The following is a 47,452-nucleotide window of genomic DNA, read 5'->3' as shown; positions in this document are numbered from 1 at the left end:
CCAGTTCGAATCTGGGTGCCGCCTCCAAAAGAAGACTCCCGTTTTCGGGAGTTTATTTTTTTAGCTGGAGGTATACGATGAGAAAAAATCCATTTATACCTATTCAAAAAGCAAAAGCAGTTATTATAGATGGTAGTGTGAGTGAGAAAGTAATAAATACATTAACCGAGCTCGATATTCATGTGATTAAAACTGTTAAATGTGAAGAAGTATATGATGCTATATCATATCATCCTGACATTGTAATACATCCAATAGATTATCAGACGCTTATTATAGCTCCAAATGTTTACGATTATTACAAAGATATGCTTAAAAATACACATCTTAAATTGATTAAAGGTGAGAGAAAACTAAAAAGAAACTATCCAGAAAACATTGCATATAATGTAGCAAGAGTTTCACGTTACGCTATACATAATTTTAAATATACAGATGAAAAACTTAAATATTATTTAGAAAAATTGGGTATAGAATTTATAAATGTAAAACAAGGATATTCTAAATGTTCAACTTGTATAGTATCAGATAATGCAATAATAACTTCTGATCCTTCGATATATAAAGAGTGTAATAAATACTCTATTGATACATTGTTTATAAATAGTGGATATATCGATTTGCCTGGTTTAGATTATGGATTTATAGGTGGTGCAACAGGATTTATTAGTGATATACAGTTAGCGTTTACAGGTGAGTATCAACATCATCCGAATTTTTTAGACATTAATGTTTTTTTGAAAAAATACGGAAAAAAACCAGTTATACTCAGTAATAAAAAAATAATAGATATAGGTTCAATTATTCCTTTAGTATACAATTAATGTAATCGTGAAAAATGAATATAGCAATATTAAAAACATATACTACTAGTACATTAGAAAGGAGTGACATTTTTGAATTTGCTGACTATAGGATTTAAAGAGAATTTTGAGAAAATAATTGAAATAATAAATAAGCAATTATATTTTTTCGAAAGAGAAAAAATTCATATAGATGAAAAGATAGAAAAAATAGGTGACATAAATTTTGCAACATATTTTATTAAAGATAAAAAAGGTGTTAAATATAAAAATATAAAAAATATTTTCAACTATTATATTGCAGAGGCAATAACAGATATAGTGATTGATGTTTATCAAGAAAAGATAATAGATAGATTAATAATTGAAAAATGCTATTATTTAGATTCAGAAGATAAAAAAGTGATAAAATCTAGAGTCGTTGATTATCTTAATAGAAATGAATATGTACTTCGGGAAGGTATAATGCCTCAAATAAGTAAAAAGGCAAAAATATTGAAAACTGTAATGGATTTTTTAGAGGAAAATGATAATTTAATAATAGATGGTTTGATAAACTTTAGACTTAAATTTTTCACAGAATTAATTGAGGAGGCACTGGAGAAAAATATAGAAGATTTCTTTGTTGAAAAGGAATATAGAGAGTTTATTCGAGTATTGCAATATTTTGTTGAATTACAAGAATCTAAAGTTGATTTAGTTAATATAATATTTAAGAATGATGGAACTTATCAATTGTTAGATAAAAAAATGAATTTAATTGATAATGATATTTTTCAAGAGCTTGCAGAGGAAATTTCAGAAAATGAAATGAATTATGATGATTTACTTATTAGCTCATTAATAACTATTGCACCAAAAAAAATAATAATTCATATAGAAAAAAGTATCCAAGATAGAGAAATAATAAAAGTAATAAAAAGTGTTTTTCAGAATAAGGTATCAGTTTGTCCTGGATGTAGATTATGTTTGAAAGAAAAGGATAATAAAATTAAGATTGAGAAGGAAAAATAATACTTCCAAGGGAATTTGCTTGGGAGTTTTTTGTTTGGTTTAAAGTTAATACTATTTTAAGAAAACAAAAATTGTGTTATAATCAGATATTAGTTGCTATTTATTTTTGTCTATCAACTATTGGCTACCAACTATTTAATAGTAATATTAAAAGTTTTATGAAAAATTAAGCTTTACATTTTTAGTTTTTTAAATTTCACGAATAGCGAATAACCAGTAACGATTATACGAGGTGATAACATGATAATTATTAAAATACTTACTTTAGCGGTAATTGGAGCTATGATAGGTTGGATAACCAATATAATAGCTATTAAATTGATATTCAGGCCGTTAAAACCTGTGATAATACCTATTATAAATGTAAAAATACAGGGATTGATTCCAAAACGAAGGCAAGAGATAGCAAAAAGCATTGGGCAAGTCGTGGAAGATGAACTTGTATCAATTAATGAAATTATTGATAAGGTGATTGAACAGGAAAATCTTTCAAATATTATATTTATTATTAAGAGAAAAATTAATGAAGTTATTGATGAAAAATTACCTTCAATAATACCAAGTACTTTTAAGAATATGATTTTTAGTTATGTAAATGAAATGGTTGATTCTGAAGGAGAAAGAATATTAAAAGATTTAATTGAAAAAATGGTTCATAAGGCGACAAATGAAGTTAAGCTTTCAGAAATGATAGAAGAAAAAATTAACTCTTTTGAATTAGAAAAGATAGAGAGTATAATCATTTCTATTGCAAAACGAGAACTGAAGCATATAGAAATTTTAGGGGGCGTTTTAGGATTTTTAATAGGTATCATACAAGGTGTATTAGTTATAATATTTTAAAGCATGTCATTTTCTGTAGGAAAATGACATGCTTTTTTTCTTTATCCATTAGGTTGGAGAAGTATATTAAAGATAAAATGAAAATAAAATAGAAATAAAGGAACGTTTTATATTAAATAATGAATATTGTATACAATTTTGGACCGGTTGAAAGGAGGTGAAAAGGTATAGAATTAGGCAAGAAATCTAAATAATATTAAAATTTTAAATAAAATTAAAAGGGGAGGGGAAAAAGTGAATTCGCTATTATTAGCCGTATTGACCTATTTTGGTTTCATTATTGCCTATAAAACTTATGGTAAGTTTTTGGGCAGAAAATTGTTTGAATTGAGCAATAAAAATAAAACACCATCCCATATTATCAATGATGGAGTAGACTATGTACCAACAAGAAAAAGTATTCTATTTGGTCATCATTTTACATCTATAGCAGGTACTGGTCCTATAGTAGGTCCAGCAATTGGTGTAATATGGGGATGGGTACCTGCAGTATTGTGGGTATTTATAGGTTCAATTTTTATGGGGGCAGTACATGACTTGGGAGCATTAGTTATATCAACAAGAAAAAAAGGTAAATCTTTAGGAGATGTAACTAAGGATATTGTTAGTCCTACTTCAAGAGTTTTATTCTTATTAGTAATATTTTTCTTGTTGTTAATAGTAATTGCTATTTTTGCTATGATTATAGGTAAGTTATTTATAATGTATCCAGCTTCTGTATTTCCAGTTTGGATGGAGATTCCAATTGCATTACTTATGGGCTATCTAGTTTATAAGAAGAAGATGAATGTAAAATGGCTATCAATTATTGCAATAATTTTAATGTACTTCACAATTTGGATAGGTGCAGTTTATATAAATGATTTCCATATTCCTGAAATTTTTGGATTACAAGAGATTTTAGTTTGGGTTTTCATATTACTTATCTATGCATTTATTGCATCAATACTACCAGTACAAACTTTACTACAACCAAGAGACTATATTAACTCACATGAGTTATTAGTAGCGATGGCTCTGTTGATAATAGGATTAGTATTTGCACATCCTACAATATCAGCTCCAGCTATAAATACAGCTGTTAAAGGCGCACCTCCTATATTACCATTCTTATTTATTACTATAGCATGTGGTGCTATTTCGGGATTCCACAGCTTAGTATCTTCTGGTACTTCTTCGAAACAGCTAAATGAGGAAGAAGATTCTTTGGCAATAGGATATGGTGGTATGTTACTTGAAGGTGTACTTGCAATACTTGTTATTATAGCTTGTACGGCTGGATTAGGAGATGCAGCAGCATGGACACAAAGATATGCTGATTGGGCTAGTGCAAGTGGACTAGGAGCTAAGTTAGGAGCTTTTGTTGATGGCGGAGCTAATTTTATTTCACATATAGGTATTAACGGCGAATTTGCTAAAACAATACTTGCTGTATTTATTGTGAGTTTTGCTGCAACTACTCTAGATACAGCTACAAGGATACAAAGATATGTTGTTAGTGAGTTAGCAGAAGGATGGAATATCAAGCCAATCGCGAATAAAACAGGTGCAACACTATTTGCAGTAATTACTGCTTTACTATTGGCATTAGCAAAACCAGGCGGAGCAGGTGCATTGATATTATGGCCATTATTTGGTGCTACAAACCAATTGCTAGCAGGATTAGCACTATTGGTTATTACAGTATATCTAGCTAAGAAAAAGAAACCAATTGTATATACACTAATCCCAATGATCTTTATGATATTAATGACAGGTTGGGGTATGGTATATAATATTATAAAATATGCAAGTAATTCAGATTGGTTGTTGTTCATAATAGGAATTATCATAATGGTACTTGAAATATGGATGATTATAGAAGCATACAAGGCTATTAAGAAATCTAAGGAAATTGAAGAAACAATTGAATCTTAGAAGTAAGAAGGCTTAGTTGATTAAATCAACTAAGCCTTTTTAGATATTTTAAATTTAACCCTTAAAATTCAAATAGCAAACAATAGTACATAAGTACTTAATATACATTGTTGACAAATAATAGCAATAACATTACAATGTAGTTAAATAAATTAGCCAAATTGAATATCTAGTAAACAAGAAAGGGGTATTCTTATAAAAGCTATTTCGTATATAACTATATTACATGGAATTTTATTGATATTCAATAGTCTTACAAATATTATGAACCAGAATCGTTACAATATATCGGTAGTTAGAAGTTCTAATATTCAATAAATGAATAAAAAACAAGCGGATAGGTACTTTGTCTATTAGAGAACGATGCAATCAGGTTTGAAATATTTCTTTTCTTAAATAGAAAATTAAACATGAAAATATTAACTACATAATAAAGATAAGAAGTTAATGAAAGATAAAAAAGATGTAGAAAAGTAATAATGAAGATTTTGGAGGGGTGGTATGCACAGAATTTTTTTAAATGAACAAGACTTTTACACAAAGTTAGAAGATGTAATTAGTGAGCATAAATGTTTGAGGTTAAAGCAAGATGGGAATGAGTTTGAGATAATGACTGTACGCATGTTAGGATTTACGAAAAATATATTATTACATCCAATTTTAAGCTATGCTGATTCATGTAAATTAAAAACTGAAAAAACATCAGAAGGAGTTGTTATCAGTTTTAGTTTAAGTTTCATACGTTTAAAAATCTTCTATTTTATTTTGGGGATGATTTTATCTACGATTTTTTTAACTTTTAATAAATCATTTGTTGCTCCTTTAGTTTTAGTGGGTATTTTGTTTATTAATTATGTTGTTATTAGAAATAAATCTATTAGAACATTTGAACAGTTTTTATTAAATAAATTTATGTAATCTAATATAGATGGCAAAGTAGTAACAGGACATTTTGTTTGTTACCTAATTTGTTACCTAAAATATACAGAGGTGATATTAATGGAAATTAAAACTATATTAAAGAAATTAGCCTATATATGTATTTTTTTAGCTGTTATTACTTTGATTTATGGTTTTGTAGAATTATCAATATTTAAGCATTATTTAATATTGATACTAATAGTTACTTTTTTTATTGCTGTTTCGTTTATATTATTAGCTCTTAGTGAAATATTAGAGTGGTTACATTTTTTGACAAAGCAAAAATAACTCTGATGGAGAATATTAATTAAGATTTTGAAATAAGAGATCTTTATTGATGCGGCATTATCATAAAATAATCACATAAAATACATATTTTTCTTGACAAAACTATAAAATATATTTATAATTTATTAAAAATTCATATGCTAAAGCTGTGAAGGGAAGAGTAAACTAGAAACAGTCTTAAAGAGAGGGGAGTACCATAGGCTGAGAGTCTCCCTAAGATATGACTAGTTGAAAACTAACCCTGAGTTGTATCCGAAACCTAATTTTAGGGTAAGGATTTCCGTTGACTGCGTTAAAGTCCTTAAGAGGGTTTATACCAATTAGGGTGGAACCGCGGGAATATCTCCCGTCCCTAGCTATATGCTGGGGGCGGGAGTTTTTATTTTTTCTTAAATGGCATAGTAAAATGACAATAAATATCTAGTACCAAGTACCCAGCACCAAGCATCAAAAAAATTAGGAGGGATGTAGATGGAAAAAATTAAAATTACTTTACCAGATGGTTCTATAAGAGAGTATGAAAAAGGCGTTAGTGTATTTGATGTAGCTAATGATATAAGTAGTGGATTAGCTAGAGTGGCTGTAGGAGCTAAAATAAATGGAAAGGTAGTAGGACTGAATCATATAATTGATGAAGATGCTTCTATGAGTATATTGAAATTTAGTGATGATGAAGGAGCAGACATTTTTAGACATACAAGTGCTCATATTCTTGCACAAGCAGTTAAAAGATTATATCCAAATACTAAATTAGCAATAGGGCCTGCGATCGAAAATGGCTTTTACTACGATTTTGATTCAGAGCATAAATTTACACCAGAAGATTTAGAGAAGATTGAAGCAGAAATGAAAAAGATTGTTAAGGAGCAGCTTGATATAGAAAGGTTTGAACTGCCAAGAGAAGAAGCGATAAAATTCTTGAAAGATAAAGGTGAAGACTATAAAGTTGAATTAGTAATGGATTTACCTGAGGATGCAGTAATATCTTTTTATAAACAAGGCGAATTTGTTGACTTATGTGCTGGACCACACTTGCCAAATACAAAAAAGGTTAAAGCAGTAAAATTATTAAGTATAGCTGGGGCATATTGGCGTGGTGATGAAAACAATAAGATGCTTCAGAGAATATATGGAACTTCTTTTGAAAAGAAAAAGGATTTAGATGAATATCTGCATAGACTTGAAGAAGCTAAGAAAAGAGATCATAGGAAGTTAGGTAAGGAATTAGATTTATTTAGTATACAAGAAGAAGGACCAGGATTCCCATTTTTCCATCCAAAAGGAATGGTTATCAGAAATATTTTAGAAGATTTTTGGAGAAAAGAGCATGTTAAAAGAGGTTATGGAGAGGTAAAGACACCTATTATATTAAATGAAGAATTATGGCATAGATCTGGACACTGGGATCATTATAAAGAAAATATGTATTTTACAAATATTGATTCTGTTGACTATGCTATAAAGCCAATGAACTGTCCAGGAGCAATGCTGCTTTATAAGAGAAAGATGTACAGTTATAGAGATTTCCCTATTAGAATGTGCGAATTAGGTTTAGTGCACAGACATGAATTATCTGGAGTATTGCATGGGCTTATGAGAGTTAGATCATTTACTCAAGATGATGCTCATATTTTTATGCTACCTGAACAAGTAAAAGATGAGATAAAGGGTGTAATTGATTTTGTTGATTATGTTTATAATATATTTGGTTTCAAGTATCATGTAGAGCTTTCAACAAGACCAGAAAATTCTATGGGAACTGATGAAGAATGGGAATTAGCTACAAATGCGCTTAGAGAAGCTTTAGAGGAAAAAGGGCTTGAGTTTAAGATTAATGAAGGAGATGGAGCTTTTTACGGTCCAAAAATAGATATTCATTTAGAGGATGCTATAGGTAGAACATGGCAGTGTGGAACGATACAATTAGATTTCCAAATGCCACAGAGATTTGACTTAACATATGTAGGAAGTGATGGTAACAAGCATAGACCAATAATGCTTCATAGAGTTATTTTCGGAAGTATTGAAAGATTTATTGGAATTTTAATAGAACATTACGCAGGTAAATTCCCTGTTTGGTTAGCGCCTGTACAAGTAAGTATATTGCCTATTTCTGACAAATTTAACGAATATGCATTTGAAGTTAAGAAAATATTAGAAGAGAAAGGCATAAGAGTTGAAGTTGATACAAGAGCAGAAAAAATAGGGTATAAAATCAGAGAAGCACAGCTTAATAAAGTTCCTTATATGCTTATTGTAGGAGAAAAAGAAGCAGAAAATAAAACAATTTCTGTGAGAGCAAGAGGCGAAGGAGATATAGGAACATTTGATGTTAAAGAATTTCTTAATAGAATATCAGATGAAATTAAGAATAAGAAGTAATATTAGAGCGCCTATCGAAAGATAGGTGCTTAATTTTAAAAAAATTTTTTAAAAAAAATAATTAGAGAAGGAATTTTATGAGGAGTATAGAATATATTCTTAATAGTTAGAATTTGCAACATTCTGAAAATTCCCAATAATCAAACATATCAAAGTGGGAGAGTTTTGCGATCTCTAAAATCTCCATAAATTAATTGGGGATTTTATGAGCATAAAACAAGATAGGAAGGGGGGAGGATGGAGAATTTAGCTTATTTAATAAAAAATATATAAAAGGGGGAAAAGTTAATGTCAGAAGTAAAAAGAGGTTTGTCTGACGCTGCTTATAATCCAAAAGCAGGCGAACAGTATGTTCCATTTATACCTGCAAACAAAGTGATGCCTGAATTTACAGCTACAGCAATTATTATAGGTATTATTATGGCTATTGTATTTGGTGCAGCAAATGCTTATTTAGGATTAAGAGTAGGTATGACTATTAGTGCATCAATACCAGCAGCAGTTATTTCAATGGGTATCATAAGAGGTATAATGAAAAAAGAATCAATACTTGAAAACAACATGGTTCAAACTATAGGTTCAGCCGGTGAATCACTTGCAGCAGGTGCTATATTTACATTACCAGCACTTTTTATCTGGTCTCAAGAATTAGGAATGGATGCTCCAAGCTTATTTAGAATAATAGTTATATCACTTATAGGTGGTATACTAGGTGTGTTATTAATGGTTCCTTTAAGAAAAGCACTTATTGTTAATGAACATGGCAAACTTCCATATCCTGAAGGAACTGCTTGTGCTGAGGTTCTTGTAGCAGGGGAAGTTGGAGGATCTAAAGCAAAAACTGTATTTATGGGATTAGGAGTTGGTGCTCTTTACAAGTTTTTAGCTGACGGAATTAAGTTGTTCCCAAGTGAAATTGAATGGGAAATAACAGGATATAAAGGCGCAGCAATAGGTGCAGACGTACTACCTGCATTGTTGGGTGTTGGTTTCATTATAGGACCTAGAATTTCAGCTTATATGCTAGGTGGTGCTGTTCTAGGTTGGTTAGCTATAATACCTTTGATTTCACATCTTGGTCAATTTATAACAACTCCTATATATCCAGCACCTGTACCAATTAAAGAATTAGGATATTGGGGAATCTGGAACTTCTATATCCGCTACGTAGGTGCAGGAGCCGTTGCATTTGGTGGTATTATTAGCTTGATTAAATCTTTACCACTTATAGTTCGTACATTTAAAGAAGCTCTTGGTGGATTCAAAGCAGGTTTTGAAAATGAAGGTAGCTTAAGAACTGATCAAGATATGTCTATGACATTAGTTGTTGCAGGAGTAGTTGTATTAGTACTTATTATGATGTTCACACCAATTGTACCAGTAGGTATTACAGGGGCTATACTAATAGCAATATTTGGTTTCTTCTTCGCTACAGTTTCATCAAGGTTAGTAGGTTTGGTTGGTAGTTCATCAAACCCAGTATCAGGTATGACAATTGCTACATTATTAATTACATCTATCATATTTAAAGCTACAGGTTTTGATGGGCCTGCAGGAATGATAGGTGCACTTTCTGTTGGTGCTGTAATTTGTATAGTTGCAGCAATAGCAGGTGACACATCTCAGGACTTAAAAACTGGTTTCTTAGTAGGTGCAACTCCTAAGAAGCAACAGTATGGTGAGCTTATTGGTGTTATCGCTTCAGGTTTAGTAATAGGTTTTGTATTGTTATTATTAAATAATGCTTGGGGATTCGGTTCAGCTGAATTACCAGCTCCACAAGCTACATTGATGAGATTAGTTATTGAAGGTGTTATGCAAGGTAACTTACCTTGGGCACTTGTATTTACAGGTGTAGGTATTGGTATAGTTATAGAATTAATGGGTATTCCAGTATTACCAGTTGCAGTTGGTTTATACTTACCTATTCACTTAAGTACACCAATTATGGTTGGTGGTTTATTAAGAGGAATATTAGAAAAGAGAAAAGAAGCAGAAGCAGTTATTAAAGAAAAGGTTGAGAGCGGTGTACTATATTCATCAGGATTAATTGCAGGAGAAGGTTTATTAGGTATTTTATTAGCTGTATTTGCTGTAATACCAGTAGGTGCTAAAAAACTTGGAGATGTAATTGCATTTGGTAATGGTGTATTAGGCAAATATGGCGCATTGATTGTATTTATATTATTAGTATTAACACTGATGAAATACTCGTTCTGGAAAAAAGTAGAAGAGTAAACTACTGAAAGGGGATAATTATTATCCCCTTTCAATAATAACTTTACTTAGGAGGGCATATGAAAAAGAAAAATGAAAATTTTTTGGAGTTCGTTCCAGTAAGGTCCGAAAAAGTAGATTGGGAGATAAAAGGAGAAAATGTAGTTCTTATAGTATATAGAAATTCTTTTATTGATAAATTAGTAAGAAGATTTTTTAATACGCCAGAAAAGATGACTATTGATTTAGATGAAATCGGCAGTACTGTTTGGCAGGCAATTGATGGTAAAAGAAATATATATGAAATATCACAAATTGTAAAGATGAAAATTGGAAAAAATGCAGAGCCGCTATTAGAGAGATTAATAACTTTTATTAATATTTTGAAGAATAATGATTTTATTAAATTATTAAAAAAGAAGGGATAGTATGATTATTTATATATTAGGAATTATATTTTTTGCTTTAGCAACAATGTTTGTTTATTCATGGGGATATGTGAAAGAACAGAGGATAGATACAGAATTAAAAATTAAATTGACTAAAAAAGCTCAAAGAAAAGTAATAAATGCTTTAAGAAGAAATGGCGCAATGACTAAAAAGGAATTAGGAAATATATTATCTAATCTTAAGGTCTCGAATTTTGGTAGTAAAAGAAAGCTTATAATAAAGAATACAGAAGTTTTTACTAAGTCTTTATTACAAGAAATGGTTAGAAAGGGTATGTTAGAGATTGATTATAAAAGTAAACCTAAAAAATATTATTTAAAAGAAAAAAATGCCACAAATTAATGGCATTAAGTGGCAGTTTTTAGAGGAACTTTATACTTAGAAAATATGTTATCTAATTCACTACCTTCAATTGTTTCGTATTCAAGAAGATAATTTGCGATATCTATGAGGATTATTTTATTTTCTTCAATTAGGTCTAAAGTTTTTTTATAGCAATCATCTATTATCATTTTTATTTCTTTTTCTATTTTTTCTATGTTATATTTTATATATTGTTCTTTAATGGCTATATTTCCTAATGAACTCATACCGTAGCTGCACACCATTTCTTCAGCGATTTCAGTGGCCTTAGCTAAGTCATCTTTTGCACCAGTCGTTATTTCACTAAATATTATTTCTTCAGCGGCTCTTCCCCCTAAAAGAACCATAATTTTAGAAATGAGTTCTTTTTTTGTGTGTAGATACCTATCCTCATTGGGGAATTTTAGTACATATCCTAAAGCTTTACCTCTAGGTACTATAGAAATTTTTTGGATCATATCAACTTTAAGCAGTTTACCTATAAGCGCATGACCTGCTTCGTGGTGAGCAACTATATTTTTTTCTTTGGATAAAATAGATGGATGCTTTAGCTCTAATCCCGCAATTACTCTTTCTATAGCAGAGTTAAAATCTTCAATGTCTATTAGATTTTTATTCTTCCTTACAGCTATTATAGCAGCTTCATTAGCTATATTAGCTAATTGAGCCCCTGAAAATCCATGTGTTTTCTTTGCTATTTCTTCAATTTTAACACTTGAGTCTAAAGGTTTATTTTTTGTGTGAACCTTTAAAATTTCTTCTCTAGCTCTTACATTAGGGTTGCCGACATATATATGCCTATCGAATCTTCCTGGTCTAAGTAGGGCTTCATCTAATAAATCAAGCCTATTTGTTGCACCGATTACTATAATGGTCTGATTTTTATTAAAACCATCCATTTCAATTAGCAACTGATTTAATGTTTGGTCTTTTTCGTTATTACTGTCTATGTTTCTTTTTGAACCTATTGCATCGATTTCATCAATAAATATTATACTAGGAGCTTCTTTTCTTGCTTTTTCAAATAAAGTTCTTATCCTTTTGGCTCCGACACCTACATATTTTTCTACGAATTCTGAGCCACTAGCATAGAAAAAAGATGAATTAGTTTCACCTGCTACGGCTTTAGCTAGAAGAGTTTTACCAGTACCAGGTGGTCCATAAAAAAGTATACCGTTTGGAATTTTAGCTCCCATTTTGTTATATTTTTCAGAGTTATTGATAAAATCTATAACTTCCTGAAGTTCTTCTTTTATCTCATCTAATCCTGCAACATCATTAAATGAGACTCTTGGTTTATTATTATCTTTTGAGCCATCTTCCTTTTTTTTCTTTTCACTAGTAATAGCTGCAGGAACTAGCTGCGGTTTACTGTCTAGTTTTAGATAATATATTAATAAACATAAGGATATGGTCCAAATAAGGAAACTATCACCTAATGTAAAGTTATTGAGTGATAAAAAAGTTAAATATTTAGCATGAAGTAAAAGTGTAGATACTGTTAGACTGATTATAGTTAATGCAAATACTATTCTCTTTTTCAATATAGAACCACCCTTTATTAATGTAATATTTTTTAGTCATATCATTTGATTTATTACTTTTAGTTTTATTATTAGTTTAACCAAATGCATATGTAATATTTAATAGATATATAAGTTATAGAGGAAAAATAAATAGTACATAGAATAGTTATAATAACTGTATTAAATTTCAAATTTGAATTTTAAAAAAGGAGGCTTTGTTATGGATTTTGAAAAAATAATAGATAGTTACAAAGATGACATTATTAAATCGACTCAAGAACTTATAAGAATAAAGAGTGTTGAGGGTGAGCCAAAGCCAGATATGCCATTTGGCGAAGGTCCAAATGAAGCACTTGAATATGCATTGAAATTAGCTGAAAATATGGGTTTTAAAACTTTAAATGTTGATGGATATGCAGGACATGCAGATTTAGGAGAAGGAGACGAAGTTGTAGGAGTATTAGTACATTTAGATGTTGTTCCAGAAGGTGATGGCTGGACTTATCCACCTTATGCTGCTGAAATACATGGCGGAAAAATATATGGTAGAGGTGCTATTGATGATAAGGGACCTACAGTAGCTGCTTTATATGCTATGAAGTCTATAAAAGAGTCGGGAGCTAAACTTAATAAAAAAATCAGGATAATATTTGGAACTAATGAAGAATCTGGATGGGGTGGTATTAATTATTATCTTAAGAAAGTAAAGGCTCCAGATTTAGCTTTTACACCAGATGCAGACTTTCCAGTTATACATGGTGAAATGGGTATATTAATTTTTAATATTGAGAAAAAGTTTGAAAAGAAATGTAATTGTGCAGTTAAGATAAACTATATTAAAGGTGGTAATAGACCTAATATGGTTCCAGATTACTGTGAGGCAATGCTTGAAGTAGCTGATGAAAAGAAAGCTTTTGTTAAAGAAAAATTTGACAAATTTGTTGAAAAAACAGGATACAAACTTTCATTAGATGATAAAGGAAAGCAGGTATTAATTAAGTCTTATGGTATATCGGCACATGGTAGTACTCCACAGGCAGGGAAAAACGCTATTTCTCAGTTAATTGCATTTTTAGGAGAAGTAGTTGAATGTGGTTGTGATGCAAGTGAATTTGTTAAGTTATACAATAAAAAAATAGGTATGGAATATAATGGTCAATCTATAGGCTGTGGATTTGAAGATAGTGTGTCTGGTAAATTAGTATTTAATGTTGGTGTTATAAATATGAATGAAGATGAGGTTAAAGTTTCAGTGAATATAAGATATCCGATAGAATATAAGAGTGAAGATGTTTATAAGGGAATGGAGGAAGAATTGAAAGGTACAGGAGTAAAAATAGTACATATAGAACATTTACCACCTATATATGTTCCAAGTGAAGATGCACTTGTTCAAAAATTAATGAGTGTGTATAGGAAAGTTACTGGTGACCATGAAAGTAAGCCTATAACAATAGGTGGGGGAACTTATGCAAGAGCTATGAAAAATGTTGTGGCATTTGGACCATTATTCCCTGGTCAAGAAGAATTAGCTCATCAAAAAGATGAATATATAGCTATAGATGATTTGATTAAAATAACAAAATTATATGCAAAAGCTTTATATGAGCTTGCTAGATAATTTGTTGCTGATTTATTGGCTAATATTATTAATTTTTCAAGATGATGTATGGGTGGTGCTTGTATTAATATGTCAACAGCAGCCATTATTGCTATAAAGAAAAAATATAGAGAAAAAGTGAATCGAAAAGCTTGTGAAATAGTTGCAGAAGTATTAGTTGAAGTATTAGATGAAATAAATGTAAATGATCAGAAGATAACAACAGCTATTAAAAATGAAAAAGATATAAATATTTTGAAAACTTATTTAAAAGCTGTAGCAAAACAAGATATAGAAGAGCTTAGGAGCCTTATTATTAGAGTTAATGAAAGTTAGAGGTTAAGTTATTATATAAATACGTAGTGTGTAATAAGACTTATAGCACATATGAGGCCAGTAGTATTGATTAAAAGAAAACACTGTTTGAAATTAAATTCCTGCATAATTATACAGGAAAATCAATAGGTTTTAGCCAGTTCACTTAAAATCAGTTGCTAGACTAGTTCAAGTTTTTAGTGGTACAGTTAGATCAGATGGGTTTGATAGCTGTTTTGATGATCCTAAGGATTAAACAGCAATCTAGCGAGGTATTGACATGTATAATGCTGGACTATAAAAATGGATTATAAGTAATCACAAAATTTATATAATAAATTATTGACAAAATGGATGTTTTAGAATATAATGTACTGGAGCAAAATAAAGTAGAAGCTATCCGCTTCTCACCCTATGGCTCGGCTTATAGGGTTAATTATGGCAAAGTTGTACTTTACTTATGCATTTTAGGCGGATAGTGTATTTTACTATCCGCTTTTATATATTATAAGGAAAAAATACCAGGAGGTGTCCTAATATTAAAGAACTTCAAATTAATGAACAAATCAGGGATAAGGAAGTAAGATTAATAGACGTAGATGGTGGTCAGTTAGGGGTAATGCCAGTAAAGAAAGCGCAGCAAATAGCAAGAGAAAGAAAACTTGACTTGGTTAAGGTTGCACCTAATGCAAATCCACCAGTATGCCGCATAATGGATTATGGCAAGTACAAGTATGAGCAAGCTAAAAAAGCTAAAGAAGCGAAGAAAAATCAAAAGGTGATTAATGTTAAGGAGATTAGATTAACACCTAATATTGAAGAACATGATTTGAACGTAAAAGCTAAAAAGGCTATTAAATTCTTAAACAATGGTGATAGAGTTAAAGTAACAGTGAGATTCAGAGGTAGAGAATTAGGTTATACTGATAAAGGTGAAGAAGTTTTAATTAAGTTTGCTGAATTAACAAAAGAAGCAGGAAATATAGATAAAAAACCTAAACTTGAAGGAAGAAATATGACTATGATTTTAAGTCCTATAAATTAATTAACTGAGGGGAGGAATTGAGATGCCAAAAATGAAAACTCATAGAGGCGCTGCTAAAAGATTTAAGAAAACAGGCAAAGGACAACTTAAAAGATATAAGGCTTATAAGAGCCATATATTAACTAAAAAGACTTCAAAGAGAAAGAGAAATCTTAGAAAGTCTTCACTAGTTAGTGCAGCTGATTATAAGAGAGTTGGTAAGTTACTACCATACTAAAATGATGATATACGTAAAGGAGGTAGCATAGAATGGCAAGGGTAAAAAAAGCATTAAATGCTAGAAAAAAGCATAAAAAGATATTGAAACTTGCAAAAGGTTATTATGGAGCAAAAAGCAAACAGTTCAGACCAGCTAATGAAGCTGTAATGAGATCACTTAGATTTGCTTATGTAGGTAGAAAATTAAGAAAGAGAGATTTTAGAAAGCTTTGGATAAGTAGAATAAATGCTGCTGCTAGACTAAATGGAATGTCATACAGCAGATTTATAAATGGACTTAAAAGAGCTAATATAGAAATAAATAGAAAAATGTTATCAGAAATGGCTATACACGATCCAGAAGGATTCAAAAAACTTGTTGAAGTTGCAAAAAGTAGTTTAAGCTAATATAGAAATAAAAGTTCCGGTTACGGGACTTTTATTTTTTCAAACATAACTTTTATTAATAGGTATATAATGGTATAATAAAAATAATTTAAGTTGTAATAATACACAATTATATTTACTAGGGGATGATTACAATAGAGCTAAGACGTCGATTGAATCAACTTAAACTTAATCCCGCTCAAGTTCTAGTTTTAGGCTTTGCAGGATTGATATTAATCGGTGCAACGTTACTTAATCTGCCAATTGCATCACAGGATGGTAAGAGTATCGGATTTGTAAATGCTTTATTTACAGCAGCTTCAGCTGTTTGTGTTACAGGGTTAGTAGTTGTGAATACTGCTACTCACTGGACCATATTTGGTAAAGTAGTTATATTGATATTATTGCAAATTGGTGGTTTAGGTTTCATGACTCTAGCTACTTTAGTAGCTTTGTTGCTAGGTAGAAAAATAACCCTTAAAGAAAGACTTATAATACAAGAAGAGTTAAATCAGTTTACATTATCAGGGCTTGTAAAATTGACTAGATATGTAATAATATCGACAATAATGATTGAAGGTGTTGGAGCGCTACTTTTATCAATTAGATTTATTCCAACATATGGTTTTGCCAAAGGAGTAGGGTTTTCGATATTCCATTCAATATCAGCATTTTGTAATGCAGGTTTTGATTTGATTGGAGAAAGTATGGTACCTTTTGTAGATGACGTTATTGTTAATCTAACTATTATTTTTCTAGTAATAGTTGGTGGTTTAGGTTATACAGTATATATGGATATTTCGCAGAATAAAAAGTTTAAGAAGTTTTCATTACATACTAAGTTAGTTTTAATTATTTCAGCTTTATTGTTAGTATTTAGTTTTCTAGTTATATTCATAGTTGAATATAACAATCCTGCTACATTAGGTAAGTTGAGCTTTAAAGGTAAAATATTGGCTTCAGCTTTTCAAGCTATGACACCTAGAACAGCTGGATTCAATAGTATTGATACAGCAGCAGTTACTAATACTACAGCTTTCTTGACAATAATATTGATGTTTATAGGTGGGTCTCCAGGTTCTACTGCTGGAGGAATTAAAACAACTACAGTTGGTGCAATAGTATTAGCTATAATTTCTGTAATAAAAGGTACTAATGATGTTGAGGTTTATAGAAAGAGAATACCACACAATTTAGTTTACAGAGCATTGGCTGTTGTAGGTATAGGCTTAGCTTTAATTATTTTTGTAACTATGATATTATCATTAACAGAGAAAGAAGCATCATTTTTAGATATATTCTTTGAAACGACTTCAGCTTTTGGAACAGTAGGTTTAAGCAGGGGACTTACACCAAATTTATCGGTGCTAGGAAGACTAATTATTACTCTTACAATGTTTGCAGGTAGAGTAGGACCACTTACGATGGCGTTTGCCTTTGCAAAGAAACAAAGAGAATATAAGGGAACTTATAGATATCCAGAAGAGAGGATTTTGGTAGGTTAGGAAGGTGTGAAAAACATGAGACAATTTGTAGTTATAGGTTGTGGTAGATTTGGAGCTAGTGTGGCTAAAACTCTTTATAATCTAGGATATGATGTACTTGCAATCGATAAAAGTGAAGAGAGAATTCAAGAAATATCCGATTCTGTAACTCATGCAGTTCAAGCTGATGCAATAGATGAGCATGCATTAAGAACATTAGGTCTAAGAAATTTTGATGTGGCAATTGTAAGTATTGGTTCAGATATACAGGCATCAATAATGGCAACGCTTATTGCAAAAGAGCTAGGTATAAAGAAAGTAATAGCAAAGGCTCAGGGTGAACTACATGGTAAAGTGCTTTACAAAATAGGTGCTGATAGAGTTATTTTCCCAGAAAGGGATATGGGGGTTAGAGTTGCTCATAATCTAGTTTCATCTAATATACTTGATTATATAGAGCTAGCTCCAGATTACAGTATAGTAGAAATTGCTACTATGGAAGAATGGGCAGGAAAGACATTAAGAGAATTAAAACTACCAACAAGATATGGAATTAACGTTATGGCAATTAAGCGTGGTAAAGAGATTAATATTTCTCCTTATGCAGACGACGTGATTAATGCAGATGATATTCTGATTGTAATTGGAAATAATGATGACTTAAGAAAACTAGAGAAGAAGAGCTAGTTGAGGTGTTTTCATGGAAGCTAATATAACAAGTATGTCAAATCCACTGATTAAGAGTATTAAAGCGCTTCATAAGAAAAAAGATAGATGGAAGCAGAGAAAATTTTTTGTTGAAGGTGTAAGAGCAGTAGAAGAGGCTGTTAAATCTGATGTTAAAATTGATTCGATTTTATATACAGAGGCGATATTTGATACTTTTGCAGGACAACAATTGTTTAATTTGATAAATAAAAAAGGATATAGATTGTTTAAAATAACAGAGAAGATATTAAAAACTATTTCAGATACAGAGAATCCTCAAGGTATTATAGCTATAATAGAATTTAATTTGGTAAATTTAGATAATATTTTTGTTAAAGAAGGAAACTTTATTATAATATTGGATAAAATACAAGATCCAGGCAATCTAGGTACAATAATCAGAACAGCCGATGCTTTTGGGGCTAATGGTATTGTATTGACAAGTGGTTGTGTTGATATATTTAATCCTAAGACGATTAGGTCTACAATGGGTTCATTATTTCATTTGCCTATATCATATGAAGGTAGCATTGAAAAAGTTATAACAAAATTAAAAGATAAAGGTATCAAAATAATGGCTACTACATTAGATACCCAAAAGTTTTGTTATGATATAGATTTAACACAAGATTTTGCGCTGATTATTGGAAATGAGGCGTCTGGAGTTTCAAAGAAAGCTATCGAATTATCAGATTATAAAATTAAAATACCGATAGAGAAAAGAACAGAATCTTTAAATGCTGCTATAGCATCTGGAGTTATAATGTATGAAACTTACAGGCAAAGAAAAGCCTTATAGACTTGAAATTTATCTTCTTGTTATATACATTAATGAGATGATATAATGAATTAGGTACTAAGAAAAGAGAACAGATGACAGAGTACAGAGGACAGGAATATAAAATTAACTGGCTATTCGTAGTTCGCTATTTGCTTTTCGAATATTGAATGACGAAAAGCGAGCGACAAACAGAATTAAATATTGCTAATGGTGATGATGGAGAGAGTAGGTATCTGATGCCTTAAGAGAGGAAATGCCTTTGGCTGAAAGCATTTCTAGGTGAGAGGATGCTGAAGTTCACTCCTGAACTGCTAAGTTGAAATAGTAGTAGACTTATGCCGGCTATGCCGTTATATGAATGAGAGGCTTGTTAGTAACAAGCAATAAGGGTGGTACCGCGGAGAACCTTCGTCCCTTTGTGGGATGAAGGTTTATTTTTTTAATATATAAAAATAAAGGGGAGTTGGAATTAGTTATGATAGTGCATTTAGTGAGTACTTTTGTGTTTTTTATATCATATTTTGCTATAACTTATCTAATAAATAGGTTTAGAAAAAATAGAAGAACTAGAAGAGAGATATTAATAAATTCATTAATAACTAGTGGATTATATTTTTTAGTTATAGCATTAATTAAGATTATTTCAAGTAAATAATGAAAGGAGAGAAAATATGAAGGAAAAACTTAATGCAATCAAAGAGAGTGCTTTAAATGAAATAAAAAAGGTTGCAGATTTAGAAAAATTAGAAGAATTGAGAATAAGATTTTTAGGGAAAAAAGGAGAATTAACACAAGTTCTTAGAGGAATGAAAGACTTAAGTAAAGAAGAAAGACCTATTATCGGAAAGATAGCTAACGAAGTCAGAGAAATGATAGAAGGAGAAATTGAAAAACTAAAGTTAGACCTAAAAGAAAAAGTGCAGAGAGAAAAACTAGCTGCTGAAAAAATTGATATATCAATGCCAGGTAGAGAAAAAATAATAGGCCACAGACATCCCCTAATAAGCGTTATGGAAGAATTAGAAAATGTGTTTATGAATATGGGGTTCAGCGTTGTTCAAGGGCCTGAAGTTGAGACGGTGTATAACAATTTTGATGCACTAAATTCACCAGAAAATCATCCGTCAAGAGACCCTTCAGATACATTTTACATTACAGAAGATATACTTTTGAGAACTCATACTTCACCTGTACAAATTAGAGTTATGAAACAAGTAAAACCACCGTTAAGGATAGTATCAGCAGGTAGAACTTTTAGATTCGATGATGTTGATGATACACATTCACCAATGTTCCACCAGTTTGAGGGGCTTGTAATAGATAAGAATATAACAATGGCAAATTTAAAAGATACAATATATAAGTTTGTAACGGAAATATTTGGTGAAGGTATGAAAGTAAGATTTAGACCTCATTACTTCCCATTTACAGAACCAAGTGCAGAAGTAGACGTTTCATGTTTTAAGTGTAAAGGTAAAGGATGTCCAGCTTGTAACGGTACTGGTTGGAGTATGGAGATACTAGGTTGTGGTATGGTGCATCCAAAAGTATTAAAGAATTGTGGTATTGATCCTGAAATATATAGTGGCTTTGCATTCGGTTTAGGTATTGATAGGATTGCTATGGTTAAGTATGGGATAAACAATATTAGATTGTTATTTGAAAATGATATGAGATTTTTAGAACAGTTCTAGTATGTACTTAATGAAATTTGGCTAGTTAAATATAAGATAGTTTAAGGGAGGAAAGATTATGTTAGTACCAGTTAAATGGCTGAAAGAATATGTTGATATTGATATTGATTCAAAAGAATTAGCTGATAAGCTAACTATGTCTGGTTCACATGTAGACTCTATTGAAAGCATTGATAAAGGTATTGAAAAAGTTGTAGTTGGAAAGATTTTAAATATAGAAAAACATCCAAATGCAGATAAGCTGGTTATCACCACAATAGATGTAGGAGAAGAGAGATTACAGATAGTGACTGGTGCAACTAATATTAAAGTAGATGATTATGTGCCAGTTGCATTGGTAGGAGCTAAACTGCCTAATGGATTAAAGATAAAAAAATCAAAGCTAAGAGGAATTGAGTCTTATGGTATGTTATGTTCCGCCGAAGAACTTGGAATTAATCAAGATTTAATACCAAAAGAGCTGAAGGATGGTATATATATTTTATCTGAACAATATCCTTTAGGCTCAGATATAAAAGAAGTACTAGAATTATATGGTGAAATAATTGAATTTGAGATAACACCTAATCGTCCAGATTGTTTAAGCATTGTGGGAATGGCTAGAGAAACAGCAGCTACTTTGGGGAAAAAATTAAAGTATCCAGAAATAAAAATAAACAAAGAAGTAGATGATATAGCTGATTATGTAAATGGCATTGAAGTACAGGATAAGGATTTATGCAAAAGATATTATGCTAGAGTTGTAAAAGATATAAAGTTAAAAAGTTCACCTGCTTGGATTCAGAGAAGGCTTATAGAAGCAGGTGTTAGACCTATAAATAATATTGTAGATATAACAAACTATGTTATGCTTGAATTAGGTCAACCAATACATGCATTTGATCTTGATAAAATAAATGGAAGAAAAGTTGTAGTAAGAAGGGCGAAAGAAGGAGAGAAGATAGTAACTCTAGATGGAGTAGAAAGAGAGCTAAAAGAGTCAATGCTTGTAATAGCCGATGCAGATAAACCTATTGCAATTGCAGGTGTGATGGGTGGAGAAAATAGTGAAGTTTCAGAAGAGACAACAGTAATTCTTATAGAATCAGCTAACTTTAATGGAAGAAGTGTTAGATTAACTTCAAAAGGGGTTGGACTCAGAACAGAAGCTTCAGCTAGATTTGAGAAGGATTTAGATCCTAACTTGGTTCATAAGGCTTGCGATAGAGTTTGTCAATTAATTGAGGAGATAGGTGCTGGTATAGTTGTTAAGGGTAGTATTGACATATATGAAGATAAGGCTTATGAAAGAGAAATTACATTAAGGCCAGAAAAAGTAAATAAATTACTTGGAATAGAGATAAAAATAGATGATATGCTAAAGATATTGAACAGTTTGGAGCTTAAAGCTAAATTTGAAAATGAAAAAATTTATGTGACTATTCCAACATTCAGAAAAGATATTGAACTTGAAGCTGATTTAATCGAAGAAATAGGCAGAATTTATGGATTTGACAAAATACAGTCAAAACCTTTGATTGGTACATTAACTAGAGGTGATAAATCTAAGATTAGAAAAATTGAAGATAGAACAAAAGATATATTAAAAGGACTTGGATTGAATGAAATAACAACATATTCATTTATAAGTCCAAAGGCATATGACAAGATAAATTTACCTGAATATAGCATGAAGAGAAGCTATGTGCGCATTATGAATCCATTAGGTGAAGATTATAGTGTTATGAGAACTACTTTAATTCCTAATATGATAGAAGTATTGACTAGAAACTATAATTATGGTGTGAATAGAGCTTGGGCTTATGAAATAGGAAATATTTTCATACCTAAAAAATTGCCTGTTGAAGAATTGCCATATGAAATAAGAACTCTTTGTATAGGGATGTATGGTTCAGTCGATTTCTTCGATATTAAAGGTGTAGTTGATACAATGCTTAAAAAGTTGGGCATAACTGATTGTGAATATATTAGAGAAGAAAACTATACTACATTCCATCCAGGTAGAACTGCAAATATAATTAAAGGAAATAATGTTCTTGGTGTGATAGGAGAGATTCATCCAGAAGTATTAGAAAACTATGGTATTAAAGAAAGACTGTATATAGCAGAATTAGATTTTGAAATAATAGCATTTTTAACTAATCTAGATAAGAAATATAAGCCACTTCCTAAATATCCGGCTATAAATCGTGATATAGCGTTAGTAGTTGATAAAGATATTATGGTTAAAGAAATAGAGAAAATAATTTGGGAAATAGGCAGTGGTTTAGTTGAAAATGTAAACTTATTTGATGTATATATGGGTAAACAGATACCGCAAGGCAAAAAGAGTGTAGCTTATTCTATAACATATAGATCTTATGAGAAAACTTTAACTGATGAAGAAGTAACAAAGGTTCATGAAAGAATAGTAAAAGCATTAGAAGTACAATTAAATGCTTCTTTAAGATAGCTTAAAGCCAGCAATGAAGTTTATACTTTATTGCTGGCTTAATTTTGTAGAAAAAGTTAACATTTTATGTAATAATATAATAGAACTTGATAAAGTTATAGCAGGAAATATTGTATTTAATAAAGAAATATAATATTAGTCATAGTTTAGAGGAGAGGATATTGATGGGTGAAAAAAAGAAAGTTACAGTTAGAATTAGAGGTCAGGAATACACAGTAATAGGTGAAGAGCCTGAAGAATATATTAGAGAATTGGGGAATTATGTAGACAATAAAATTAGAGATATATTAGAAAAAAATAGTAAACTAAATCGAACTATGGCTGCAACTCTTACAGCATTTACTATTGCTGATGAGTTGTATAAAACTAGGAGTTTAGTAGATAATTTAAATAAAATTATAAATAAAAAAGATAAGGAAATAGAAGAAAAGCTTAATATTATAAAAGTAAAGGAGACAGAAATTGAAGATATAAGGTCTCGTTGTGAAGAGTTAAGTAATGAATTAAATGATGCAAATAACAACTTAAGTCAATATCAAAAGAAAATAAGAAAATATGAGCAGGCTTTAGATTTGAAGGAAAAAGAATTGAAAAATACACAAAGAATTATAACCGAACTTCAAAATAAACTTTATGAAAAACAAATAGAGCTAGCTCAGACTAAAAAAGAATTAGAGGAGTTCATCAGAACATTTGATACAAAATAGATTTTTGCATAAAAAGGATTTATCTCCACAAAATATAATTTGAATAAGATTTTGTGGGGGTATTTTCATGCAGAGTAGTATTTTTGAATACTTTACGTATATGTTAAGGACTACTTTAGGATATTTTTTGGCACTCATCATGGTTCGTTTTATGGGTAAGCGTTCTATTGGAGAATTGAGTGCTTTTGATATAGTGCTTATGACTGGTGTTGGCCATGTAATGAGCTCTGTAGCATTAGATAAAAAGTTACCACTTATGGAAGGAGTACTCATTTTATTTACAATTGCAATATTAGAGATAGCTTTATCCTTTTTGGCAATCAAAAACAGGAAAATTGCAAATATTATAAATGGAAAACCTACTTATCTTATTAAAGATGGGAAGTTATTAAAGGAAAATATGAAAAAAGAAAAATTTAATATTTACGACTTAAGGCAGGAATTAAGAAAAAAAGGTATTGCTGATGAAAAAGATGTAGAAAAAGCTATAATAGAGGCTTGTGGAAAATTTAGTGTTATAAAGAAGTATGCAGAAGAACCATTAAGAAGAAAGGATTTAGGCATATTTAAAGATGGAGACAGCCCTCAATATCTAGAGCAAAAGTTCACCGAATTAAAGAGTGAACTAAATAGATTGAACATGTCTTTAGCTAACATTATAATAGAGATTAATAAGCTTAAAAACAAAGAGTAGTAAGCTACTCTTTATTTGTTTTATAGGAGATGGTAAATGTGAAAGAAAAAATAGAACTATTAGCTCCAGTTGGAAGTATTGAGTCGCTTTATGCAGCAGTTGAAAATGGGGCAGATGCAGTTTATTTAGGTGGAAAAATGTTTAATGCTAGGCAGTATGCTTCAAATTTTGATAAAGAAGAGTTAAAAAAAGCTATTGAATATGCACACATAAAAGATGTTAAGGTATATGTTACTGTTAATATCTTATTAAGCGATTTTGAGTTTAAAGAAGCTTTAGAGTATATATCTTTTTTATATAACATAGATGTAGATGCTATAATAATACAAGACTTAGGACTAGCTAATTTAGTAAAAAAGTTACTACCTGATTTTGAACTTCACGGAAGCACTCAGATGACTATCATCAATCAATACGGAGCAAAGTTTTTAGAAGAGCTTGGTTTTACTAGAGTGGTTTTAGGTAGGGAGTTATCTATAGAAGAAATTAAATACATTAAAGATAAAACTGATATAGAATTAGAAGGATTTATTCATGGAGCATTATGTATTTCTTATTCTGGTCAGTGTTTAATGAGTAGCATAATAGGTGGCCGAAGTGGTAATAGAGGTAGATGTGCACAACCATGTAGAATGCCTTATACGTTGATTAATGCAGAAACAGGGAAAAAAATATCTTCAAAATTAGATAAAAGATTTTTATTAAGTACTAGAGATTTAAATACTATAGAAGACTTAAATAAAATAGTAAAAGCAGGTATTATATCATTGAAAATAGAAGGAAGGATGAAAAGACCAGAATATGTCGCGGTTATAGTAAATAAATATAAGAAGGCATTAGATAATTTATATAATAGATCCGATAGAGCGATTTCTAAAGAAGATAAAAAAGAATTACTGCAAATTTTCAATAGAGAGTTTACAAAAGGATATATTCTGGGTGATTTTGGTAAAGATTTAGTAGCGATAGATAGACCTGATAATAGAGGCGTATATATTGGAAAAGTTATTGATGTAGATAAAAAGTATATATATATTTTATTAGAAGATAGTCTGAATATAGGAGATGGCATTGAAATAACAGATAACAAAGGTAATAAGAATGGTATTATAGTAGATTCTATCTTTTCAAAAGGAAAACGAGTAGAATCTTGTAGAAAAGGAGAAGTAGCAAAGATAAAGAAAAATGGTAATGTAAAGAAAGATAGTAAGGTATATAAGACGTCAGATGTACTCTTATTAGAAAAGGTAAGAAAATCATTTACTGAAAGAGATAAATTAAAAAAGATAGACATTTATATGGAAGTTGAAATAAAGATAGGAAATCCTATTAAGATGCATTTGTGGGATGATAGAGGTAATTATGTTACAATTGAAAGTAAAGAAAAGGTGCAAGAAGGCACAAATATATTTCTTACAGAAGAGAAAGTAATAAAACAATTAAGCAAATTAGGAGCAACTCATTATGTTCTTAAAGATATAAACATAAGCCTGCAAAATAATTCTATGGTTCCTGTCAGTATATTGAATAAATTAAGAAGAGAAGCTATAGAAGAATTAAATAAAAAAAGAGCTATAATAAATAAAAGAATTGAGATAAGTCAAAAAGATATTTTAAACAAAATGGAGGATATTATAGAAAAAAGTAAACCTTACGTTAAAACAAGGAATAAGTTGCTAAGTATTAGTATACAGTCGCCGAAGCAGTTTGAGAAAATTGATTTGAATAAGTTAGATAGAGTATATATTAGCTATTGGGAAGGAATTAATAAATGTATTGAAGAAATAAAAAAACATAATAAAGAGGTTTATTTACAGACTGAGAAAATCTTAACAAACTTAGATTTTGAAACTTTAAATTATCAAATTAAAAGTATTGGTATTGAAAATATTGATGGAATAAGTGTTTCTAACCTAGGAACTTTAAAATATATTAAAGAGAATTTCGATACTAATATACATTGTGATATAGGTATTAATGCATTCAATAGCTTTACTCTTAAGTTTCTTGAAGAATATGGTGTAAAAAGCGTTACTTTATCACCAGAGCTTAGATTAAATCAGATAAAAAATATTTGCTTAAATACTAATTTAATGTGTGAGACTATAGGGTATGGTTATTTACCTGTTATGATAAGTAAATATTGTCCGTTTTCGGTTATTAAAGGGTGTTTGTCAGATGAAGAATGTGATAGATGTAAATTTAGATATGGTTATGGATTAAAAGATAGATTAGGAAAAGTTTTTAGGATTATTAGAAAAAGAGGAACTACTACAATATATAATAGCCAACCATTAGTAGTTATTGAAAATTTAAAAGAAATTTATAATAGTAACGTGGATATGATTAGATTGGATTTTACATTTGAAGATGACATAAAAGAAGTACAAACAATGTATTATGAGTTTGCTAATAACAATATAGCTGAAAAGAATATTATAGAGTTTGTTAATAAAATTAAAAAGAATACAGGTTTAACTAAAGGACATTATTATAGAGGGGTTCTTTAGAAAAAACCAGAATAGAAATGTATTAAACAACGTAGAGAAAGTAGGTGGATAAATTGAATGAAAAGACATTAAGGGTTCTTGAGTATGACAAAATAATAGACAAGTTGTCAGAAAAAGCTGAATCGTCTTTAGGTAAAGAATTAATAAATAAACTTAAACCAAGTAATGATTTTTATGAAGTAAAAAAGATATTAGAAGAAACAGATGAAGCTGTTAAATTAATAATCAAAAGAGGAAGACCTCCTTTAGCTGGCATTCATAATGTATATGCTGAATTAAAAAGAGCACAGATAGGAGCTTCGCTTAGTCCAGGAAGTTTGTTAAAAATTGCAGATACTTTGAGAGCAGCTAGGAGAATGAGTACATTTGTTAAGAAAAGTAAGGAAGATAAAAATTCTAGTTATCCAATAATAGAAGATATGGTAGATTTACTGACAGCATTTAAAGAACTAGAAGAAAGAATTTTTGAGTCAATTATTAGTGAAGAAGAAATATCTGATAATGCTAGTCAAACGTTAAGAAATATAAGAAGACAAATAACATCTAAAAACGAAGCTATTAGAAACAAACTAAATTCAATAATTAATTCATCAACTTATAGAAAGTACCTACAAGAATCTATTATTACAATAAGGCAAGATAGATATGTGGTACCTGTAAAACAAGAGTATAGAGGTAATTTCCCTGGTTTAGTACACGACCAGTCTTCTAGTGGAGCAACCTTATTTATTGAACCTATGGCAGTAGTTGAATTAAATAATCAGTTAAAAGAACTTAAGTTAAAAGAGAAAATAGAAATTGAAAGAATTTTAGCTGAATTAACAAGTTTAGTAGCAGAAAAAGCAGATAATATAAAAATAAATATAGATATATTAGCCAAATTAGATTTTATATTTGCTAAAGCAAAATTAGCACTAGAAATAGATGGTGTTAAGCCTGAGCTTAACAAAGAAGGTTATATTAACATTAAAAAAGGCAGACATCCATTAATAGATAAAGATAAAGTTGTACCTATAGATATTCACATAGGAAAAGACTTTGATACCTTAGTAATTACAGGACCAAATACAGGTGGTAAGACTGTTACATTAAAAACAGTTGGATTACTTTCATTAATGGGGCAGTCTGGACTTTTTGTACCAGCAAATTTTGGTAGCGAAATTGCTGTATTTGATAAGATTTTTGCAGATATTGGTGATGAGCAAAGTATAGAACAGAGTTTAAGTACATTTTCTTCTCATATGACAAATATAGTAGAAATCTTAAAAAATGCTCAAACTAATAATCTTATTTTGTTTGATGAACTAGGAGCAGGTACTGATCCTACAGAAGGTGCTGCTTTAGCAATGTCTATATTAAGCTACCTTCATAGTATAGGAGCGAAGACAATTGCAACTACTCATTACAGTGAATTAAAAGTTTATGCATTGACAACTGAAGGTTTAGAAAATGCTTCAGTTGAGTTTGATGTAGAAACGTTAAGTCCGACATATAGATTACTAATTGGTGTACCTGGAAAATCAAATGCTTTTGAAATATCAAAAAGGTTAGGACTTCAAGACTTTATTATTGAAAGAGCTAAAGATTTTATTTCCAGGGAAAACATTGAATTTGAAGATGTTTTAGCAAAGATTGAGAGAGATAGAAGAATAATAGAGCAAAATAGAGAAGAATCTGAGAAACTGAAAAGAGATATAGATAGATTAAAACAGGAATTAGATGAGAAGAAAATAAAATTAAGTAACCAGAGAGAAAAACTATTGTTTGAAGCTAAGCAGGAAGCAAGAAAGATTATTAAAGAAGCAAAGGAAGAAGCAGATAAAATTATAAAACAACTTAGGGAGATTTCTATAGAAATAGATAAAGAGAGAAATAAAAAGATTCAAGAAGCAAAGGATAAACTAAAAAATAAGCTTGATAATTTACAAGCTGAATTAACAGAAAACTTATTAAACAAAAAGAATAGAAAGCCACCGAAAAATCTAAAACCAGGAGATATGGTAACTTTGCTTAATTTAAACCAGACAGGAACTGTAATGTCTAAGCCAGATAAAGACGGAAATTTAGTTGTACAAGTTGGTATTATGAAGATAAATGTTCATATTAGTAACTTATCTAGAGCTAAAGATAATGTATCAGCAAGTGAAGAATTTGGAACAAGAAAGATAATGACTTCTAAAGCTAAGTATATAAAAACTGAGCTTGACTTAAGAGGCAAAACATTAGAAGAGGCTTTACTTGATACAGATAAGTATCTTGATGATGCATATATAGCAGGGTTAAAACAAGTTACTATTATACATGGGAAGGGCACTGGAGTGTTAAGATCTGGGATAAAACAGTTATTAAAAACACACCGTCATGTTAAAGATTTTAGGTTGGGTAATTTTGGTGAAGGTGGTACAGGAGTAACTATAGTAGAGCTAAAGTGAGGTTAGAGCATGATTATAATAAGTGCGTGTTTAGTTGGAGTTAACTGTAAATATAATGGTGGGAATAATTTTAATCAAAAAATATATGAGTTATTTAGAAACAAAAATGCGATATTAGTTTGCCCTGAACAGCTAGGAGGACTTCCTACACCTAGAATACCTTCAGAAATAGTTATTAAAGATGGTGAAATTAGGGTATTAAATAAAGAAGGAGTTGACGTTACTAATAATTTTTTAAAAGGAGGGTATGAAACACTAAGAATTGCTAAAGCAGTTGGGGCAAAACTTGCTATACTTAAGTCAAAAAGCCCTTCATGTGGTGTAGGTTATATCTATGATGGTACATTTTCAGGAAAGCTAACAGAAGGTAATGGAATTACAGCGCAGCTGCTTATGAAAAATGGTATAAAAGTATGCACAGAAAATGATTTTTTAGATTATATTTCTAAATAGATTAGATTTGAATTAGGAGGAGATAATATGAAAAAGTTAATAACTATTCTATTAACAATAACTTTAATAACTACTTTATTTGTTGGATGTTCAAAAAAGGACAAAATAGATCAGTCTGACAAAGCAAATGATAATGTATCTGTGGAAAAAATTGAATCTAAAAATACAGAAAAAGAAAAAGTTGAAGAAATAGATTATGTTTTATATTTAAAACAAAAAGCTATGCCGTTTATTTTTGCTGAAAAATATACAATTAAAGCAGATGATTCAAGGTTAAAAGATAAAAGTATTGAATGGATAGCGTTAGAACATCTAATAAATTTTAAGGGTTTTCAGGATTTTATATCACCAGTTCCAGAAGGCACAAAACTTCTAGATTTAACTAAGGAAAATGGTGTTGTATATGTTGATTTATCGAAAGAATTTATTGATAACATGCCAAATGATGAACAATCTACAAAAATGGCTATTGATTCAATAGTAAATACACTAACATTTTTCGATGGAAATGAGAGTGTTGTGTTTAAAATAGAAGGACAAGCAGTTAATGAAATAAATGGAGTAGATTTAAGCAAGCAGTTCTATTTTAGTAGTGATTTCTTTTCAGATAAGTAATATAATTATAATAAGTATTTAATGTTTATTAGGAGGTTTAGTATGGATATAAAGCAAATATATGAAACTGCTAGAAAAAAGATGAGAGGATACTGTAGAGTTTGTAACGAATGCAGAGGCGAGGCTTGTGCAGGTGAAGTTCCAGGAATGGGAGGTGCTGGCACTGGTACTTCGTTTAAAAATAATATAGAAGAATTAAAAAAGATACAACTTAAGATGAGAACAATTCACGATGCTAAAACTCCTGATACTTCTATAGAATTGTTTGGTATAAAATTAGACATTCCTATAATATCTGCTCCTGTAACAGGAAATAGTTTTAATATGGGTGGTGCACTAACAGAAGAAGAGTATGTTGAAGCAGTTCTTAAAGGTAGTATTTCAGCTGGAACAATTGGTATGACAGGAGATACAGCCGATTTATCTATGTATATAACTGGATTAGAAGGAATAAAAAACGTAAATGGAATGGGTATACCAATAATTAAACCTAGAGAAAATAAAAAAATAATAGAAAATATAAGGAAAGCAGAAGCAGTTAAGCCTCTAGCTATTGGTGTTGATATAGATGGTGCTGGACTTATAACTATGGCCCTTAAAGGGCAACCTGTTGGGCCAAAAACTAAAACTGAATTGAAAGAATTAATTGAATCTACCGATCTACCTTTTATACTAAAAGGTATCATGACACCAGATGAAGCAGAAATAGCTCTTGAGGTTGGGGCAGAAGCTATTGTTGTTTCTAATCATGGAGGAAGAGTTTTAGACCATACTCCAGGTGTAGCTAAAGTACTTCCTGAGATAGTAGATGCTGTTAAGGGTAAAATTACTATTTTAGTTGATGGAGGAATACGTTCTGGAGTAGATGTGTTTAAAATGTTAGCTCTAGGAGCAGATGCAGTATTGTTGGGTAGGCCTATTATTATTGGAGCGTATGGCGGATATGAAGAAGGCGTTACTACAGTTTTAAATAAAATGAAAAAAGAATTACTACAGGCAATGATATTAACAGGATGTAAAGATATTAAATCAATAGACAGGACTAAGATATTTTTCTAAAGCCCCTTGATTTACAAAAAATAATATGGTATATTATGATAATGAAAAAATAGCCAAATTCGTTGAAGGGGAGAGTAGGATAAGCTGAAGTAATAGCGAGCTGGGGACGGTGGAAGCCTGGCATGGATGTTTATCTGAAGCGCACCCCAGAGAAGCTGTCTGAATTTAGTAGGATAAGACGTATTCCTGCGTTAAAGGGTTAGAGTGGGCAAGTAGACTTGCCAATAAGAGTGGTAACACGGGATTAACTCTCGTCTCTTCATGAGATGAGAGTTTTTTGTTTACTGAAAAATAATACATAAATCACATAAAGGAGGTTTTAAAATGATAGATTTCAAAAAAGAGATTGCACGAATTGTTAGCGAAAAGGTAGAATCTTTAAGTCAAGAAGATGTTGAAGTATTAATAGAAATTCCACCAAGTTATGACATGGGCGACTATGCTATGCCATGCTTTAAGTTGGCAAAAGCGTTTAGAAAAGCTCCAAATATAATAGCTCAAGAGATAGTTGAGATGTTAGATGGTAAAGAGTATTTTGAGAAGATTGAGAATGTTGGACCATATGTCAATTTCTTTATTGATAAAAAAGTTTTAGCTAAAACTGTATTACAAGAAATTTTTTCGGCAAAAGAAAATTATGGTTCATCAGATATTGGTAATGGCAAGAATATCGTTATAGATTTTTCATCACCAAACATCGCAAAACCGTTCCACGTAGGACATTTACGTTCTACTGTAATAGGAAATGCTTTGTATAAAATATATGAGTTTCTTGGATATAATTGTATTGGTATAAATCATTTAGGCGATTGGGGGACACAATTCGGAAAATTAATTACTGCATATAAAAAGTGGGGAAATAAAGAAGAAATAGAAAAAGAGCCTATTAAGACTTTATTAAAGCTTTATGTAAAATTCCATGATGAAGCAGAGTTAAATTCTGAATTAGAAGAAGAAGGAAGAAGATGGTTCAAAAAACTTGAAGATGACGATGAAGAGGCTAAAGAGTTATGGAATTGGTTTGTTGATTTAAGTTTAAAGGAATTTAATAAAATTTACGAATTACTAAAAGTTAAATTTGATTATTTTACAGGTGAAAGTTTTTACAATGACAAAATGGATAGAGTAATAGAGTTACTAAAAGAAAAAAATCTACTTAAAGAAAGTAAAGGTGCATATGTAGTTGATTTAGAAAAGTTTGATATGCCTCCTTGCCTAGTGTTAAAGAGCGATGGTGCTACTTTATATCCAACAAGAGATATAACTGCGGCTATTTACAGAAAGGAGACATTCGATTTTGAAAAGGCACTTTATGTAACAGACTATTCACAGAATTTACATTTTGCTCAATGGTTCAAAGTTATTGAACTAATGGGATTTGAATGGGCAGACAAACTAGAACATGTACCTTTTGGACGTGTAAGTACAGAAGAAGGTAGAATGCAAACTAGAAAAGGTAATGTAATTTTATTAGAAGAATTATTAAATAAAGCGATTGACAAGGTAAGAGAAATAATTGAAGAAAAGAATCCTAATTTAGAAAATAAAGATGAAGTAGCTAGAGAAGTTGGTATAGGAGCAGTAATTTTTAACGATTTAAGTAACAATAAGATAAAAGATATTGTATTTAATTGGGATAGAATGTTAAGCTTTGATGGAGAAACAGGTCCTTACGTTCAATATACTCATGCAAGAGCAAATAGTGTACTTAACAAAAAACAGTATGATATTACTAACGATGTTGATTATTCAATATTAACTAATCAGGAAGCAGTTGATGTTATAAGATTACTTCAGTCATTCCCTGAAGTTATAGTAAATGCTATGGAGAAGAATGAACCTTCTATAATTACAAGACATATAGTAGATATAGCACAGGCATTTAATAAGTTCTATCACGAATGCCCAATAATTGTAGAAGATGAGAATATACAAAAAGCAAGGCTATTACTTGTATTTGCTGCAAAAACTGTATTAAAAACTGGTTTGGGGCTACTAGGTATTGATGCACCAGATAAGATGTAAAATTTAAAATTAATTTGTTGAAAAAAGAGGGAGCAAATCCCTCTTTTTTTGCATTTTTTTGATTATAAATATTTAAAAAGAGTCGATTTAGGGTACAAATTACCATAATAGGATTATTTAAGATAATGTAACATTTTTGACTGGTTTATTCTTAATTTATATAATAACCTCTGTGCTATTTAGAAAGGAGGGTAAAAATGAAAGGTAAACTGATGTTATCAATTATACTTGTACTTACTTTAATATTTGGAAGCACAGTATATGCAATAATGTTAAATAATAATGACTATAATGTTTTAAATTTAAGTGTTGTAAATAACAGTAAAGTAATTGAGAATATAGAAATAAAGAAGCACGTTGAAAATTATGATCTTATAGAATATATAAAAAATAAAACAAATTTAACAGAAGAAGAAAGTGCATTTCTTTTAAAGCAATGTGAAGAAAAGGGTTTGAATATTTTTATTGTGCTGGGGTTAATGAAGCTAGAAAGTAATTTTGACCCTAACTGCGTTGGTACTCTTGGAGAAAGAGGACTAGGACAGCTAATGGAAAGTACGGCTCGTCAAATTGCATTTAATATGAAGAAAGAATTTAAACCTAAATTACTGTTTGATCCTAAATATAATATTGAATTATTCACAACACAGCTTAAATATTTAAAAATGATTTTTAATGGTGACATACATAAAGTACTTACAGCGTATAATAGAGGAGAATATGGATTGAAAAGATACATGGCATCTAGAAGTGGGACAAGCAACCCTGCGAGGAGTGCTTACTCTGCGAGGGTACTTAAATATGCAGCTATGTTTCAAAATGAATATCAGGCACAAACAAGGAATTAAGGAGCTAGCTTTAGGCTAGTTCCTATTTCTTTTGTATAGAAACTTTGCTATACTATACATATCGAGTGTAAGGAGTGTTGGCAAATTGGAAGATAAAATTAGATATTTTATAAATAATGCTGTATATGGTGATAGCTTAAGATATTCAAAAACTAATCATGTATTAGAAAAGAAAAAAATAAAAGGACAATGGTCGTATATAGTTGAATTATTTATAATTACAGTAAAATCTTTAATACCTTCAATGGATGTAGAAGGAACAACTATAGGATATACAAGGTTTAAAGAAGAAATAAAGTTATGGACAAGTTATAGACATGGCAGCAATAAACTACTAATAAATTCTGTAAATAAATTTGATGACAAAATTTATTGGATTGAAATTGATGATAGTGTTTATGCAAGAATATTTCCGATTGTAGCTGCAAACACTCAATGGGATGTTATATTGTCAGAGGTTATAAAAAATATTTTGTTTACAACTGGTAATATATTTATTTTACAAGAATGCATAGTGTTATCTAAAATACTATATCTGATATTAAATGGTAAAAAGGATTATGATAAAATTATAAGCAGTTTAAAAGAGGAAATAATACAGTTATCTCAGAAAGAGTTAATTGGTAAATATAATAAATATTTTAAAGCAGATATTGCAGCTTTTCCTGGAAATTTCGTAATTAATTTCGAGAGGGCTAGGATTGAATTACTAAACTTGTTTAATGGAAAATTAATAAAGAATAATTTTTATATATTAAGTAGAGTATTAGATATTTTAAGAGGCGATATAAAAGAGTTCGGGCAAATACAATATAATTTCTTTTTATATGGAGTTTTGGGTTTGATTATTCAAAATAACAATGAGTTTATAGAATATAAGGATAAGAATTTTATACAAAGTTTAGCAAATTACTTGTTAAGGCTTAGGAAAAGCAGAATAAACCCAGAAAGTCTTTATATAAAGGATTATTACGTGCCTGATGTTTTTAAATACAATGTTGGAGAAGAATTTAGTCATTCACTTTTAAATAAATGCAAAGTAGTTAATAAAGAGGAGACAGAGAAACTATTTATAACATATATTAATACGAAAACAGGAATTTATAGATTTTTTAAATTCAAAAACCCCGTTTAATTACGGGGTAAAAATTATTTTTTTAGATATTGTATAAATTCGTCTTCAGTACTATCAGCAAGTTCACTAAGTTCTTTTATAATATTTTTTCTGAGCTTTAAGAAAGAGTCAATATTTGTATTCTTACCAGTATATTCAAGAGCTTCAATAATCATTAGCATATCTTTTTTTGATATTTCAGCGATTGATATTTTATCAAATTCCTGCATTTTAACTCTCCTTCCTTAGAACATATATTACTTAATATATTTCTACAAAAATCTACAGATACCTTCAAAAACTGTTAGAAAGGATTTAGTACAGCAAAAAAATGTATTTTAGAAACTTTCAGGGTCTTTTTTGAAAAATACTCTGTTGCTTCTATTTTTAACTTCTCTTAATAATTCCATAACATTATTGATTTCTTTTTTTATAAGTTCTGTATCTTCTTTTGAAATGTTGTAGTATAGGTATAAATCTTCAAATGCTCTAACAGCTTTTGAAAGTTCAGTGTCTACTTCAATAAAAGCTTTGAAATTTTTACTGTGTTTTGCATTTTTGAACTGTTCAATATCTATTATTATAGCGTTAACAACTTTATCTTCTGATTCCATTACACCTGCTGAAATTACATAAGGCTTTATTCTTTCTAGATAATATGTATTATCAGGATTAACATGATACATATACTCAATTTTTAATTCATCTAAGGTATATTTAACGTAGAACATAACACCTTGAATTGATACAACATGACATCCTAATTCTCGTAGTCTATTTAGACACATCTCATGTCTTATTTGCCGAATTGTCATATAAGACATACACATTCCTCCATATTTTATTTAAATATATTATATCATATTACAAAGGTAGAATTTAGTAATTTTTTAAATTATATACCTAGTTAAATTGTGGATAATTTTAAATATAATTTTCGTAACGGATTGAGGCAAAACTATATTATAGTTGATATAAATCGAAGATTTTATTCTAATATGTTAAAATAAATGTATTAATATTTAAAAAAGGTGATCATATGATTTTTGAAAATAATAGTAGATTGAAGATAATATGGGGTTTGGCTTGGCCTGTTATGGTGAGTCAGATTTTACAAACATTATTACAGATAATAGATATGTTTTTTGTTTCTAATATAGGAGTAAATGAAGCTGCTGCAGCTGGTATTGGTACTTCAATTATTGGAGTTATTATTGTTGTAACTCAGTTAATTGCTACAGGAACGATAGCCTTAATTTCTAGAAAAACCGGTGAGAAAGATGAAAAAGGAGTTTTAGAAGTAACAGGACAAGCTTTAATACTTTCAGTTACAGTAGGGATATTAATATCGGCATTGAGCTTTAGTTTGTCTACTTCTATAATAAAATTATTTGGGCTAGAGGCACAAGTTGCAAAAAATTCTATTAACTATTTGAAGATTGTTTCATTAAGTATACCTTTTGTATTTTTTAATTTAACAGGCAGAGCCATATTACAGGCAAAAGGAGATACAAAAACTCCAATGCTGATTTTTGGACTTATGAATTTGATAAATATTATTCTTGATCCTATATTAATATACGGATTGTTTTATTTCCCGAAGTTTATGTTTGTAGGAGCTCCATTAGCAACAGCTATATCGAATGTGTTTGCTTCAGTTTTGATGTTTAAAACTATTTTAAGGAAAATATTTAATAATGAGCTTAAAAAATATTTGCAAGTTTTAAGTATTAGAATAAGTTTAATAGGTAAGATATTAAAAATAGGATCATATTCTGCACTGCAGGCTATTGCTAGACCTATAACTGGGCTTGTGATGTATAAAATAGCAAATTATTCTGGCACAAAAGCAGTTGCAGCTTTTACTATAGGGGGCAGGATGTTTAATCTAGTATTCATTTTTTTAGCAGGATTAAATTTATCAATTTCTGTTCTTATAGGTCAAAATCTTGGGAAACAAGATATAAAAGCAGCTGAAACAATAGTTAAAGATGGAATAAAATTAGCATTGATTAATATGATAATATTTTCACTTCCTTATTTTGTATTAGCTAAATATTTAATGTTTATTTTTACTAAAGATATTCAGGTAATTAATATAGGTGTAAATTATCTAAGAATAGTTTATATTGGTGTAATTTTTGTTATTTATCCAGTTGTATATGGGGGAGCTTTTGTTGGAGCTGGAGACACAGCACCACCTATGATTGCGTCACTGTTAGCAAATTTGTGTTTTAAACTACCGATGGCATACATATTGAGCAAAGTATTTAATATGGGTGCAAATGGTGTTTGGATAGCAATTAGTTTGTCTGTTTTGCTTGAAGCTGCAATAATAATATACTATTTCAGATTAGAAAAATGGAAGTATAAAAAAGTTTAAAATATAAAGCAGTTGGAATTAAAATCCAACTGCTTTATGAACGTTATTTTTTCAATTTTTTCTATCAAATAAAAAGTTAAAATTATTATCAAAATTATTTTTTAGAAGAATATAAATTAATTTACTTTTCGTAGCTTTATCAATAGATTTAAAATCTTCAGCTATTACATTTTTCATTTCCTGTGGAAATTCTCCTTCAAAGTTCTTTATAAGTAAAGCTTTTACTATGTCATTTGCAAATTTTTTACCTTCTTTTGTTTTACCTAATAATGACAAAATATTTTTAAAAGTTTCTTTGTGTTCGTTATCTATAAACTTATCTATTATAGCATTATTGTTTGTTACAAAATCAATAAATATTTTATTTTCATTTATTAAAAGTTCTTTTATTTTTATATAATTAAGAAACTCTTTACTATTATCAATATAATAAACATCTTCGATTTCTGAATTGGAGATTTTTTCGATTAATGATAGTGGTAAAGGTAATTTTCCCAAGTAAATACCATTTAATTTTACACCTATTGTATCATCATTAATGATAGGAGATACATTTGCATTTACACCAATTGGTAGAAAACCTATTTTTAAAGATGATTTTAACATTATGCTATTTGGCTGCACATCAAAAAAGAAGCCATTAAACTCTACAAAAGAAGGTAATTCTTGTATGTTAATTTGTTTAGTAATTTGAGGTACTAGGACTGAATTTAAATCAGTTTCCTCTATTAAAATTTCATTTTCTCCAAATATGTTGATTCTAGAGTTATTTATCAAATTAGTGATAAATAAATTTGGATCAGTTTCGTTAAAAGTCTTTATACTATCTGGACGAACTAAAACAAGAGATACAGCAATAAGAATAAATAAAGTAAGTACTATTCCTAAAAAAACTTTTTTAAATATTTTCATTAAATCACCCCTTATTTGATTATATCAAAATTATATAGCTATAGTCAGTATCAAAAAGATTGAAACCTTTATACCCTATGATATAATATAGTCAGCAGATGAAGGGAGAGTGGATTTAATGCATTCTATATCTAATATAGAATCAATAAAGCATTTGTTAAATTATGATAAAATAGCTACAATAAATGCTTTAGGTAAAATGAGATTTACAAACAATTGGGAAATTATTGTAGACAATATAGAAAAGACAAGAGGATTCATATTAAAGTGGGATAAATGGAATATAATATATTCTCCAGAAGATGAAGTAGCTAGAAAGATGCTAGAAAATATAAATTTGAAAGGACAAAGATTTGCAGGTGTGTTAAAGAAGTATTATGATTTAATAAAAAATAATGAGGAAATTGAATGGGAAGAACCATGTTATTTGTATTACATGGACAAAAATAATTTAGATTTGGCTAGAATTAGACATGAAGTGAAAGCATTAAAGCTAAAAGATGCAGTAGTTGTAAATGAATATTATACATATAAAAGTAAAAATTCTTTAAAATACATAACTAATTGCATTAAAAATAGGCCTTCATCAGCTATTTTTGATAAAAATGGTAACCCTATTTCTTGGGCTGTAGTTAGAGAAGATGGTTCAATGGGGATAATGTATACAAAGGAAGAATATAGAGGCAAGGGGTTAGCTGTATCAGTTAGTATTGACCTTGCAAAAAAAGTATTTGACATTGGTTGGACTCCTTATGTTCATATTGTAGTTAAAAATATACCTTCAATAAAATTAGCAGAGTCAATTGGTTTTAAAAGATATGGTGAAATTGTCTGGTTTGGAGTAAAATAGATAGATAAAGGATAAACTTTTATTAAGCAGCTTTGTGCTGCTTTTCTATATGAAGATAAGAAGGAAGGTACGATAAATGAATATAGTAATATCTACACTAAATTCAAAATATATTCACTCCTCTTTGTCAATCAGATATCTAAAGAATTACTGCATAGATTCATTTAACAATATTAAACTTATGGAGTTTACAATTAATCAGAATAGTGAGTATATTACAGGTGAATTATTCAAACATGCACCTGATGTTTTAGCTTTTTCATGTTATATCTGGAATATTGAAAAGACTTTAGAAATTTGTGAAAGATTGAAAATCGTAAGACCACAAACTAAGATTGTCTTAGGTGGACCAGAGGTTTCTTTTGATGGAGATAAAATTTTAAAAAAATATGATTTTATTGATTTTATAATATATGGAGAAGGAGAAGAAACATTTAAGGAATTATTACAGTACCTAGATGAAGGTATAGAAAATTATGATAATATAAAAGGACTAATATTTAGAGAAAATAAAAGAATAATTGTAAATAGCCCTAGACCTTTGATTTCCAATCTTGATATGATTCCATCTCCATATGAAGGTGATTTGAATGAATTTAAAGACAAAATTGTCTATTTTGAAAGTTCTAGAGGATGTCCTTTTAACTGTCAATTTTGTTTATCATCAACTATAAAAGGAGTAAGATATTTTACTATTGATAGAGTAAAAGAAGATTTGCTAAAACTTATCAAAGCAGGAGTAAAGCAGGTAAAATTTGTAGATAGGACTTTTAACGCGAAAAAAGACTATGCTCTTGAAATTATGAAATTTATAATGGCACAAAATGTTAAAAATATAAATTTTCATTTTGAAGTTACTGCACATCTTTTAGATGATGAAATATTGGATTTTCTTAAATGTGTGCCAGAAGGTCTATTTCAGTTTGAAATAGGAGTTCAGTCAACCAATGATAAAACACTAGAAGCTATAAGTAGAAAAACTAATTTTGATAGATTGAGTAAGGTTGTAAAAAAAATAAAAAGTTATGAAAATATCCATCAGCATCTGGATTTAATAGCTGGTTTGCCATATGAAGACTACAGTAGTTTCAAAAAATCATTCAATGATGTATTTAATTTGCAACCAGATATGCTGCAATTAGGTTTTTTAAAACTTCTTAAAGGTTCTGGACTAAGAAGAGAAAGTGAGAAATATGGATTTAAGTTTTTGGATAAAACACCTTATGAAGTGTTGGAAAATAACTATATAACCTATGAAGAAATGTTAAAACTAAAGTCTATTGAAGATTTGTTAGAGAAATATTCGAACAGCAGAAGCTTTGAAAATAGTTTAAACTATGTTATTAAAAATTATTATGGAACACCTTTTGATTTTTTCGAAGATTTTAGTAGTTATTGGGAACAGCAAAAACTTGATTCGATTTCACATAGTAAGACTAGTTTGTATAAGATATTCTATAATTACTATTTAGATAGGATAAATAGAAATATAGAGATATTTAGAGAATTATTAAAATATGATTTTTTACTTAATAATAGAACATCTAATTTACTTGATTTTATGAAGTCAGACAAGAACATTGATGATAAAGATATTGTGCATAAATTTCTGCAAAACGAATCGAATGTTAATAAATACTTGAAAGAATTTGCACGTATCCCAGCTAAAAAAATAATTAATAAGGTTCATTTTGAAGTATTTATACTGGACATATTAGATTTCATAAAAAATGATTTTGATGTATATAAAATATCTTACAAAGAAAGTATTATGCTTTTTAAATATAATGAGGATAAAAAAGTATTTAAAAAAGTAGAAGTATATGATATAACTGAAGAAATGAAAAAAATAAGGGGTGAAAGTGTTGGAAATAATAAATGATTTAGTTTATATCAATAAAACTGCATTAAAGAAGTCATATAATCTTATATTGAAAAATTGGCTATTAATCTTTACAGGATTTGCTTACGCAATTTTAAATTTTGCGTTATTTGCATTAGTAGGAATATTATTTAGGGGAGTTTTGTCAATAATTGCTGGGTTTGTTATGGCATTAGCTTTAAGTTCATTTATATCTAACTATTTATATCTTTTATATAACGTAGTTAGATATGGGAAATTTACTTTATATGATTTTAAGTATGGTTTTAAAGTTTTTATTTGGAAAATATATGGAATACTTTTCATAGGATGGATGGCAAATTATATTTTAAGTTTATTTATTACACCTATTTTATCAAGCTTTATTCCTTATACAGTTATTGGTTTTATTATTAATTTATTAATTTTTGTATTTTTAAATTCACTACCTGAAACTATCTATTTAAAAGAATTATCGCCTTGGGATTCTATACAGTATTCTTATTATTTTATTAAAGAAAATTTTATCCAGTGGTTTGTATCAAACTCTATATTCATTTTAATAACTTACTTTTTAACAGGAAGAATTTTGAGTAATGTATTCATGATACATATAGGATTAAGTGTAAATCCATCTTTAGGAAGTATCTTGTTATATTTAATAGGACAAGTGGTATTTACTTATATGATGATTTATAGAGGTGTATTATTTGATATATTGAGTACAAGCACAATAAGAAAGAGAAAATTTATGAGGGATTTATATTAATAAGTTAGAAAAAGGTGATGATGTATGAAGGAAATTGAGAAGTTTTTTAAAGAAAAAACTGAGAACTTAACTTTTATTGAATTAAAGTCAGGTACAAAAACTAAATTTAACAGGTTTAAATTAGAATCAAATGTACCTTTACCTATTTTAGTTGATGAGTTGATTACAGAGATAAAGGAAAGAAGAGCTCAAGATGAAATAAAGATTTCTTCAATAATAAGAGGTATGATATATACAATTGGTGTTGATTCTAGTTTCCCTTATATTGATAAATATAAGGATATTCTGTACAGTTTTGATGAAAAAATTGAAGATTTTATACTATATAATGGTGTGAAATTTATTAAAGAAGGCTCCATTGATGATGGCCTAATATATTTGAAAGCATTAATAACATTAAATAAAGAAAGTGTAGACGGTTTATATAATTATGGAGTTGCTTTAGAAGAAAAGGCTAAAAAATATTTAGAATTAAGAGATGAAAAAAAAGCTAATGTATTTATAAATGAGTCAACAAGACAATTTGAGAATATACTTGAAATAGATGATACTTATTCTCTAGCATTTTACAAACTTGGTTATCATTACGGATTAAACAAGCAATTTATTAAATGCAAGATTATGTGGGAAAAGTTTTTGACAATAAGTGAAAATGAAGAATTAAAAGAAGAAATAAAACTAAGTCTTTTAGAAATACAGGATGATATAATTTATGAGGAAGGATATAATGAAATATTTACTGGTAATCCTGTAAAAGGGCTTGAAAAGCTATTACCTCTGAAAGAAAAATATTCAGATTGGTGGAATTTATTATTTATAATAGGTTTAGGATATAGGCAGATAGGTGATTTTGTTAAAGCAAAGGAAGAATTTGAAAATGTACTTAGTATAGTACCAGGGCAAGTGGATACATTAAATGAATTAGGCCTTTGCTTAGCAAATTTAGGACAATATGAAGAAGCTATCGAAAAATTTACAGAAGCCTATCAAAAAAGGCCTAAAGACTATGAAATATTATGCAATAGAGGTATGACATATCTTCAAATGGGCATTCTAGATAAAGCTAAAGAAGACATACAAAAAGCATATGATGTAAATCCTTTAGATGAAATAACTATAGCGTGTATGAAGGAAATTGAAAGGGTAGAGGAGATGGCTTGATAGCCATTTCTTTTTTTGCATAAATTCTTAAAATGATCCAAATATTAAAATAATTTAACAGTTAATATATAAGAATAAAATAAAAATATAGTAAAACTATGATAAAATATAAATGAGTTTTGTTTACGGGAAAACGATATCACGAGGGGTGAGACTATGATAAAGAGTTTAAAAGAATTATTGAGTATGGCTAAAGAGCAAAAAACAATGAAGCTTGCTGTAGCAGCTTCTCAAGATTATGAAGTTTTAAAAGCTGTATGTGATGCGGCTAAAGAGGGAATTGTAGAACCAATTCTTATTGGGGATATTGAAGAGACAACAAATATAGCTAATGAATATGGTTTAGATATTGAAAAGTTTGAAAAAGTAGATGTAAAAGATTTAACTGAGATAGCTAAAACTGCAGTAATGTATGTAAATGATGGAAAAGCGGATTTTGTAATGAAAGGGTTAATTGATACATCTATTCTACTTAAAGAAGTTTTAAATAAGGAATATGGTTTAAGAACAGATAGTCTATTAAGCCATGTGATGGTATATGAAGTACCAACTTATCATAAGTTACTTTTCTTGACTGATGGTGGTATGAATATTGCACCAGGATTAGAAGAAAAGGTTAAAATTGTAAAAAATGCAATTAAAGCTTGTAAAGCTTTAGGATATGAGACTGTAAAAATAGCTGTATTAGCAGCAAAAGAAAAAGTTTCACCTAAAATGCCAGCTACTGTTGATGCTAATAGTTTAAAAGAATTAGGAGAAAACAACGAATTTGGTGAAGGAGTAATTATTGAAGGTCCTTTAGCATTAGATTTAGCTATATCTAAAGAAGCAGCAAGAATTAAAAAGTTTGAAAGCAAAGTTGCAGGGGATGCAGATGTATTACTTATGCCAAACATTGAGATGGGTAATGGTGTAGGTAAGAGCTTAACTTATTTTGCTAAAGCTCAATCAGCAGGAATTATTATGGGAGCTAAAGTACCAGTTGTATTAGTTTCAAGAGCAGATACTCATGAAGCTAAATTGAATTCAATAGCTTTAGGTAGTGTAATAGCTGCAAATAGATAAAAAATGTAAAGGGGTGTAAAAAATGAAAAGACTATTAACTGGTAATGAAGCTGTAGCTCGTGGTGCATATGAAGCAGGGGTTACTGTGGCTTCAGCTTATCCTGGTACTCCTAGTACGGAGATACTAGAAAACATAGCAAAATATAAAGAAATTTATTCTGAATGGGCACCAAATGAAAAAGTTGCTTTAGAAGTAGCAATAGGTGCATCAATAGCAGGAGCAAGGTCAATTGCAGCTATGAAACACGTAGGTGTTAATGTAGCAGCAGATCCATTATTTACTTTTGCGTATACTGGAGTAAATGGAGGATGTATTTTAATAACTGCAGATGATCCTGGAATGCATAGTTCTCAAAACGAACAGGATAACAGATATTATGCAAAATCAGCAAAATTAGTTATGCTTGAGCCAAGCGATAGCCAAGAAGCTAAAGATTTTGTTAAATTAGGTTATGAAATAAGTGAAAAGTTTGATGTTCCAATTCTTTTAAGATTAACTACAAGAATATGCCATAGTAAAACATTAGTTGAATTAGAAGAAAGACACGAAGTAGGAATTAAAGAATATAATAAAAATATTGCTAAATATGTAGCTACACCAGCTAATGGTAGAGTATTACATGTAAAATTAGAAGAAAAGTTAAAGAAATTAGAAGAATATAGTAATAATACTCCAATAAATAAAGTTGAATTTAATGATAAGAGTATAGGTATCATTACATCAGGTGTTGCTTATCAATATGCTAAAGAAGTTTTTGGAGACAATGCTTCTTACTTAAAACTAGGTATGACATTCCCACTACCAAAGCAAAAAATTAGAGAGTTTGCTAAACAGGTAGATAAATTGTATGTAATTGAAGAATTAGAACCATATTTAGAAACTGAAATCAAAGCTATGGGTATAGATATTATTGGAAAAGAACTTATACCAAATATCGGTGAGCTTAATCCTGACATAATTAGAGAAGCATTATTAGGTGAAAAGAAAGAAATTATTGAAATGAATAGTGAAAAAATTGTTTCTAGACCGCCTACAATGTGTGCAGGTTGTCCACATAGAGGATTATTCTACGTATTAAGTAAAAAGAAGAATGTTGTAATAACTGGGGATATAGGATGTTATACTCTTGGTTCAGCTCCACCATTAGAAACTATGGATACTTGTATCTGTATGGGTGCAAGTGTAAGTGCAGGGCATGGATTTAGCAAAGCATTTGAAGTTAATGGAAAAGAGGCTAAAGTATTTGGAGTTATAGGAGACTCTACGTTCTTCCATTCAGGTATTACTGGTCTGATAGATATTGTATACAATAAAGGTAATGCAGCAACTATTATACTTGACAATAGAATAACAGGAATGACTGGACACCAAGAGAATCCAGGTACTGGTTATACATTGATGGGTGAAGTGACAGAACAGATAGATTTAGTAAAAATCTGTGAAGCTATTGGAGTTAAACATATTGAAGTTATTAATCCATTAGACTTAAAAGAAACTGAAAAAGCTATAGATAAGGCGATTAATACTGATGAACCTGTAGTTATTATAACTAAGTGGCCATGTGTTCTTAAAAAGTCACCAAAAGAAGAAATTGAAGAATATGGATTAGATCAGAGAAAAATATGTACAGTTGAATCAGACAAGTGTAAGCAATGTAAACTTTGCCTAAAAGTAGGATGTCCTGCTATATCATTTGAAGAAGGCATTGGAGCAATTATTGATGATACAATGTGTGTAGGCTGTGATGTATGTCTTCAAGTATGTCCATTCAATGCAATAGTAAAGGTGGGTGAGTAATATGTCAGAAACTAAGAACATATTGTTAGTTGGAGTTGGTGGACAAGGTATAATTCTTGCAAGTAAAGTGCTTTCTAAAGGTTTGGTTGATGCTGGTTTCGATGTGAAAATGTCAGAAGTTCACGGTATGGCACAAAGAGGAGGTAGTGTTACTACTCAAGTTCGTTACGGTGAGAAGGTGTATTCTCCTATAATTGGAAAAGGTCAGGCTGATATTCTAGTAGCTTTTGAAAAAATGGAAGCTATGAGATGGATTGAATACCTTAAACCAAATGGAAAGCTTGTTATAAATAATTATTCTATTCCTTCAGTACCAGTATTAACAGGTCAAGTTAAATATCCTGAGAATATTATTGAGGAATTAAAAGAAAAAGTAGATACAACTGTAATAGATGCAGCAAATGCAGCTAGAGAGTTAGGGAATATTAGAACTCAAAATATAATTATGTTAGGCGCTTTAGTAAAAGCACTGAATATTACCGAAGTAAATTGGGAAGAAGCAATTAAAGAAACAGTTAAAGAGAAATATATAGATATAAACTTAAAAGCGTTTAAGAGGGGTATGGAGTTAGTTTAGGGTAGGTGTCATCCTACCCTTTTATTTTTTTAGTTTGTTATATTAGTAAAATAGAGAGAAATTTAATGCATAAAAGAGAAAATACATATTATTTAAAAATAATTAGTTATTTTGAGTATAAAATTAGATTGAAGTGAAATAATAAATATGCTATATTACTACTTGCCGTTGCGAAAGCACGGATAATTGAGGGCAGATAAGAATGAAAAAAAGTTCTTGACATGACAAAAT

At 29.6% G+C, this 47,452-nt stretch carries 43 protein-coding genes and 4 other annotated features; of the genes, 39 read left to right on the top strand and 4 right to left on the bottom strand.

The window, feature by feature from the left end:
• The first annotated feature begins 77 nt into the window (after nt 1–77).
• The 10 genes from TR13x_RS09210 (at nt 78) to TR13x_RS09165 (ending at nt 11,177) form a co-directional block, all read left to right on the top strand.
• On the top strand, nt 78–824 hold the full coding sequence (locus tag TR13x_RS09210; protein ID WP_054871640.1) for a DUF6873 family GME fold protein: 747 nt from the start codon (nt 78–80) through the stop codon (nt 822–824).
• A 72-nt stretch (nt 825–896) separates the two neighbouring features.
• The gene (ytxC, locus tag TR13x_RS09205) at nt 897–1,817 is read left to right on the top strand and encodes a putative sporulation protein YtxC (RefSeq protein ID WP_054871639.1); all 921 of its coding nucleotides are present in this window, start codon (nt 897–899) and stop codon (nt 1,815–1,817) included.
• A gap of 240 nt (nt 1,818–2,057) precedes the next feature.
• On the top strand, nt 2,058–2,660 hold the full coding sequence (locus TR13x_RS09200; protein ID WP_054871638.1) for a DUF445 domain-containing protein: 603 nt from the start codon (nt 2,058–2,060) through the stop codon (nt 2,658–2,660).
• A 234-nt stretch (nt 2,661–2,894) separates the two neighbouring features.
• The gene (locus TR13x_RS09195; RefSeq protein ID WP_054871637.1) at nt 2,895–4,577 is read left to right on the top strand and encodes a carbon starvation protein A; all 1,683 of its coding nucleotides are present in this window, start codon (nt 2,895–2,897) and stop codon (nt 4,575–4,577) included.
• Between the two features lie 501 nt (nt 4,578–5,078).
• Nucleotides 5,079–5,495: a hypothetical protein gene (locus TR13x_RS09190; RefSeq protein ID WP_054871636.1), complete on the top strand. Its 417-nt coding sequence runs from the start codon at nt 5,079–5,081 to the stop codon at nt 5,493–5,495.
• Between the two features lie 81 nt (nt 5,496–5,576).
• Entirely contained in the window at nt 5,577–5,786 is a 210-nt protein-coding gene (locus TR13x_RS09185) for a hypothetical protein (RefSeq protein WP_054871635.1), read from the top strand.
• A gap of 139 nt (nt 5,787–5,925) precedes the next feature.
• Nucleotides 5,926–6,143, top strand: a binding site (T-box leader).
• A 114-nt stretch (nt 6,144–6,257) separates the two neighbouring features.
• Entirely contained in the window at nt 6,258–8,168 is a 1,911-nt protein-coding gene (gene thrS, locus TR13x_RS09180) for a threonine--tRNA ligase (protein ID WP_054871634.1), read from the top strand.
• Nucleotides 8,169–8,456: 288 nt separating this feature from the next.
• Entirely contained in the window at nt 8,457–10,406 is a 1,950-nt protein-coding gene (locus tag TR13x_RS09175) for an OPT family oligopeptide transporter (RefSeq protein ID WP_054871633.1), read from the top strand.
• A 59-nt stretch (nt 10,407–10,465) separates the two neighbouring features.
• Nucleotides 10,466–10,813, top strand: coding sequence for a PqqD family protein (locus TR13x_RS09170; RefSeq protein WP_054871632.1), 348 nt, complete (start codon nt 10,466–10,468; stop codon nt 10,811–10,813).
• 1 nt (nt 10,814) lies between these two features.
• A complete protein-coding gene (locus tag TR13x_RS09165) occupies nt 10,815–11,177 on the top strand; it encodes a hypothetical protein (RefSeq protein ID WP_054871631.1) in 363 nt (120 codons plus the stop codon).
• A 5-nt stretch (nt 11,178–11,182) separates the two neighbouring features.
• On the opposite strand, the gene ftsH is transcribed toward TR13x_RS09165, so the two are convergent.
• Nucleotides 11,183–12,742 (bottom strand): ATP-dependent zinc metalloprotease FtsH, encoded by a 1,560-nt coding sequence (gene ftsH / locus TR13x_RS09160; protein ID WP_054871630.1) that lies wholly within the window; start codon nt 12,740–12,742, stop codon nt 11,183–11,185.
• A gap of 202 nt (nt 12,743–12,944) precedes the next feature.
• On the opposite strand from ftsH, the gene pepV reads away from it, so the two are divergent.
• The 21 genes from pepV to TR13x_RS09055 all read left to right on the top strand — a co-directional run bounded on the left by pepV (nt 12,945) and on the right by TR13x_RS09055 (nt 35,866).
• Complete coding sequence (gene pepV / locus TR13x_RS09155) at nt 12,945–14,345, top strand: dipeptidase PepV (protein ID WP_054871629.1); 1,401 nt, start codon at nt 12,945–12,947, stop codon at nt 14,343–14,345.
• Between the two features lie 69 nt (nt 14,346–14,414).
• A complete protein-coding gene (locus tag TR13x_RS09150) occupies nt 14,415–14,660 on the top strand; it encodes a hypothetical protein (protein ID WP_152912140.1) in 246 nt (81 codons plus the stop codon).
• A gap of 360 nt (nt 14,661–15,020) precedes the next feature.
• Nucleotides 15,021–15,149: a sequence feature (ribosomal protein L20 leader region), on the top strand.
• A gap of 28 nt (nt 15,150–15,177) precedes the next feature.
• Nucleotides 15,178–15,684, top strand: coding sequence for a translation initiation factor IF-3 (infC, locus tag TR13x_RS09145; RefSeq protein ID WP_054871627.1), 507 nt, complete (start codon nt 15,178–15,180; stop codon nt 15,682–15,684).
• A gap of 22 nt (nt 15,685–15,706) precedes the next feature.
• On the top strand, nt 15,707–15,901 hold the full coding sequence (gene rpmI, locus TR13x_RS09140) for a 50S ribosomal protein L35 (RefSeq protein ID WP_054871626.1): 195 nt from the start codon (nt 15,707–15,709) through the stop codon (nt 15,899–15,901).
• Nucleotides 15,902–15,933: 32 nt separating this feature from the next.
• A complete protein-coding gene (rplT, locus tag TR13x_RS09135; protein WP_054871625.1) occupies nt 15,934–16,290 on the top strand; it encodes a 50S ribosomal protein L20 in 357 nt (118 codons plus the stop codon).
• Between the two features lie 125 nt (nt 16,291–16,415).
• A complete protein-coding gene (locus tag TR13x_RS09130; protein ID WP_054871624.1) occupies nt 16,416–17,774 on the top strand; it encodes a TrkH family potassium uptake protein in 1,359 nt (452 codons plus the stop codon).
• Nucleotides 17,775–17,789: 15 nt separating this feature from the next.
• Nucleotides 17,790–18,440: a TrkA family potassium uptake protein gene (locus TR13x_RS09125; RefSeq protein ID WP_054871623.1), complete on the top strand. Its 651-nt coding sequence runs from the start codon at nt 17,790–17,792 to the stop codon at nt 18,438–18,440.
• Between the two features lie 13 nt (nt 18,441–18,453).
• Complete coding sequence (gene rlmB, locus TR13x_RS09120; protein WP_054871622.1) at nt 18,454–19,260, top strand: 23S rRNA (guanosine(2251)-2'-O)-methyltransferase RlmB; 807 nt, start codon at nt 18,454–18,456, stop codon at nt 19,258–19,260.
• Nucleotides 19,261–19,446: 186 nt separating this feature from the next.
• Nucleotides 19,447–19,661: a binding site (T-box leader), on the top strand.
• 56 nt (nt 19,662–19,717) lie between these two features.
• On the top strand, nt 19,718–19,897 hold the full coding sequence (locus TR13x_RS09115) for a hypothetical protein (protein WP_054871621.1): 180 nt from the start codon (nt 19,718–19,720) through the stop codon (nt 19,895–19,897).
• Nucleotides 19,898–19,913: 16 nt separating this feature from the next.
• Nucleotides 19,914–20,936 carry a phenylalanine--tRNA ligase subunit alpha gene (gene pheS, locus TR13x_RS09110; RefSeq protein WP_054871620.1) on the top strand — a complete coding sequence of 341 codons (1,023 nt, stop codon included), beginning with the start codon at nt 19,914–19,916 and terminating at the stop codon, nt 20,934–20,936.
• Between the two features lie 58 nt (nt 20,937–20,994).
• Nucleotides 20,995–23,388, top strand: coding sequence for a phenylalanine--tRNA ligase subunit beta (pheT, locus tag TR13x_RS09105; RefSeq protein WP_054871619.1), 2,394 nt, complete (start codon nt 20,995–20,997; stop codon nt 23,386–23,388).
• 164 nt (nt 23,389–23,552) lie between these two features.
• Nucleotides 23,553–24,095, top strand: a complete 543-nt coding sequence (zapA, locus tag TR13x_RS09100) for a cell division protein ZapA (RefSeq protein WP_054871618.1) — start codon at nt 23,553–23,555, stop codon at nt 24,093–24,095.
• Between the two features lie 67 nt (nt 24,096–24,162).
• Complete coding sequence (locus TR13x_RS09095; RefSeq protein WP_054871617.1) at nt 24,163–24,789, top strand: DUF421 domain-containing protein; 627 nt, start codon at nt 24,163–24,165, stop codon at nt 24,787–24,789.
• Between the two features lie 38 nt (nt 24,790–24,827).
• Complete coding sequence (locus tag TR13x_RS09090; protein WP_242851756.1) at nt 24,828–27,299, top strand: DUF3656 domain-containing protein; 2,472 nt, start codon at nt 24,828–24,830, stop codon at nt 27,297–27,299.
• 53 nt (nt 27,300–27,352) lie between these two features.
• The gene (locus tag TR13x_RS09085) at nt 27,353–29,731 is read left to right on the top strand and encodes an endonuclease MutS2 (RefSeq protein WP_054871615.1); all 2,379 of its coding nucleotides are present in this window, start codon (nt 27,353–27,355) and stop codon (nt 29,729–29,731) included.
• Nucleotides 29,732–29,740: 9 nt separating this feature from the next.
• Nucleotides 29,741–30,184, top strand: a complete 444-nt coding sequence (locus TR13x_RS09080; protein WP_054871614.1) for a DUF523 domain-containing protein — start codon at nt 29,741–29,743, stop codon at nt 30,182–30,184.
• Nucleotides 30,185–30,211: 27 nt separating this feature from the next.
• Nucleotides 30,212–30,799 (top strand): GerMN domain-containing protein, encoded by a 588-nt coding sequence (locus TR13x_RS09075; RefSeq protein WP_054871613.1) that lies wholly within the window; start codon nt 30,212–30,214, stop codon nt 30,797–30,799.
• Nucleotides 30,800–30,841: 42 nt separating this feature from the next.
• Nucleotides 30,842–31,858, top strand: a complete 1,017-nt coding sequence (locus TR13x_RS09070; RefSeq protein ID WP_054871612.1) for an alpha-hydroxy-acid oxidizing protein — start codon at nt 30,842–30,844, stop codon at nt 31,856–31,858.
• 53 nt (nt 31,859–31,911) lie between these two features.
• Nucleotides 31,912–32,120: a binding site (T-box leader), on the top strand.
• A 62-nt stretch (nt 32,121–32,182) separates the two neighbouring features.
• Complete coding sequence (argS, locus tag TR13x_RS09065; RefSeq protein WP_054871611.1) at nt 32,183–33,883, top strand: arginine--tRNA ligase; 1,701 nt, start codon at nt 32,183–32,185, stop codon at nt 33,881–33,883.
• A gap of 197 nt (nt 33,884–34,080) precedes the next feature.
• Entirely contained in the window at nt 34,081–34,731 is a 651-nt protein-coding gene (locus TR13x_RS09060; protein WP_054871610.1) for a lytic transglycosylase domain-containing protein, read from the top strand.
• A gap of 85 nt (nt 34,732–34,816) precedes the next feature.
• Entirely contained in the window at nt 34,817–35,866 is a 1,050-nt protein-coding gene (locus TR13x_RS09055) for a hypothetical protein (RefSeq protein WP_054871609.1), read from the top strand.
• A 14-nt stretch (nt 35,867–35,880) separates the two neighbouring features.
• Here TR13x_RS09055 and TR13x_RS09050 read toward each other — a convergent pair whose 3' ends face one another.
• Nucleotides 35,881–36,075 carry a hypothetical protein gene (locus TR13x_RS09050; RefSeq protein WP_054871608.1) on the bottom strand — a complete coding sequence of 65 codons (195 nt, stop codon included), beginning with the start codon at nt 36,073–36,075 and terminating at the stop codon, nt 35,881–35,883.
• 108 nt (nt 36,076–36,183) lie between these two features.
• The gene (locus TR13x_RS09045; RefSeq protein ID WP_054871607.1) at nt 36,184–36,669 is read right to left on the bottom strand and encodes a hypothetical protein; all 486 of its coding nucleotides are present in this window, start codon (nt 36,667–36,669) and stop codon (nt 36,184–36,186) included.
• Between the two features lie 215 nt (nt 36,670–36,884).
• Between TR13x_RS09045 and TR13x_RS09040 the strand changes: the two genes are divergently transcribed.
• The gene (locus TR13x_RS09040) at nt 36,885–38,228 is read left to right on the top strand and encodes an MATE family efflux transporter (RefSeq protein WP_054871606.1); all 1,344 of its coding nucleotides are present in this window, start codon (nt 36,885–36,887) and stop codon (nt 38,226–38,228) included.
• A 51-nt stretch (nt 38,229–38,279) separates the two neighbouring features.
• On the opposite strand, the gene TR13x_RS09035 is transcribed toward TR13x_RS09040, so the two are convergent.
• Entirely contained in the window at nt 38,280–39,140 is an 861-nt protein-coding gene (locus TR13x_RS09035; RefSeq protein WP_054871605.1) for a hypothetical protein, read from the bottom strand.
• Between the two features lie 118 nt (nt 39,141–39,258).
• Here TR13x_RS09035 and TR13x_RS09030 point away from each other — a divergent pair, with 118 nt between their 5' ends.
• From TR13x_RS09030 to TR13x_RS09000, 7 genes are all read left to right on the top strand, one after another.
• Nucleotides 39,259–39,990 carry a GNAT family N-acetyltransferase gene (locus TR13x_RS09030; protein ID WP_054871604.1) on the top strand — a complete coding sequence of 244 codons (732 nt, stop codon included), beginning with the start codon at nt 39,259–39,261 and terminating at the stop codon, nt 39,988–39,990.
• A gap of 76 nt (nt 39,991–40,066) precedes the next feature.
• Entirely contained in the window at nt 40,067–41,872 is a 1,806-nt protein-coding gene (locus TR13x_RS09025; RefSeq protein ID WP_054871603.1) for a B12-binding domain-containing radical SAM protein, read from the top strand.
• Nucleotides 41,856–42,620, top strand: coding sequence for a hypothetical protein (locus TR13x_RS09020; protein ID WP_054871602.1), 765 nt, complete (start codon nt 41,856–41,858; stop codon nt 42,618–42,620). Before TR13x_RS09025 ends, TR13x_RS09020 begins: the two co-directional genes overlap by 17 nt.
• Before the next feature lie 24 nt (nt 42,621–42,644).
• The gene (locus tag TR13x_RS09015; protein WP_054871601.1) at nt 42,645–43,781 is read left to right on the top strand and encodes a tetratricopeptide repeat protein; all 1,137 of its coding nucleotides are present in this window, start codon (nt 42,645–42,647) and stop codon (nt 43,779–43,781) included.
• Nucleotides 43,782–43,937: 156 nt separating this feature from the next.
• The gene (locus TR13x_RS09010) at nt 43,938–44,846 is read left to right on the top strand and encodes a bifunctional enoyl-CoA hydratase/phosphate acetyltransferase (protein ID WP_054871600.1); all 909 of its coding nucleotides are present in this window, start codon (nt 43,938–43,940) and stop codon (nt 44,844–44,846) included.
• Between the two features lie 22 nt (nt 44,847–44,868).
• Nucleotides 44,869–46,644: an indolepyruvate ferredoxin oxidoreductase subunit alpha gene (iorA, locus tag TR13x_RS09005; protein ID WP_054871599.1), complete on the top strand. Its 1,776-nt coding sequence runs from the start codon at nt 44,869–44,871 to the stop codon at nt 46,642–46,644.
• A 1-nt stretch (nt 46,645) separates the two neighbouring features.
• Nucleotides 46,646–47,221, top strand: a complete 576-nt coding sequence (locus TR13x_RS09000) for an indolepyruvate oxidoreductase subunit beta (RefSeq protein ID WP_054871598.1) — start codon at nt 46,646–46,648, stop codon at nt 47,219–47,221.
• Nucleotides 47,222–47,452 lie beyond the last annotated feature (231 nt).

This window comes from Caloranaerobacter sp. TR13 (assembly GCF_001316435.1).
GTDB lineage: Bacteria > Bacillota > Clostridia > Tissierellales > Thermohalobacteraceae > Caloranaerobacter.
This window is presented reverse-complemented; position numbering and strand designations above follow the sequence as displayed.

Bases quoted from the DNA above. Each gene is read 5' to 3' on its own strand.
- TR13x_RS09185 (WP_054871635.1), top strand. From the start codon at position 5,577: ATGGAAATTAAAACTATATTAAAGAAATTAGCCTATATATGTATTTTT.
- TR13x_RS09050 (WP_054871608.1), bottom strand. From the start codon at position 36,075: ATGCAGGAATTTGATAAAATATCAATCGCTGAAATATCAAAAAAAGAT.
- TR13x_RS09035 (WP_054871605.1), bottom strand. From the start codon at position 39,140: ATGAAAATATTTAAAAAAGTTTTTTTAGGAATAGTACTTACTTTATTT.
- TR13x_RS09015 (WP_054871601.1), top strand. From the start codon at position 42,645: ATGAAGGAAATTGAGAAGTTTTTTAAAGAAAAAACTGAGAACTTAACT.
- pheS (WP_054871620.1), top strand. From the start codon at position 19,914: ATGAAGGAAAAACTTAATGCAATCAAAGAGAGTGCTTTAAATGAAATA.
- TR13x_RS09025 (WP_054871603.1), top strand. From the start codon at position 40,067: ATGAATATAGTAATATCTACACTAAATTCAAAATATATTCACTCCTCT.
- rlmB (WP_054871622.1), top strand. From the start codon at position 18,454: ATGGAAGCTAATATAACAAGTATGTCAAATCCACTGATTAAGAGTATT.
- thrS (WP_054871634.1), top strand. From the start codon at position 6,258: ATGGAAAAAATTAAAATTACTTTACCAGATGGTTCTATAAGAGAGTAT.
- TR13x_RS09075 (WP_054871613.1), top strand. From the start codon at position 30,212: ATGAAAAAGTTAATAACTATTCTATTAACAATAACTTTAATAACTACT.
- TR13x_RS09130 (WP_054871624.1), top strand. From the start codon at position 16,416: ATGATTACAATAGAGCTAAGACGTCGATTGAATCAACTTAAACTTAAT.
- rplT (WP_054871625.1), top strand. From the start codon at position 15,934: ATGGCAAGGGTAAAAAAAGCATTAAATGCTAGAAAAAAGCATAAAAAG.
- pepV (WP_054871629.1), top strand. From the start codon at position 12,945: ATGGATTTTGAAAAAATAATAGATAGTTACAAAGATGACATTATTAAA.
- TR13x_RS09125 (WP_054871623.1), top strand. From the start codon at position 17,790: ATGAGACAATTTGTAGTTATAGGTTGTGGTAGATTTGGAGCTAGTGTG.
- rpmI (WP_054871626.1), top strand. From the start codon at position 15,707: ATGCCAAAAATGAAAACTCATAGAGGCGCTGCTAAAAGATTTAAGAAA.
- TR13x_RS09040 (WP_054871606.1), top strand. From the start codon at position 36,885: ATGATTTTTGAAAATAATAGTAGATTGAAGATAATATGGGGTTTGGCT.
- TR13x_RS09070 (WP_054871612.1), top strand. From the start codon at position 30,842: ATGGATATAAAGCAAATATATGAAACTGCTAGAAAAAAGATGAGAGGA.
- TR13x_RS09170 (WP_054871632.1), top strand. From the start codon at position 10,466: ATGAAAAAGAAAAATGAAAATTTTTTGGAGTTCGTTCCAGTAAGGTCC.
- TR13x_RS09165 (WP_054871631.1), top strand. From the start codon at position 10,815: ATGATTATTTATATATTAGGAATTATATTTTTTGCTTTAGCAACAATG.
- TR13x_RS09010 (WP_054871600.1), top strand. From the start codon at position 43,938: ATGATAAAGAGTTTAAAAGAATTATTGAGTATGGCTAAAGAGCAAAAA.
- TR13x_RS09000 (WP_054871598.1), top strand. From the start codon at position 46,646: ATGTCAGAAACTAAGAACATATTGTTAGTTGGAGTTGGTGGACAAGGT.
- TR13x_RS09175 (WP_054871633.1), top strand. From the start codon at position 8,457: ATGTCAGAAGTAAAAAGAGGTTTGTCTGACGCTGCTTATAATCCAAAA.
- iorA (WP_054871599.1), top strand. From the start codon at position 44,869: ATGAAAAGACTATTAACTGGTAATGAAGCTGTAGCTCGTGGTGCATAT.
- TR13x_RS09095 (WP_054871617.1), top strand. From the start codon at position 24,163: ATGCAGAGTAGTATTTTTGAATACTTTACGTATATGTTAAGGACTACT.
- argS (WP_054871611.1), top strand. From the start codon at position 32,183: ATGATAGATTTCAAAAAAGAGATTGCACGAATTGTTAGCGAAAAGGTA.
- zapA (WP_054871618.1), top strand. From the start codon at position 23,553: ATGGGTGAAAAAAAGAAAGTTACAGTTAGAATTAGAGGTCAGGAATAC.
- TR13x_RS09190 (WP_054871636.1), top strand. From the start codon at position 5,079: ATGCACAGAATTTTTTTAAATGAACAAGACTTTTACACAAAGTTAGAA.
- TR13x_RS09060 (WP_054871610.1), top strand. From the start codon at position 34,081: ATGAAAGGTAAACTGATGTTATCAATTATACTTGTACTTACTTTAATA.
- TR13x_RS09080 (WP_054871614.1), top strand. From the start codon at position 29,741: ATGATTATAATAAGTGCGTGTTTAGTTGGAGTTAACTGTAAATATAAT.
- TR13x_RS09150 (WP_152912140.1), top strand. From the start codon at position 14,415: ATGTCAACAGCAGCCATTATTGCTATAAAGAAAAAATATAGAGAAAAA.
- TR13x_RS09210 (WP_054871640.1), top strand. From the start codon at position 78: ATGAGAAAAAATCCATTTATACCTATTCAAAAAGCAAAAGCAGTTATT.
- TR13x_RS09030 (WP_054871604.1), top strand. From the start codon at position 39,259: ATGCATTCTATATCTAATATAGAATCAATAAAGCATTTGTTAAATTAT.
- TR13x_RS09200 (WP_054871638.1), top strand. From the start codon at position 2,058: ATGATAATTATTAAAATACTTACTTTAGCGGTAATTGGAGCTATGATA.
- TR13x_RS09045 (WP_054871607.1), bottom strand. From the start codon at position 36,669: ATGTCTTATATGACAATTCGGCAAATAAGACATGAGATGTGTCTAAAT.
- TR13x_RS09115 (WP_054871621.1), top strand. From the start codon at position 19,718: ATGATAGTGCATTTAGTGAGTACTTTTGTGTTTTTTATATCATATTTT.
- pheT (WP_054871619.1), top strand. From the start codon at position 20,995: ATGTTAGTACCAGTTAAATGGCTGAAAGAATATGTTGATATTGATATT.